Below are 48,155 nucleotides of genomic sequence, written 5' to 3'. Positions count from 1 at the left end.
AAAAATCCGTAGTTAGAAAACCTAACTACGGATTTTGAAGTCTCTGCCGGATCGGTCAACCGATCGCTAAAATTTTTCTTAACTGATCGGCATTAGGCCATTCGCCCGGTTTTTAACTGTTTGCTGTAACGCGCCGGAACATCGGCAAAGAACCACAGTTGATTATCCTGCGTCAGCGTCAGCAACTTAAGCCCCGGAGACACGTACATGCCTTCCTGAATATCCAGGCTGGTAATATAGCCGGACTCCGGTGCGTAATAGTCCACCACATATTCGGTTTTTCCACCTTGCTCCAGCCCTTTTATCTGCGCTTCGCTCATACCGAGCAAACGCAGACGCTGCTGGCCGCGGCGTTTAAAACTTTGCTGACTGTTACCGTTACGGATATCTGAGAGTGAATCAAGTAACTGCAGGTAGTCGTCCTGAGCCACAACTAATTCTGGTGCATACAGGCTGTAGAGTTTGTCACCCTTCTCTACCCACTGTCCTTCAACGTCAGCATGTAATTCTTCTACCCAGCCTTCGGCGCGGCTGTGGATATGCCGCTGAGCGGACTCCTGCCAGCGTACCTGAGCCTGCGCCATAAGCTGCGGTTGCAGGTCTTTTCGAACCGCTTTTGCGGTGGTTACCCGAATAGCCTGCTGACTGGACTCCGGCACGGTGAAGCTTTTTTCTTCTTCATGCTCAGAAGGGTCCTGTTTAGGCTCTTTCTCGACTAAATCCATCCCACAAATTGGGCAGGTTCCCGGCTCGTCACGAACGACCTGACTGTGCATTGGGCACACGTATTCGGTGCTCTGCTCGAACGGGTTTTGATCTTCTGAATGATTGTGATTCTGTTCCTGAGCCAAAGTTAAAAATGGGATCAGGACAAATATAGCTATCCAATAACGCATGGTATTTCCTCGAAAACAACGGTTTAAGACGTAAAAACTGAGCTTAAACTGCGTTTTTCGGTGGACGTATCAGCGTTTCAGTAATAACCGGAAGATTTGAGTAAAGAGGGTCGGCAGCGTGCGTGGATGCTGCTGGCGAAAGTTGTTTGAATGGATTTATCAGCGCCAGTTGACCGGCACAATGTTGTTCGCACTGCTGGCAAAATGAGCTTTCGCTATCGCAGTTCGACTGTTCCATCGACATGTCGGACTCATCACAACAGTCATGCTGTGACATATCCTGAGATGACGAAGTACTAACGGCGTCTGACATAGGCATAGCATGTACTGCTGGTGAGGAGAAACTCCCCACCAGCAATGCTGTAACTAATATCCAGATGACCGTTAGTGTTTTCATAGTCCGCTATATTACCAGATAGTAACGCGGTTTTCAGCAGGAACGAACAGCTCGTCGCCTTCTTTAACATCAAAGGCTTCGTAAAACGCCGGAACGTTCACAACGGTGCCGTTCACACGGTACACGGCTGGTGAATGCGGGTCACTCATAACCTGCTCACGAATAGCATCTTCGCGATACTTGCCGCGCCATACCTGAGCCCAGCCAATAAATACACGCTGTTCGCCAGTAAAGCCATCGAGAACTGGCGCTTCTTCGCCGTCTAATGACATTTTGTACGCTTCGTACGCTATAGTCAGGCCGGCTAAATCGCCAATGTTTTCGCCCAGAGTCAGGTCGCCGTTAACGTTAAGGCCTTCGATAGGTTCATACTCGCTGTACTGTGCAGACAATTGCTGAGTCCGTTCCTCGAACGCCTTTTTATCAGCATCAGTCCACCAGCTTTGCAGGTTACCGTCGCCATCGTATTTAGCACCCTGGTCGTCAAAACCGTGTCCCATCTCGTGACCGATTACCGCACCGATACCACCGTAATTCACCGCCATTTCGGCGTCCATATCAAAGAATGGAGGCTGAAGAATGCCGGCCGGGAAAACGATTTCGTTACGTACAGGGCTGTAGTAAGCGTTGACTGTTTGCGGAGTCATGCCCCAATCTTCTTCATCAACAGGACCGCCAATTTTGGCAATTTCTTCCTGATAATTGAACTCAGCGTAAGCTTTGTAGTTAGCAACTAAGTCAGTTGACGAAATTTCCAGTTCGCTGTAGTCACGCCATTTGCTTGGATAACCTACTTTAGGGTCAAATTTCTTCAGTTTTTCCAAAGCTTTTTCTTTGGTTTCGTCCGTCATCCACTCCAGGTTACGAATAGACTGACCATAAGCGTCACGGAGGTTTTCAATCAAACCTTCCATTTTTTCTTTCGCTTCTGGCGGGAAGTACTCTTTAACGTAAACCTGACCCAGCACTTCACCTAATACGCCATTGGTTGCGTCTACTGCGCGTTTCCAGCGAGGCTCCTGCTCTGGTGTACCACGCAAGGTTTTTCCATAAAATTCAAAACGACGCTTGCTGATGTCTTCGCTTAGCGCAGAAGCGTACTCGTTCACCAGACGGAAACTTAAATAGTCTTTCCAGGCCTGTAAATCAACGTCGTTAAATAATTCACCAAACTCTTCAAAATAAGATGGCTGACGAATTACCATTTCTTCAACGTCAGATAAGTCGGACGTATCAATGAAACGTTTAAAATCAAAACCTGCCAACATGTCAGAAACTTCATCGGCTGACTTTTTATTGTAGGTTTTATCAGCATCACGGCTTTCTACTCGGCTCCACTGAATATCAGCCAGCTGAGTCTCTAATTTCAGAATACGCTCGGCAGCATCATCAGCATTTTCAACGCCGACCATTGCCAGAATGTCTTCGGCATATTCAAGGTAAGCGTCACGAAACTCTTCAAACTTTTCATCGTCTTTCAGGTAATAATCGCGATCTGGCAGACCAAGGCCTGACTGTGAAACATACATCGCGTTAATTTGTGGGTCTTTTGCATCCGGGTAAACATAAAAGCCAAATGGAATTGAAACGCCACCACGGAACATGCGTGCCATATGTTCAGCAACTGAGTCATGATCTTGCAGTGCCTGAATAGCGTCTAAGTCGCTTGCAATTGGCTTTGCGCCCAGCTCGTTTAGCGTTTCAACATCCATATAAGCGTTGAAGAAGTCGCCAATTTTACGCTCGTTCGTGCCTGGTTCAGGGTTAGATGAGGCTGCTGATTCGATGATATCGCGTAAACGCTTCTGGTTCTGCTCGCGTAAATCGAAAAAAGAGCCTACCGATGAACGGTCAGAAGGAATTTCGGTTTTATCAATCCAAGTGCCGTTTACATAACGGAATAGGTCATTCTGCGGTTTAACGCTGTGATCAAAGTTCTCAAGTACAACGCCCGAGCTCAGTTCTTGTTTTGTTTCTTCGGCCTGCTGGGTTTGTTGTTTTGATTCTTCCTGCTGTGGAGAACAGGCGCCCAGAGTTAAAGCCATAGATACGCCAAGCGCTACAGCGGTTAATTTTTTCATCGGTTATTACCCTTTCTTTTGTGTTCGTTATTTTAACCCCACTAAACTAGCGCATTGTTAAATTCAGCGCAAAAAAAACGGCTGCATTCGCGATGAATGCAGCCGTTTTACCGATGATTTATCGTAACAAAATGTTACTTCTTCTTTTTCGCCTTAGGATTCGGCATATCGGTAATAGCACCTTCCTGAATTTCAGCAGCTAAACCAACTGATTCATGTAAGGTTGGGTGTGCATGAACAGTCAGAGCGATATCTTCTGCATCACAGCCCATCTCAATTGCCAGGCAAACTTCGCCCAACAATTCACCAGCGTTAGTGCCACACATAGAACCACCAATAATACGGTTGTTCTTATCAAAGATAAGCTTGGTCATGCCTTGCTGTGCGTTTGAAGCGATAGCGCGGCCTGAAGCAGACCAGGGGAAAGTCACTGCATCATATTCGATGCCTTGCTCTTTCGCTTCTTTCTCTGTAACACCTGCCCAAGCAACTTCCGGGTTGGTGTACATGATAGAAGGAATGACTTTAGGTTCGAAGAAGTGTTTCTTACCGGATATCACTTCTGCCGCTACGTGCGACTCATGTACCGCTTTGTGCGCCAACATGGGTTGGCCAACAACATCGCCAATGGCAAAGATATGGTCAACATTGGTGCGCATTTGGCTATCAACTTTGATAAAGCCACGGTCGTCGACATTAACGCCAGCTTTGTCTGCGTCAATTTTATTACCGTTTGGTGCGCGGCCTACAGCAACCAGTACAGCGTCGTACTTGACTGGATCTTTTGGCGCTTTATCACCTTCAAAGGTCACATACACACCGTCTTTTTTCGCTTCAACATTGGTCGCTTTGGTATTGAGCATAATATTCTCAAAACGGCCTTTGATTTGCTTGTTGAAGTTCTTGATGATGTCGGCATCCGCTGGCGGTACCAGTTGGTCCGTCATTTCAACCACATCAACCTTAGAACCCAGTGATGCGTAAACCTGCCCCATTTCCAGAGCGATGATACCACCGCCTAACAACAACATTTTCTTAGGAATTTCTTTCAGTTCCAGCGCGTCGGTGGAATCCCATACGCGGTCGTCGTCATGTGGAATGAACGGCAATTTAATGGCTTGAGAGCCCGCAGCAATAATCGCGTTATCGAATTTAACTTCGGTTTCGCCGTCGTCGCCTTCAACTTTAATGGTGTTGCTGCCGGTAAATTTGCCGTAACCGTTAACAACTTTTACCTTACGCATTTTTGACATCTGACCAAGACCGCCGGTTAACTGGCCAACCACTTTTTCTTTGTGTTTGCGCAGCTTATCCAGGTCGATTTTCGGTTCGCCAAACTCAATACCTTCTTCTGCCAGGTGCTGAGCTTCTTCAATGTGCTTGGTCATGTGCAGCAATGCTTTTGACGGGATACAGCCAACGTTCAGGCAAACACCGCCTAAGGTGCTGTAACGCTCAATCAAAACAACATCCAGACCCAAGTCAGCTGCACGGAAAGCTGCTGAATATCCGCCCGGGCCCGAACCTAACACCACTACCTGTGTTGTAATTTTGTCGCTCATGTTAACCCCTTTTTTGTCACAGCCAGTTGAGCCACCGGCTGCGCTCAGTCAACGCTAAATGTGGCGCTATTGTAGCGCGAATTTTTTCGTATTTCCTACCCCAATTGGTGCTTAAAGCACCAATTTGCGGATATCTCCCAGTACACCACTTAAATAGGCGGTGAAACGCGCGGCCTCAGCACCATCAATAACACGGTGATCGTATGACAACGATAATGGCAGAGTCAGACGTGGTTCAAACTCTTTGCCGTTCCATTTCGGTTTCATCTCGTTACGAGAGACCCCGAGAATGGCCACGTCAGGAGCATTCACGATAGGCGTAAAGGCTGTACCACCAATACCGCCCAGGCTGGAAATTGAGAAACACCCACCTTGCATATCGGTTGCTTTCAACTTACCGTCACGCGCCTTCGAACTAATTTCCACCAGTTCTTCCGAAAGCTCGTAAATGCCTTTTTTGTCGACATCACGAATAACCGGAACCACCAGACCATTTGGCGTATCAACCGCAACGCCAATGTTCACGTACTTCTTCATGTACAGTGATTCACCAGACTCTGATAAGGACGAATTAAAGGTCGGGAACTCACGCAGGCCTTTGGCACACGCTTTCAAAATAAACACTAACGGCGTTATCTTGAAGCCCAGATCTTTCTTCTTAGCCACTTCGTTTTCTGACTTACGGAAGTTTTCCAGCTCAGTAATATCGGCCTCATCGAACTGTGTTACGTGAGGGATAGTCACCCAGTTACGGTGCAGGTTAGGTCCAGATTTACGCTGAATGCGCGACAACTGAACTTCTTCCACTTCACCGAACTTGCTGAAATCAACCTTAGGCGGGTCAATAACCTGCAATCCACCGCCGCCCTGGCCTGTTGCACCTGCCACGGCTTTTGGACGGGACAGTTCGTATTTAACAAACTCCTGCACGTCTTCTTTCAGTATACGGTCTTTAGGGCCCGAGCCTTTCACTTGCGATAAGTCGACACCGAATTCACGTGCCACACGACGTACCGCAGGTGACGCATGCAGAATGCCTTCTTTACGATCGCTACGTTGGCTTGGATGATCAGGAACCGGCGGCTGGCGTTCGCTACTTGGCTTAACGCTACTACCACTGTCTTTTTCTTGCTTCTGGTCTTTATCTTCGGACTTCTCGCCAGAGTCTTTATTAGATTCTGACTTCTCTTCTTTCGCTGAGTCTTTCTCTTCAGCTTCAGAGTCATCAGCGCCGCCGGAAACTTTCAGCTTGGCAATAACTGAGCCCTGCGACACCTTGTCGCCGACCTTCACCAGCATTTCTTCAATTTCGCCATCTTCAGGGCAAGGCACATCCATAGTCGCCTTGTCCGTTTCCAGGGTAATTAAACCATCTTCGGCAGAAACAGAGTCACCTTTAGACACCAGGATTTCAATGATTTCAACATCTTCTTCGTCACCAATATCCGGTACTTCTACGTCGATAACTTTACTGCCGCCACCGGAAGATTTCTTCTCAGGTTCAGAGTCTTCGTCTTTCTCTTCTTCCTGTTTATCTTCCGATTCCTCAGCTTTGTCTTTGGTTTCTTCCTCGTCCGCTTTGTCATCGGTTTTGTCTTCAGCTTCTTCTTCGCTGTCAGACTCATCCGATTCGTCGGCTCCTCCGGAAGCTTCGATCATAGCCAGCACATCGCCTTCACTAATGGTGTCACCAACTTTTACTTTCAGCTCGGTAATTTTACCGCCTGAAGACGCCGGAATATCCATGGAAGCTTTGTCGCTTTCGACAGTAACGATACCGTCTTCCTGCTCAACGGTATCGCCTTCACTGACCAAAATTTCAATGACTTCTACTTCTTCGCCGCCCACGTCGGGGACTTTGAGTTCGATTTGATCGGCCATCTCAGTACCTCCTTATGCTAAACGCGGGTTCAGCTTGTCAGTGTCGATATCGTAGTCTTTGATAGCTTTAGCTACCACTTTCTTATCGATATCACCTTGGTCTGCCAGCTCTTTCAGTGCTGCAACCACAATATAGTGCGGGTTCACTTCAAAGTGCTTACGCAAGTTAGCGCGGCTGTCTGAGCGTCCAAAGCCGTCGGTACCTAATACGCGGTAAGAGGTTGGTACCCAGGCGCGAACCTGATCAGCGTACAGCTTGATATAGTCAGTTGCCGCTACTGCCGGTCCTTTCGCCTTTTTCATCACTTGCGTAATGTAGGCTTCTTTTTCTTTCTTCTCAGGGTTCAGCATATTCCAACGGTCAGTATCCAGACCATCGCGCGCCAGCTCATTGAATGAAGTTACGCTGTAAACCGTTGAGTTCACGTCGTACTCTTCAGACAAGATTGTCGCTGCTTCACGCACTTGCTGCAAAATAGTACCACTGCCTAACAACTGAACATCGCCTTTAGCTTTGTTCTTGGCCTTCACTTTATCCAGTTCGTAAATACCTTTGATGATGCCTTCTTCGACACCTTCCGGCATTTCTGGTTGATGGTAGTTTTCGTTCATTACGGTTAGGTAATAGAAAACATTTTCCTGATCGCCAAACATGCGCTTCAGACCATCGTGCACGATAACTGCAATTTCATAACCGTAAGTCGGGTCATAGCTAATGCAGTTTGGCACCGTGCCAAAGTGAACCATGCTGTGTCCGTCCTGGTGCTGCAGACCTTCACCGTTAAGCGTTGTGCGACCGGCAGTACCACCGACCAGGAAGCCACGGGTCTGGCTGTCGCCAGCCGCCCAGACTAAGTCACCGACACGCTGGAAGCCGAACATAGAGTAATAAATGTAGAACGGAATCATCGGCTCGTTGTTTAACGAGTAACTGGTACCCGCGGCAACCCAGGATGCCATAGCACCCAGCTCGTTGATGCCTTCCTGAATCACCTGGCCTTTCTTATCTTCACGATAATAAGCCACCTGGTCTTTATCCTGCGGCGTGTATTTCTGGCCATGGTGCGAGTAAATACCTACCTGACGGAACAAGCCTTCCATACCAAAGGTACGAGCTTCATCCGGAATAATTGGCACAATACGTTTACCAATTTTCTTGTCTTTCAACAGCGCGGTCAGCACGCGAACAAAGGCCATGGTTGAGGAAATTTCACGATCCCCTGAACCTTTCAGTACCGCATCAAAAGCTTTCAATGCAGGCAATTCCAGCTCTACATCGCTTTCCGGACGACGTACCGGCATATAGCCACCGAGCTTCTCGCGACGCTCGTTCAGGTACTTCATTTCATCGCTGTCGTCTTCAAACTTGTAGTAAGGCAGGTCTTCCAACTCTTTGTCTTCAAACGGAATATTGAAACGGTCGCGCATGTGCTTAACCGCGTCTAAGTCCATTTTCTTAACCTGGTGAGCAATGTTTTTGCCTTCGCCCGCGGCGCCCATGCCGTAACCTTTCACGGTTTTCGCTAAAATAACCTGTGGACGACCTTTGGTGTTCACCGCTTTATGGTAAGCCGAGTACACTTTTACCGGATCGTGACCACCACGGTTTAAGCGCCAGATGTCTTCGTCAGACAAGTTGGCGACCATTTCTTCGGTTTCAGGGTACTTACCAAAAAAGTTTTCACGGGTGAACTTGCCACCTTTGGCTTTAAAGTTCTGGTAATCACCGTCAACGGTTTCTTCCATTAACTGCTGCAATTTACCTTCGGTGTCGCGGTACAACAGCGGATCCCAGTAGCGCCCCCAGATAACTTTAATCACTTCCCAGCCGGCGCCATGGAAGTTACCCTCCAGTTCCTGAATGATTTTACCGTTACCACGTACCGGCCCGTCTAAGCGCTGCAGGTTACAGTTAATAACGAAAGTCAGATTGTCCAGCTCCTCGCGAGCAGCCAGACCAATAGCACCTAAGCTTTCTGGCTCATCGGTTTCACCGTCACCTAAGAAGCAGTAAACACGTTGTTTTGAACAGTCTTTAATGCCACGGTCAGTCAGGTACTTAAGGAAGCGGGCTAAATAGATAGCCTGAATTGGGCCTAAGCCCATAGAGACCGTCGGGAACTGCCAAAAGTCCGGCATTAAGTTCGGGTGCGGATAAGAAGGTAAGCCTTTACCGTCGACTTCCTGACGAAAGTTATTCAATTGCTCTTCGGTCAAACGTCCTTCAATGAAGGCCCGGCCGTAGATACCAGGTGACACATGCCCCTGGATAAACAGGAAGTCACCACCATCGTCTTCATTTGGCGCACGGAAGAAATGGTTAAAGCCAACATCGTATAACATCGCCGAAGAAGCAAAACTGGCAAGGTGGCCACCTAACTCTTCGCCTTTTTGCGATGCACGCAACACCATCATGGCGGCATTCCAGCGAATGGCTGAACGAATGCGCGATTCCAGCGTCTGGTTACCCGGCATAGTGGGTTCCTGACTGGCAGGAATGGTATTCAGATATGCCGTGGTTGGCTTATAGGGTAAATAAGCGCCATTGCGACGAGCTTTGTCGACCAGTTGCTCTAACAGATAGTGCGCTCTTTCCGGGCCTTCAGCCTCAAGCACCCCCTCAAGAGCGTCTAACCACTCTTGAGTTTCCTGCTGGTCGACATCTTTGTTTAATTCTTCACTCATAGCTATTCCTTACCTTTTTATCAATTCAGGAACGTCGTAGCGAACGTTGAATGCGTGACTGTTCTTTGCCTAAGTTTAACAATGTCTGTTCAATATAGGCTAAATGTTGATGACACGCATCCCGCGCTTGCTCCGGTTTACCGGCAACAATGGCACTAACCAGCTGCTGACGGTGTTGATTCAGTTTTCCCAGCAAGTCGTCACGACCCGCCAGTATTTCCAGGTTCTGCCTAATATTTTCGGCCAGTAATTCCTGCATGCCGTGAATGACATGCAACAAAATAACGTTGTGCGAGGCCTCTGCAATACGGTGATAGAATTCCACTATTGCATTGACCTGATCATCGATGCTGTTAGCCCGGCTATTCTCTAAGTCTTTTATACTCTCAGAAATCCGATCCAGATCGGCCTCGGTGCCTCGTAATGCTGCATAAAAGGACGAGATGCCTTCCAGTGCATGACGGAACTCTAACAAATCAAATTGTGACTCTGGATGTTTGGCCAGTAATTCAAATAAAGGTTCGGTCAGTTGCTCATTCATGCTGTTAATAACATAAGTGCCACCGCCCTGCCGACGCTCTAAGACACCTTTTGCTTCCAGTTTTTGAATAGCCTCACGCAACGACGGGCGCGACACATTGAACTGCTGAGCCAACTGTCGTTCTGACGGAAGCTTTTGCCCGGCACCAAGCCGTCCGTCCACGATCATCTGCTCAAGATGAGCGACGATAGTGTCAGATAGCTTCGTTTGTTTTATGGGTAAATCCGGCATAACGGTAAATTGGTCAGACCAAATGATGCGGTTATTCTAAATCATTTACCCGCTGAACCCAAATTTTTCTCAGCTGGTACAACCTCTAACTAACCCAACCGGTCAGAGTCAAGGCGGCAATAACACAAACCCAGAAAATCTGCTGACGACGCATTAAGCGCAACTGACAAGCAATATGCTCGGTTCTGTCGTCGGGGTGCTGAGGGCTGTCTTCTGCTTTGCTGGCGACATTAAAAAACAGTTTATCCGGTTCGGCCTGCGGGTTCAGACTGTGCTTGACCCAAACGGGAAACGCCCGCGAAAAATGCCCCACAATTAATAAGCCAAACCCGGCTAAGCGAGCCGGAACCCAGTCTGCAAACCACATAAATTGCTGCCAGGGTTTAGTCGACGGCGGTTCGCTTAATTGTTTTTCCGCGTAACGCAGACTGGCGTATACCAGAGCGCCGAAACTGCCAAACAGCACAAAATAGAACATTACCGCGATATATTGCCGATAATTGATCCAGATTAACGAGTCACTGAACTGCTTTGGCTGATGATGTCCGGCAAATTCAGTTAATACTAATTGATGTTTATTAGCCTGTTGTTCGTCACCACGGTTTGCGGCTTTTAGATAAGCCTTATAACTTTTGCGGGCGGGCTCGCAATTGATCGCCAGCAGTAAAGACAAAATACTGACAATAAAGGTCACCATCAGGTTGTCCAACAACACCACTAGAAAACCGACAGCCAAAGCAGGAACCAGCAGCCGAACCAGTTGCAGTGGTTCACTTTCCCACTTTTCGTTTGTAACCCGTGCCGCACTCCAGTGTTGCCAGCGTTCCAGAAAAAACGACCAGTGCAAAAAGGCCGGGCTGTGATACAAACGCTCAACGCTTAATGCAATCAGCAACGCAATGAGGACCATTCATGACTCCTTATAAGGCATTTAAATAGGTTTGCCAGTCAAATTCACTGCCCGGGTCCGTTTTACGACCCGGGGCGATATCCTGATGGCCGACAATACGTCGACGGTTTAACTTGGGATATGTGCTGATTAACGCCTTAGTGACTGCAATTAATTGTTCGTATTGTTGTTGAGTATAGGCACTGTGGTCGGTTCCTTCGAGCTCAATGCCTATACTGAAATCGTTACATCGTCTGCGCCCGCAGTAACGGGACATACCCGCGTGCCAGGCTCGTTTATCAAAAGGCACGTATTGCTCCAGCGTACCGTCCCGGCGGATCACACAATGGGCCGACACCCTCAGCCCTTTCAGAATAGCAAAGTCCGGATGTGCACCGGGTTCCAGTTCGCCCAGAAACAACTGACGGATATAAGGTGTACCATATTGTCCCTCCGGCAGGCTAATACAATGAATGACCAGCAGACTGACTTCAGCGGTCTGTGGGCGCTCATCGTAATGCGGGGACGGATGCTGCACCGCAGTCGTTATTTTATGATTTTTTATCGGGTCGCTTTTCACAGGCTCAACAAAACGGTAAAGTTTGCCCCCTAGTATCCGTATTGTCTGTTAAAAGGTAAAGCCATCTATGAGTCAGCCCGAGCTGCAACTTGCTATTCAGGACGGTGTGCGCGCCGCACTAAAGGAAGATTTATCCGGCGAAGACGCCAGTTATGATATTACTGCGCAACTGATTCCGGAACAAAGCCAGTCCCGCGCCAGCATTATTACCCGCGAAGACGCTGTCATTTGTGGTTGTGCCTGGGTTGATCAGGTGTTTCGCCAAATGGGAAATCACGTGGAAATTGAATGGCTGGTAAAAGACGGCGATAACGTGAAAGCCAATACGGAGCTCTGCCGTTTAAAAGGCCCCAGCCGCATTTTGCTAACCGGTGAACGCACGGCGCTGAACTTTTTACAAACCTTATCAGCGACTGCGACCACCACTTATCACTACAGCAAATTGCTCGACGGTTATAAAACGCAACTACTGGATACCCGAAAAACTCTGCCTGGCATGCGTTTAGCGCAGAAATACGCGGTGCGTTGCGGCGGCGGTGTGAATCACCGCATTGGTTTATTTGATGCCTACCTGATTAAAGAAAATCACATTTTTGCCTGTGGGGGCATTGCTCAGGCTGTAACTGCGGCCAAACGCCTGAATCCGGGTAAAACGGTGGAAGTTGAAGTCGAGAATTTGGATGAATTCGGACAGGCTCTGAAGGCCGAAGCCGACGTGATTATGCTGGATAACTTCAGTATTGAAGACATTAAGCAGGCCGTACAGCAAAACCATGACAATGCCGGGCACAGCGCGCAACTAGAAGTTTCGGGTAATATTACCGATGAGCGTTTGCCGGAACTGGCTGCCACCGGGGTTGATTTTATCTCCTCCGGCGCTTTGACAAAGAACGTCCAGGCAATTGATTTATCAATGAGAATTTCAGAAGATAGCTAGAAAATGGCGGTGGATAGCCAATAACTTACAGGAAAATAGAATTTACTAATTCGCCCGGGTGAACCACAGTTCTGCTGTTCTTAAACAGGGAGCTGAATTATGCAGGAAGCACATTTTCACCGTTTACCCGTTCTTCGTTTATCCGTTTTTCGTTTTCCAGGTAAGGGTTTTAGTCTTATCGAAATGATGGTCGTGGTGGCCATCATTGCCATCCTCTCGGCTATTGCCGTTCCGTCGTACACCTATTACACCCAGCAGGCCAAAGTCAGTAAAGCTTTAGCCCATGCCCAGCCGTTACAGTTGGGTATCGCTTTATGCTGGCAAATTGAAGGGCAGTTAAACCAGTGCAATCAGGCCGGAAATAAAGGCATCCCCGGCTTACCGTCGCCTCTACCCGATGAACTCAGCGACCTCAGTCTGACCGAATCCGCTGCCGTGCGCCTAACTCTCAACTCGGTGAGTATTAATAATCAGCCACTGCAGATTGAACTGACACCCAACGCCGAGAATACGCATTTAGACTGGAACATTGCCTGTTCCGATTACAGCGAAATGCGCTCAGTGGTGCAAAACTGTAAACAACAGGTAACCTACTAATGGTTAGGTTCGCCTGTTGTTCACTCACCCACCTGCCCGGGCAGACGAGTTCTTCTGAGAATGAGCACGACCCTTTTCTACAACAACATGGTTTGCTGCTTTTTGCTCAGGGGAAAACATGGCTCATGTTAGTACAAAAACCCGGGTTTGCCCCGGTCGACGAGGTATTACTGAGCTTTTACAGCGATAAAAAAGTATTGCTGATTCGTGGCAAAGGCAGGCTACCCGGTATTCAACTGCCAAAAGATTCAGCTATCGAGTACGTTAACCAGCTACTGCTCTATTGCTCTGAGAAAGGATTATCTGACCTGCATCTGCAACCTCTGCACCAAGGTGTTGTTGTCAGAGGCAGGGAAGCCGGCCAGCTGCGCCGTTTAGATTTTATAGCGCGAGAATTTGCTCAACAGGTTTATTCGCGTATTAAAGTACAGGCCAACCTTGATTTAACTGAGCAACGCCAACCGCAGGACGGCCGCTTGTCCGTGCAATCTGGTGATAACACGCAACTGGAATTCAGATTAAACTGCTGTCCGGTTATCGGTGGAGAAAAGTTGGTGCTGCGATGTTTACAGCCAACTCACAACATTACCCCCTTACAGCAAACCGGCCTGCTGGAACAACAGTACGCTTGGTTTGCCCGCTGTTTAAGTCAGACGCAGGGGTTAATTCTGGTGACCGGCCCTACCGGTAGCGGCAAAACTTCAACTTTGTACAGTGCAATGAACCAGTTGGATACTGAGCGCAGCAATGTCTGCAGTGTCGAAGACCCGGTTGAGGTTCCGCTGCCGGGTTGCAGTCAGGTGATGGTGAATACACGCCAGAGACTGACCTTCGCATCGATTCTACGCGCCCTCCTCCGACAAGACCCCGATGTTATCCTTATTGGCGAAATCCGCGATGCAGAGACAGCCAAAATTGCCGTGCAGGCAGCGCAAACGGGTCATTTAGTTTTGAGTTCACTGCATACCAACAACTGCCTGGATACGTTAAAGCGTTTGCATTCCTTGGGTGTTAACCCGCTGGATATTCGCAGCTCATTAAAGCTTATTGTCAGCCAACGTTTACTGCCAGTAGCCGAGCGCCACAACCAAACGGAGAAAAACCGCCAGGCGGTGTTTGAGGTTGTGCCCTGGTTGGATGACTCTGAAGAGCTAGTTCAGAAACTAATCAGCTCGCGAGCCTCCATTAAAGATTTGCGCCACTATCTGGGCCATTTGAAGCTTCCGGATTTTTCGCAGGCGCTACAGCATTATATCGATAGCGGTTTGATTAGCAGTGCAGAGAAGGAGCGTTTCAGTTATGCAGACTCTTAATCACTGCTGGCAGTGGCAGACAGGCAATTCATCCGGGCTGGTTCATGCAGACTCACTGTTGCAGGCGAAACAGCTGTTATCGCAACATCATATCCGTTGTACAAAAATGAAACGCTTATCGAAGCGTCAGAGAAAACTTATTAGGCCTAAATTATCGCTCTGGTACATTCTGTTGCAACAAACCGCCAGTTTACTGGAGAGTGGCCTGCCGCTTTCAGAAGCTCTGCGGCACAGTATTTGTGAAACTAAGTCCAGAAGCCTGCGCTGGTTAATTGAAGATTGTATTCGCAGCATTGAGCATGGCTTCTCTTTCAGTCGAGCACTGACTTATTATGAACACTGGTTACCCAAAGCTGACATAAATGCCATAGCCTGGGCGGAACAAAACGGACAGCTTGCGGATGCGTTACAGCAGTTACAAGAACTGGAAAAACGCCAGCATCAACTGAAAAAGCAATTAACCAAAGCGCTGCGTTACCCCGTCATTGTATTACTCGTGGCAGCTGGTGTTTGCTTCATGATGATGGGCTGGGTTTTGCCTGCCTTTGCTCAGCTTTTTGGCGAAGGCGAACTACCCTGGCTCACTGCCGTTTTACTGAATTCATCAGCTTTTTTGAAAGAGCAGGCATTTGTCATTTTCAGTGCGATATTAGCTGCGGCAGTTACTCTTTTGACCGTTAAAAACAAAGCTCCGCTGTTCTCCCAACGCACACTTGCTCAATTACCCGTTATTGGTCAATTGCTACAGGATATTAAGCTGCAGCAGCTGTTTCACCGGTTGGCAGTAGCTCTGCGTGCCGGTATTGAAACCCGGCAAGCTATTCTCAGCACCGAATCGTCCCTGAACTGGTTGCCCCATAAAGCAGCCTTGCGTCAAATTCATCAGCAACTAGAGTCCGGTAACGGTTGGGTAGACAGTTTCCGTTCCAGTGCGCTGAATGAGCCCCGCACTCTCAGTTTTCTTAAAGTTGGCGAGCAAAATGGTAAAATCGATAATGCCTTCGCCGCACTTGCCGATTTCAAGCAACAACGTTTTGAGGAAAATTGTGAGCGCCTGACTGCACTGGCAGAGCCCTTGCTGATGGTCGTTTTAGGCGGCATTATAGGCACTCTTTTGGTCGCTATGTATTTACCGCTGTTTTCTATGGGGCAGCAGTTTCAATAACTAAGGAATAGAAGTATGGAATACTTGCTTGCTGCCGGATCAATACCGACATTGATGGTCGCGCTGGTGCTGGGAGCTGTTATTGGGAGCTTCCTGAATGTAGTGATCACCCGGCTACCAATACAGCTGGAACGCCAATGGCAGCGCGAATGTGCCGAAATGAACGGAACGCCGGTAACCAAACAGGACCGCTTTTCCATCGCGTTTCCGGGTTCCCATTGCCCTGAATGCAAGGCCTCTATTGCCTGGTACGATAATATTCCGCTGTTGAGTTATCTGGTTTTGCGCGCACGCTGCCGCCATTGTCAAACTCGCATTCCGGTTACCTACTGGCTGGTTGAAATTATCAGTTGCCTGGCGTTTGGCATAATAGGCTGGTATTTCGGCTTCACTCTGCCAGCGCTGGTATATGCTACGGTCTTTTCGTTATTAATTTGCCTGTTCGTCATTGACTGGCGTCATCAGTTACTGCCCGATCAGCTCACTTACCCTTTACTCTGGGTGGCTTTGCTCTGGTCTATCTCTGACTTAAGTGACATGACTCCAACCTCCGCAATTATTGGTGCCGCAGCGGGTTATCTTAGCCTTTGGAGCGTGTTCTGGGCCTATAAGCTTATCACCGGCAAAGAAGGTATGGGCTATGGTGACTTTAAACTGCTGGCAGCTATCACCGCTTTTACCGGCGCGACTCTGTTGCCGGTCACAATTCTTGCCAGCTCGGTTTGCGGAGCCGTAATAGGCCTGATTATGTTACGCCGGCAAAGCCGCTCTCAACCCATACCTTTTGGGCCTTTTCTAATCGGCGGAGGCCTGCTGAGTTATTTCTATGGTATGGAGCTGTTGTTCAGCTACTGGCATTGGTTAGGGGGAACTTGAGTATGACCTATGTAGTTGGTGTAACCGGTGGTATCGGTAGCGGAAAGTCGGCAGCCACAGCTGAGTTTGAAAAATTGGGCATAACCGTGATCGATGCCGATATTGTGTCCCGTCAGGTGGTAATGCCGGGCACCCCCTGCCTGCGAGCAATTGCAGAACATTTCGGTCGAGATCTGCTAACCGACAAAGGCGAGCTTGATCGCAAAGCGCTACGCCAAAAAGTATTCTCTGACCCTGCAGAAAAAGACTGGTTGAACAGCTTGTTGCACCCAGCCATACGTGAGGAAATTCTGACTCAACTGGTACAGGCCAGCTCACCCTATGTAATTTTATCAGCGCCGCTGTTACTGGAAAATAATTTAGATAAGTACTGCCAGCGGGTATTAGTCGTGGATGTTCCGGAAGAATTGCAACTGCAAAGAACCATTCAGCGCGACGAGAGTCCAAAAGAAGAAGTTGAGGCAATAATGAAAGCTCAGCTGAGTCGTGAGACACGACTTCGCAAAGCGGATGATATTCTGAATAACGAGGGCAGTATCGACCAATTACGTCGGCAAGTTAACCAACTGCATCAGCGCTATCTTGCGGCAACCGTTGCACAGGAAGAGTAATCCGCTATCATAGCAACAGAGTTCAACAATCGGCAATCGCATGACATCTACTGATAACGACAACATTCTCTATGAATATCCGCTTCAGGAGCGTATGCGAACTTATTTGCGTTTAGAACATGGCTTCGAACAGTTAAAAGCCAGCCGAGTCTGTTTTGATGAACAGGCTGAACCCTTTTTTAACGCCCTGTTTGCTGTCACCGAACTACTTGAGCGCTGTGACATCCGTACCGAACTGACGAAAGACTTAGAGCTCGACAAACAGCGTTTACAAAAATGGGAAGAGCACCCCGATGTTGACCGCGATGCATTGCGAAGAACCATTAATGAAATTGAGCATTGCATCAACACGCTTCAGGATATTCCAAAGTACTTGCGCCAACTCAAAGACGATGCACTGCTAACGAGTATACGCCAGCGATTCAGCCAGCCGGGCATGAGCGGCTTATTTGAATTACCTCAGCTACATTTATGGTTAAGTCAGTCTGCTGAAGAAAAGCGGCAACAATGTGAAAGCTGGAGTCAGACACTGGCTTTTGTTGAACTGGCTATTACCTTAAAACTGACATTATTACGCGAGCAATCCGTTTTTGCGCCAATACAATTGCAAAATGGTTTCCTGCAGGAAAGTTCAGAGCAACTGCTTGCCATGCTGCGAATTAAGGTCCCCCGCTCTGCCAAGATTTATCCGGTCATCAGTGGGCATCGGCAGCGATTTACGGTACGATTCATGCCTTTACCCGGGGAGAGCAAAGAAACATCCCTGCACGATATTGAATTTGAACTAGCAAGGTGTAGTCCATGAGTATTAGTGTTAACTGCCCAACCTGCCAGACTAAGGTAGAGTGGTCAGAAAAATCCCCTGCCAGACCTTTTTGCAGTGAGCGATGCAAGCTGATTGATTTAGGTGAATGGGCAAACGAGGAAAAAAGCATCCCGGGCGAGCCAGTTGTCATAGCTAACGACGACTATAACAACGAAGAATCAGATTATTAGTTCAGGTAGTAGCCATTAGAGTACGAGTTGCTGTACTAATAAGCGTTCAATGACTGCATAATGCATTCGACAATGGGTTGATTAGCTTCCGGAAACTGGAATGCATCCAGCTGGTTTTTATCAACCCAACACCAGTCCTGACCTTCTAACTGACGCGCTTCACCGCTGTATGAAAGCACCCACCAGACATCGAGTAAAACTCGCTTATCTTTGTACTGATGCTCTATGACGGTTAATGGAGCCATGTCGGTCACATCAATACCGCACTCTTCTTTTAGTTCGCGCTGCAATGCTTGTTGAACATTCTCGCCAGCTTCGACTTTACCGCCGGGGAATTCCCACTTACCACCCTGATGTTGTTCAGGATGACGTTGAGCGATAAAAATTTCGCCCTGTTCATTTTCAATCACGCCTACTGCCACATGGACAGCAGGCGATTTTTGGGTCTCCATAAAAACCTATAGTTTACCGTGACAATGTTTATATTTTTTGCCTGACCCACAAGGGCATGGCTCGTTACGCCCCACTTTTGCGCCTTTACGAACCGGTTGTCCCTGAGCATTGTCAGTGTTTTTCTGAGGCTCTTCAGCTGCCGGGCCACTTTGCTCATGGCGGAACTCACGTGGCGCGCTATCGGCTGCTTTACGTTGTTCATCTACTGCGTCCACATCTTCCTGAGCTCGTACTTTCACCTTGCTCAGAATAGTCACAACGTCGAGTTTCAGGGCTTCCAGCATCTCGGTAAAGAGTTCAAAAGCCTCTTTTTTGTATTCTTGTTTCGGGTTTTTCTGAGCATAACCACGCAGGTGAATACCCTGACGCAGATGATCCATTGCTGCTAAGTGTTCTTTCCAGTGCTGGTCAAGGCTTTGCAACATGATGGATTTTTCGAAGCGGCGCAGCACTTCAGGCCCCACCATCTCTTCTTTTTCCTGGTAAGCTTTAACCAGCTCTTCCAGTACCCGCTCCCGCAACACTTCCTCATGGAAATGCTCTTCTTCGTCCAGCCATTGCTGTAGTGGCAGCTCGATGTGGAAGTCACCACGCAGACGCTCTTCCAAACCTTTTAAGTCCCAGAGCTCAGCCAGAGACTGAGGCGGAACGTACTCGCTGATCACTGAATTGATCACGTCGTCACGTATCGCAACGATGGTTTCAGAGATATCACCTTCGTCCAGCAATTCATTACGCTGGTCATAGACAACACTACGCTGATCGTTGGCTACATCGTCATACTCAAGCAATTGTTTACGGACATCAAAGTTACGTCCTTCCACCTTACGTTGCGCATTTTCAATAGCTCGCGTTACCCAAGGGTGTTCAATGGCTTCGCCTTCTTTCATACCCAGACGTTTCATCATGGTTCCAATGCGATCCGAAGCGAAAATCCGCATAAGTGGATCTTCCAGCGACAAATAGAAACGCGATGAACCCGGGTCACCCTGACGACCAGCACGACCGCGTAACTGGTTATCGATACGACGCGACTCATGGCGCTCAGTACCAATAATGTGCAAACCGCCAGCTTCAATTACGGCATCATGCAGTTTCTGCCAGTCTTGCTTTATTTTCTCGATTTTATCGTTAGATGGTTCTTCCAGCTTTTCAACTTCAGCCATCCAGCTTCCGCCCAGAACGATATCGGTACCACGTCCGGCCATGTTGGTCGCAATGGTCACCGTTCCCGGACGGCCTGCCTGAGCAATAATGTCGGCTTCGTGTTCGTGGAATTTAGCGTTCAGTACCGCATGAGGAATTTTCTTTTTCTTCAGCAACTGTGACAAAAGCTCAGAGTTTTCAATAGAAACCGTACCCACCAGCACCGGGCGCTTCTGCTTACGACACTCTTCAATGTCTTCGGCTATAGCTTCGTATTTTTCCAGTGTGGTCAGATAAATAAGATCGGCTCTGTCATCACGAACCATTGGTTTGTTGGTTGGCAGTACAATGGTCTCCAGACCATAAATAGACTGGAACTCGAAGGCTTCAGTATCGGCTGTACCGGTCATACCGGCTAGCTTGTTGTATAGACGGAAATAATTCTGGAAGGTAATAGATGCCAATGTCTGGTTTTCGTTCTGAATTGGCACGCCTTCTTTGGCTTCTACTGCCTGATGCAGACCTTCAGACCAACGGCGACCTTCCATTGTACGTCCTGTATGTTCATCGACAATGACAACCTTGTCGTCTTTGATGATGTAATCCACATCTTTTTGAAATAGATGATGAGCGCGTAAAGCAGCATTGATATGGTGCAGTAAACTGATATTAGCGGCTGAGTATAGCGAATCATCAGCGTCCAGCATGCCTTTCTCTTTCAGCAGCTCTTCAATGTGTTCCTGACCGTGTTCGGTAAGATGCAGCTGCTTGGCTTTTTCATCAATGGTAAAGTCGCCGTCGCCTTGTTCTTCTTCAGTGTCTTCTTTTTCCTGACGAACCAAGTGTGGAACCAGCTCATTCATTTTGCGGTACATTTCTGAACTGTCTTCAGCCGGACCGGAAATAATCAGCGGCGTACGGGCTTCATCAATCAGAATTGAGTCGACTTCATCGACCAAAGCGTAGTTTAATTCGCGCTGAACCCTGTCCTGTGGCGCAAAGGCCATATTGTCGCGCAGGTAATCAAAACCAAACTCGTTATTGGTACCGTAAGTAATGTCGGCCTGATAAGCCGCTTTCTTGTCTTCAGGCGCCATGCCCGGAATGTTGAACGCTACGGTCAACCCAAGGAAGTCAAATAATGGTTGGTTGAATTCAGCATCACGCTTGGCCAGGTAATCGTTCACCGTAATAATGTGAACGCCTTTACCCGGTAACGCATTAAGGTAAGCCGGTAAGGTCGCTGTCAGCGTTTTACCTTCACCCGTTTTCATTTCTGCTATGCGGTTATCGTTCAGTACCATACCGCCAATAAGCTGTACATCGAAGTGACGCATCCCGAAAACACGTCTGCTGGCTTCACGAACGGTAGCAAAGGCTTCGGGTAAAATTTTCTCTATGCGCTCACCATCGTTCAGACGCTTGCGAAATTCAGCGGTTTTCTCTTTTAGCTCGGCATCACTTAACGCTTCAAACTCGGGTTCCAGCAAATTAATTCGCTCAACGTCTTTCTTCATAGTTTTGAGAATGCGATCGTTGCGACTACCAAATACTTTTCGAAACAGACTGCCTAGCATGAGATTGATTTATCCTGTGTTACTTTCCTGAACAACAAAAGCGGTACCTAAAGTACCGCCTACGTTCTAAATAATTTACCGAGTTATTTTGGGTCAGCTTTACGATACACAAACTGATTAGGGTCAATTTGACGGCCGTTACGCAACACTTCGTAATGAACGTGTGGGCCGGTCGAACGACCACTGCTACCCATTTCAGCGATTTGTTGACCACGGGTGACAACATCCCCTACAGACACCGATAGCTTATCATTGTGTCCGTAGCGTGTTTTTAAACCACCGCCATGGTCAATTTCGACCAATGCGCCATAACCGTATCTGTCGCCAGCCCAGGTAACGACACCTGCGCCGGTCGCAATAATTTTGACCTCTTCATTATAACTAGCAAAATCTAAGCCCTTATGCATAGCGGGTGTGCCATTAAAAGGGTCTTTACGGACACCGTATTGCGACGACAGCCAGCCATCTGAGATGGGACGACCCGCAATATAAGCGTCATTAGTAAGTTGGTGATTCATCATCACAGATTCAAGTAGCGATAGCTGTTTTTGTTTGTCAGAGATCTGCGACAGCATACCTTCAATTTCAGTAATGACGTCCGTGCCAGAGCTATGCGGGAGCTCAGCAACTTCTACCTCGGGGCCACCAATAGGCAGCTCCTGATTAAAGTTGAACTCGCCGTTATCGAGATTAGCTACCCCGGCTAAACGCTCACCTAACGCGTCCAGACGACGCATTTGAGCTCTTAATTCACCCAGATACACCGTCATAGCACCCAGACGTTTCTGAGTGTCTTCTTTTAATTCTTTTAGCGCTTCTTCCTGCAATACGAGCTTTTTCTGCTCTTCGCTAATTTTAGTCTGCGCCAGTTTAGGATCAATGCCCTGGTACTGCCATGGTTGCCAGCTGGCAAGGCCGATGAAGGCTGCAATGCCAACAAAAGAAAAAAACCGACGTCGACTTAAACGAATACGAAAACGTACTTTGGAGCCTCGATAAAAGACTGATAAACTCATCCGAACTCTCTTATTATTTGCCTACTACGCAATTATGTCACGACACCCGAAAACACCATCAGAATGGCTTCGCTCCGGTCAAAAAACTTTGTCGTCAACATTACGACACTATGCACAGTTTGCCGCCCAACTTTCGCATTGGCAACAATTGTTTCAACAATGCGTAGATAAAAACACCTATCAACACTGCCAACTGCTGAATATCCGCGATGGCCAAATGATCATTCAGGTAGATAACGGTAGCTGGGCAACCAGGCTAAAACTTCAGCAAGCGGCCATTATAACGTATTTTCGTCACAATGCGACGATCCCGGTACACAGCCTCTCAATTAAGGTGTCCCCGTCAATGAATAATTTTCAGAAGAGCATGAAAGATCAGCAGGATTCAAGTAGCGCAGAGCGTCTACTGACAATGGCTGAGGGTTGTGATGAACCGTTAAAGTCGGAGTTAAAAGCGTTGGCGGCAAAGTTTACCGCCAACGATAAAGATTAAGCTGTTGTCGTTGCGGGTGACCAGAAAGCAATAGGCGCAGTGGCCTGCTCTTCGTCAAAGGTCACAAACTCCCACGCTGACTGCTGCGCTAATAGTGCCTGTAATAACTGATTATTCAGCGCATGCCCTGATTTGTAGGCACGTAGATGACCCAAAATACTGTGGCCACCCATATACAAATCACCAATAGCATCCAACATTTTGTGTTTTACGAATTCATCGTCGTAACGCAAGCCGTCACTGTTCAGAATGCGGAATTCGTCCAGCACAACAGCGTTATCAAAACTGCCGCCTAATGCCAGATTGTTTTCCCGTAAATACTCAATGTCTTTCATAAAGCCAAAAGTACGGGCGCGGCTAATTTCTTTGATAAAAGAATTCGCGCTGAAATCCATACTAACGGTCTGGCCTGTATCTGCGATAGCCGGGTGTTCAAAGTCGATAGCAAAGTCGATACGGAAACCATCGTGGGGTAGCAGTTCCGCCCACTTATCACCGTCTTCGACACGTACCGGCTGTTTGATCCGGATGAACTTCTTCGCTGCTGACTGCTCTTCAATACCCGCGCTTTGTAGCAGGTAAACAAACGGGTGCGAGCTGCCGTCCATAATTGGAATTTCATGCGAATCGACTTCGATAATCGCATTATCAATACCAACGCCGGCCAGCGCAGCGAGCAAATGCTCGACGGTAGAAACGCGAACGTTTTCCTCATTGATAAGACAGGTACACAGCTGCGTATCACGCACCCAGTCGGCCCGTGCTGGAATATCCACCACAGGGTCAAGGTCCACACGACGGAATATCAACCCCGTATTGGCCGGCGCAGGGCGTAAAGTAAGGTTTACTTTATTGCCTTTATGCAGTCCAACACCGGTGGTTGATATTGCTTGCTGTAATGTACGTTGCTTAATCATGGTACTTGTTCACCTACCCTTTTATTCGGTTCGCCATGGCTGAAGCCAAAGCGGCCGCATATTATACGACATTTGTCATGGTCCGATCAAATTTTACGCATACTTATCAAGCGTTACGCTAATTTAGTCGACCTGTTTTCGCAAAAAAGCCGGAATATCCAGGTAATCGAGTTCTTTATCCTGTTTAGCTTTGGCAGCGGGTTGACGTTTTGGTTCCGCTTTCGTTTCTGGCTGCAACTCTTCCTGCTCCTCGTAACGAGGGGCTGCTGCACCGCGGTCAATATCACTACTGCGGTATGCTTGCTGAGGCTCCCGCTTAGGTGCTGCCTGGCTGGTCTTATTCACCAAAGAGATATCGGGTTTGCGCTCCGCGCCAATACCAGTCGCCACCACTGTCACGCGCAGCTCGTCAGACATTTCCGTATCGATAACGGTACCCACAATCACGGTTGCGTTATCTGAAGCAAAGGCTTTAACCGTATTACCGACGGTGTCGAGCTCTTCAATGCTCATGTCCATGCCGGCTGTGACGTTAATCAGCACACCACGAGCTCCGGACAAGTCGATATCTTCCAGTAACGGGCTGTTAATGGCCATTTCCGCAGCTTCCTGCGCACGGTCTTCACCGCTGGCAACACCAGTTCCCATCATGGCGGTACCCATTTCTTTCATAACCGCACGAACGTCAGCAAAGTCGACGTTGATAAGACCCGGACGAGTAATCAGCTCAGCAATACCCTGAACCGCACCCAACAATACGTTGTTTGCAGCACTAAAGGCATCCAGTAAACTGGTTCCACGACCCATCACCTTCAGCAACTTCTCGTTTGGAATGGTAATTAACGAGTCGACACTTTGTGCCAGTGCGTTGATACCTTCATCGGCTACGGCCATGCGCTTTTTCCCTTCAAACGGGAATGGCTTAGTCACAACAGCAACTGTCAGAATACCCAGTTCTTTGGCAACCTCAGCAACCACAGGTGCTGCACCGGTTCCGGTACCGCCGCCCATGCCGGCTGCAATAAAGACCATGTCGGCACCTTCTAAGTGGACGCGGATGTTCTCACGGTCCTCTTCTGCCGACTGGCGGCCTACTTCCGGGTTGGCTCCAGCACCAAGACCTTTAGTAATGTCCTGACCTAATTGAATGGTGACATCCGCCGTATGATTGCGCAGAGCCTGCGCATCGGTATTAGCGGCAATAAACTGCACACCTTCAATTGATTCTTTCACCATGTGCTGGACAGCGTTTCCGCCACCACCACCGACGCCAATCACCTTAATGACGGCTTCGCTTTCGTAATTGTCCATCAGTTCGAACATAATAATTCTCCCTACCTGCTTTTAACGTGCTACCCCAAGTTAAAACTCACCTTTGAACCAACTCTGCACTTTTTGCCAGAGTCCGATCACGTCAGTTTTAGAGCTTTCTTTTTGTGACACAGCGGCATCTTCCTGCCCATACCGTAACAGTCCCACCGCTGTGGCATAAACCGGATCTTCGACGTAATCCCGCAGGCCTTTCAAGCCCAGAGGAACGCCGACACGAACCGGCATTTGAAAAATTTCTTCGGCAAAATCCACGCAGCCTTCCATCTTAGCGCTGCCGCCGGTTATCACGACACCCGCTGCAATTTGCTCATCTAAACCACTTTGCTGAATTTCATCCCTGACCAATTCAAATAATTCCTGATAACGCGGCTCTACCACTTCGGACAACGTATGACGTGACATGACCCGCGATGGACGACCACCCACCGAAGGCACTTCAATAGTGTCTTCCATGCTGACCATCTGTCGCAACGCACAGGCATGCTTCGTCTTAATTTCCTCTGCATGGTTAGTCGGCGTGCGAAATATCTTGGCAATGTCGCTCGTAACCTGATTACCCGCTGCCGGAATCACCGCCGTATGGCGCAATACCCCGCCCGCGTAAATGCAAATATCAATGGTGCCGCCGCCTAAGTCGACCAGGGCCACACCCAAATCTTTTTCGTCGTCAGTCAGCACCGAGATGCTCGATGCCAACGCTGAAAATATCAGCTTGTCGACTGACAGGCCGCAGCGCTCTACAGCCTTTATAATGTTCTTCGCCATATCGTTGGCACAGGTAATAATGTGCACTTTCGACTCCATACGGACACCGGACATGCCTATTGGGCTGCGGATACTTTCCTGTGAGTCAATGACGTACTCCTGCGGCAAGACGTGTAAAATACGACGTTCCTTTGCAATAGGCACTGACTGCGCGGCGTGAATCACGCTGTCGACATCATCCTGAGTCACTTCAGCTTCGTTAATCGGTACCATGCCACTTTCGTTCTGACAGGAAATATGACGTCCGGAAATGTTCAAATACACCGATGCCACGCGGCAGTCAGCCATAAGCTCAGCCTCATCAACAGCGCGCTGAACCGACTGCACGACCAGATTAAGGTCATTCACGCCGCCTTTATCCATTCCACGCGACGTAGCCGTGCCAACGCCAACAACACTGATCTCATTATCAGGCAATAACTCACCTATAAGCGCTGTGACTTTGCTGGTGCCTATATCCAGACCTACAACCATATTGTGTTCGGATGTTTTCGACATAACCGTCTAACTCTCACTTTTTGCTTCACGCCAGGCCACTGCAGCCCCGGTGTCATATCGTAAATCCACAGTATCGATTTCGTTGTTTTTACTTTTTTCGTGCTCAACGATGCTGGGAAACACATCGATAAACCGCTTAATTCTCTCTAATGTGGCTTCCCGCCCTAACTTAATTTCAATTCCCTGTGCCAGAAACACGCTAACAGCAAAGCGTTCGGTTAATCTCAGCGCTCTTATCTGAAAGCCATTCACCTCCAGCATTTGCTGTACCCGGTTAAACTCCTTCCAGGTCTCTTTCACCGCATTCTCCGGGCCGAACAACTGTGGCAAATTACTGTCAGCTTTCGTTATATCAGCCCGGAAAACTTCCTGGTGCTGATTGATGAGCCGATCACCGTTCCACATAGCGACAGGTTTGTGCTCTGTCACATAAACCGATAACTTATCTGGCCAAACCTTGCGAATAGAGACCTTTTGCACCCACGGCAACTGCTCTACCCGACGCCTTAAATCATCCACATCGGCCGTAAAAAAGCTTCCTAACGGCTCTGCTGTCAATGCCTGTCTAACCTCTTCGCTAGCGGTATACTGCAACTCGCCCTGAACACTTAGTTCAGCCAGCGGTACTTGCTGTTCGTCTGTCAGCACTTCGTTTAACTGATAGATACCAACCAGTGCCCCCGCAATTGTCAGACATAACACCACTACACCTGACCAAAAATTGACTGAGCGCAGGCGCTGTTCAGCAGCCATCGTTAGCGCTCCAGCGTTTGCGCTAAAATGCGCTCCACTAAGTCATTAAACTGTAAACCAGCAACTTTTGCTGCCATAGGTACCAAGCTTTTTTCTGTCATTCCCGGTACCGTATTGGCCTCTAACAAAAACCATTCACCTGCGTTATTACACATCACATCGATGCGTCCCCAGCCACTACCTCCTATGGCCACGAAAGCGCGTTCAGCCAGGGTTCGCAAACTTGCTTCGTCATCTTCACTTAGCCCTGCAGGACAATGGTACTGGGTATCATTTGCCTGATACTTGGCTTCAAAATCGTAAAACTCATGTGGCGTTTGCAGTCGAATAACCGGTAATGCCTTACCTTCCAGTATGCCAATGGTATATTCCGCACCTTCAACCCACTGTTCGACCAAAAGGTCGTCGTCAAACTCAGCCGCATGCTGCAAGGCTAAAGCCAGGCTTCGCCCGTTATCGGCAATGCTCATACCTATAGAGGAGCCTTCACGTGCTGGTTTTACAATTACCCGACCACCGAGCTCCTGCAACATAGCTTCCACGTTCACTTGCTCTATTTCAGCTTGCGTTACCACCCGCCAATTGGCGGTTGGCAGACCCACTGAATGCCAAATTTGTTTACAACGCACTTTATCCATACCCAGCGCACAGCCCAGAACATCACTGCCGGTGTATGGCATTTCCAGTATTTGCAATGCCCCCTGCATGCTGCCATCTTCACCGCCGCGGCCATGCAAAGCGATAAATACGCGATCAAACTTTTGCTCCACAAGCTCCTGCAAGCTATGCGCCGCCGGGTCAAATGCGTGTGCATCGATGCCTTTCGCAACCAGGCCTTTTAATACCGCCATTCCGGATTTCAGCGAAACATCGCGCTCAGCCGACGTACCGCCCAGCATGACGGCCACTTTACCAAAGGCATTAGCTTTCATGACTCAACACCTCAGTTGCAATTCGCTTGGCCAATGCGCCGATATTTCCAGCGCCCTGCGTTAACAGCAAATCTCCCGGAGCAAGCACCGATTCAAGAACTTCCGGCATATCATCCACGGTTGCCACATAAACCGGGTCTATCTGCCCGCGCTGACGAATGGAACGACATAATGAGCGACTATCGGCACCGCTTACCGGCGTTTCCCCGGCACTGTAAACTTCCAACATCAGTAATACGTCAACCTGCGACAGCACGTTAACGAAGTCTTCATACAAATCTCGTGTGCGTGAGTAACGGTGCGGTTGAAATGCCATTACCAAACGACGCTCCGGCCAGCCTTCCCGCGCGGCCTGAATCGTGGCCGCAACTTCTGAAGGATGGTGACCATAATCATCAACCAGCATCACTTCACCCGGCTCTTTATTCGAGTCTTTATCTGAGATGGCAAAGTTACCGTAATGCTGAAAACGACGGCCGATACCTTCAAATTTGTTCAGTGCTGACTTAATGGCTTCGTCGTTAATTCCTTCATCTGTTGCTACAGCTACTGCGGCCAGTGCATTCAACACATTGTGCTTACCCGGCAGATTAAGACACACGTCAAGTGGTTTCAGCCCTTTGCGTAAAATAGTAAAGCAGCTCTCACTGGCGGTTTGTTTATAATCTATTGCTCGTACATCAGCGGCTTCGCTAAAGCCGTAGGTCATGGTCTGACGGCCGAGTCGTGGTATTAAATCAGATACGACAGGGTCATCGACACACATAACAGCTAAACCGTAAAACGGCAGGTTATGCAAAAATTCAACATAGGTGTCCAGCAGCTTATTGAAATCACCTTCGTAGGTGTCCATATGGTCTGCTTCGATGTTCGTCACTATCGCAACCATCGGTTGTAAATGCAGAAACGACGCATCGCTTTCATCTGCTTCGGCAATGAGATACTTACTGTTACCTAAACGAGCATTCGAACCAGCACTATTGAGCAAACCACCAATAACAAAAGTTGGGTCACGACCGGCTTCGGCAAAAATACTCGCAACCAATGACGTGGTCGTTGTTTTTCCGTGTGTACCGGCTACCGCAATACCATGGCGAAAACGCATAAGCTCGGCCAGCATTTCTGCACGACGTACTACCGGCACCCGCAGCTGGTGAGCAGCTACCAGCTCAGCGTTATCCGCTTTTATTGCACTGGATACCACAACCACACTGGCGCCTTCGATATTGTTGGCCATATGTCCGAGAACCACAGTGGCTCCGAGACAGCGCAACCGTTCGGTATTGGCGTTTTCGGCAATATCCGAACCCGAAATCTGATAGCCCTGATTTAACAGAACTTCTGCAATACCGGCCATACCCGCACCGCCGATACCAACGAAATGGATTCGCTGTACCCGGCGCATTTCCGGGACGTTCACAATAGTAAATGGCTGTGCGTTGGTTGCGGTCATGCTAGTCATCGCTCTGTCTATATTCCATACATTCATTCACCAGTCGTTGCGTTGCCTCTGGCATCGCACACTGGCGAGCGAAACGCGCCATTGTCCACAGTTGTTGTCTGTCATGCAATAAACGTTTTAACTGTTGTTTCAATGCGCCTTCCACTACTTCAGTTTGCGGCAATAAAACTGCCGCACCACGGCTTTCTAAAACTTTCGCATTGGCGCTTTGGTGGTCATCCACAGCATGTGGCAATGGCACCAGAATGGACGCTACGCCCATTACCGCCAACTCAGATATGGTTAATGCGCCAGCGCGACAAATAACCAAATCAGCATTTTTAAAAGCGTCGCCCATATCTTCAATAAATTCGGTGACTTTCAGCGTTTTAAGCACTGATGCACCTAAGTAAGCCTTTTCAGTTGTTGCCTCACGCTCAGCACCACACTGGTGCAGGACATTAAGTTCAACACCTTCTAATGCTTTGACGGCTTCCGGCACGGCTTCGTTCAATACCTGCGCACCTAAACTTCCGCCAACCACCAATATATTCAAGGCTCCGTCTGTATTTGATTTTTCTGTCTGTTCAGCCGCTTGTGCCAATAACCCCTTGCGCAGAGGGTTACCAACAACCGGATACTGCTGCCATTGCGGGAGGGCAACCGGTAGCCCCAACATAACTTTGTTTGCTCTGGGGGCTAACAACCGGGTAGTCATGCCCGGTATGGCATTTTGTTCGTGCACCACTAAGGGGATGCCCAGCAGTTTCGCAGCTAACCCCATTGGCGCGCAGACATAGCCGCCAAAGGTTGCCACTACCTGTGGCTGTAGTGTTTTCAGCAAGCGTCGACATTGCAGCACGGCTTTCGCCAAAGTGAATGGCATGAACAGCTTTCTTTTCAGCCCATGACCGCGAACTCCAGTCATGCTAATGCTGTGTAAAGGGAAGTTAGCTGCCGGAATCACCCGACTTTCTAAACGACCTTCCTGCGTACCCAGCCAGTCAACTTGCCAGCCGTTGTCGCGCATTTGTTCTGCTACGGCTAAGGCCGGAAAAATATGACCACCGGTGCCGGCTGCTGCTATCAAAACTTTGTTCATTCGGCACCTCCGCGCGGTGCCACTTTGCGACCCAGCATCCGACGTTCATGGTCTATGCGTAACAACAGCCCAACGGCCAGAGCCGATATGATCAGGCTGTTACCACCGTAGCTCACCAAAGGCAGTGTCAGTCCCTTAGTTGGTAATGCACCGGACGCAACACCGATATTCACAAAGGCCTGGATACTAAACCAAATACCGATACCATAAGCCAGATAACCGCCGTAACGTTGCTCCTGCATTAAGCAGCGACGGCCAATAATTAAAGCTCGCCATACCAACATTAATACGGTTGCAATAACCGCCAGCACGCCAAGAAAACCTAGTTCCTCGGCAACAACAGCCATAATAAAGTCAGTATGTGCTTCGGGTAGGTATTGTAATTTTTGAATGCTATTACCCAAACCGGCGCCGCTAAAGTGGCCTTGCCCAAAGGCAATAAGCGACTGCATTAACTGATATCCGGCACCGAATGGGTCCTTCTCCGGTTCCAGGAAGGTGAGCAGACGCTGCATCCGGTAAGGCTCAACGATGATCAGTAAAATTAATGCCAGTACGCAGGTAATGAACACAGCAAAAAACTGCCACAATCTAGCGCCAGCTAAAAACAGCATGGCGACGGTTGTTGCCGACAAGACAACCACGGTTCCGAAATCCGGCTGCATTAATAAAAGCACTGCAGCAATAAACAACAGCGCCAGAGGTTTTATAAAGCCTTTAGTCGCTTCTCTGACTTCGTCTTCCCTGCGGGACAAATAACTGGCCATATAAATACAGAAGAAAAGTTTAGCGACCTCTGCCGCCTGAAAAGTAATTGGCCCGACTTTTATCCAGCGTTGTGCACCGTTAACTTCATATCCCACAACTAAAACCATTAACAGCATAATCAAGCCGAGCAACAACAACTTACCGCTCTGTTGATTCCAGCTATTCGCCGGTACCCGTAAAGTCGCCAGCATAACGGCTAAACTAATCAGAATATAAATGCCGTGACGAATGGCAAAATGGAACGGATTCCCCGTTAACCGGTCTGCCGTAGGTAAAGACGCAGACGTGACCATAACAAAGCCAAAAGCCAGCAACGCCATTGCCAGGGTAAACAGCATACGGTCGTACAGTGGCTGACTGGCTTTTGGTTGAAACCAGTTAATCAGCTTTTGCCAACGACTACCGACATCGGAAGCCGGTATCTCAAGATTTAACTGTTCTTCACGCACTGTTGACATAAAGCGCCTCCACTGCATGACGGAAACTGTCGCCCCGATGCTCGAAGTTCTGAAACTGATCGAAGCTCGCACACGCAGGCGATAACAGCACCATGTCGCCGGTTTGCACTAAAGATGCCGCTAGCTCCACGGCCTGCTGTAAACTTTTTACCTGCCGTGAACCGTTAAACAACTGACCAATGCGGGGACCATCTTCACCTATGGTTAAGAGAATATCGACCCGCTCCAGGGTCGACTGCAGCTCACGGAAGTCTGCTCCTTTGCCGACCCCACCCGCTATTAGCAGTAAACGCCCGTTTATCATTGGTCTCAGCCCCTCAACCGCGGCAGCAGTAGCACCGATATTTGTGGCTTTTGAATCGTTAACCCAGAGCACGCCCTCATTGTCACTGACTAATTCACAGCGGTGCGGCAGACCTTTAAACTCTTTTACCGCACGAACCGCAGCTTCAATATCAATATCTATTGCCTGACACAAAGCCAGAGCTGCCTGCACATTCACCAGGTTATGAATGCCCTGGAGTTGCAATTGATCTGCCCGCAGTACAACACTGCCATCGAAAGTCACGGCAACCGGCCCACTGACACGGTCGATATTTCCAGACAGCAAACCAAAGTGTTTGGGATGCGAGTCATTACCGAAGGTCATTAATTTTCCCGTAACCGGGTGTGGCCAGGTATCCTGCTGCTGACGGTTCAGTATCCAGGTTTTTGCATGAGTGAAAATGCGTTGCTTAGCTTTTACATATTCATCCAGAGTGCAGTAACGATCCATATGATCGGCACTAATATTCATAAGTGCCGCCGCTTTAAGTTTCAAGCTGGAAACTGATTCCAACTGAAAACTGGAAAGCTCCAGTATTACAGCATCGGGGTGCTGCTCCTGCAGCAGCAAGTCGAGTACTGGTACGCCTATATTGCCGGCTGCAGCCACATTTTTGCCGCATTGCTTAGCAACAAACTCGACCATGCGAGTTACTGTGGATTTTCCATTAGAGCCAGTTACCGCTACTATCGGCAATTTTGATTCTTGCGCAAACAGCTCAACATCACCAACAATCGGAATATCTGCATCACGCGCCAAAACGATTGGGTCTTCACGTAAATCGATACCCGGACTGGCAATAATTAAGTCGGCCGCCAGCGTGTCTTCTAATTCCCAATGCCGGTTAAGCAGTTCAGCATCTCCCAGTATTTGTTTTGCTTCTTCCAGGCCAGGAGGGTTTTCACGCGAATCAAAAACCTGAATTTTGATCTCGGCAAGCTTCTGATCCTGCTGCCGTTTATGTTGTAAATAGCGCAGCACAGACACCCCGGTCTTTCCAAGACCAAGGACAACAATGTGTTTTGTATTCTGCCAGGCTATTTTAGTCATTATTTTTTAACGCAACTTCAAGGTTGCGAGTCCTATCAGCACAAAAATGAGTGACAATATCCAGAAACGCACGATTACCCGCGGTTCTGGCCATCCTTTTAATTCGTAATGGTGATGAATTGGAGCCATTCGAAAAACTCGTTTGCCTCTCAATTTGTAGGAACCCACCTGCAGCATCACCGATAAGGTTTCCATAACAAACACACCACCCATAATGAACAGCACCAGCTCCTGCCGAACCAATATCGCGATAATGCCAAGTGCAGCACCTAAGGCCAGAGAACCCACGTCGCCCATAAATACAAGCGCAGGATAAGTATTGAACCAGAGAAATCCGAGACCCGCTCCAACAATAGCGGTGCACACGACCAACAATTCAGCGGTCAGTGGCAAATAAGGAATTTGCAGATATTCAGCAAAGTTCACATTGCCGGACACGTAGGCGAAAATACCCAGTGCAGCAGCCACCATAATGGTTGGCATAATGGCCAGACCGTCCAGGCCGTCAGTTAAATTGACGGCATTACTGGTGCCGACAATGACAAAATAGGCCATGAGCATATAAAGCATACCCAACTGCGGCATAACGTCTTTAAAGAATGGAACAAGAAGAGCAGTTTCAGCGCTCTGAGTACTGCTCCAGTAAAGGTAAACGGCAGCCACACTGGCAATAACCGACTGCCAGAAATACTTCCACTTAGCAATTAACCCTTTCGGGTCTTTGCGTACAACTTTGCGATAATCATCGACAAAGCCAACAATACCAAAGCCGGTAATAACCATTAGAACAACCCAGACATAACGGTTATCTAAGTCAGCCCAGAGTAGTGAGGAACCCAGAACGGCTGCCAGTATCAATACGCCACCCATAGTCGGCGTACCACTTTTTACTAAATGACTTTCCGGGCCGTCGTCCCGTACCGTTTGCCCTATTTGCAAACGCTGCAAACGACGAATTAATGTTGGTCCTAACCACAGCGACAAAACCAGTGCGGTCAAAACACTGAGTATTGCCCGCAAGGTTAAGTAGGAAAACACGTTAAACGCGCTTTCAAACTGGGTTAGGTACTCCGCCAACCAAACTAACATGCGTGCTTATCCTCTACGCTGTCACTGACCGCGACAGCCTGCTGTATTGCTGCAACAACGCGCTCCATATGTGCGGAGCGTGAGCCTTTAACCAGCACTGTGACAGGTTGCTTGCCTGTCTGTTCTGTAAGTCTTTGTAAAACAGATTCAACCAGCGACTGTAAGCTACCGAAGTGCTTGCCTCCGTGGCCGTTAAAGACCTCGCTGGCACTTTGACTCAGTACGCCCAGGCTGTATAAGTTATCAATGCCGGTGCCTATAGCATGCTCACCAATCTCCTCGTGATAAGCGCGCGCATCGGCACCTAACTCACCCATATCGCCCAATACAAAAATGCGATACCCCTGATAACTTCCTAGCAAGTCCAGGGCAGCTTTAGTTGAGGCAACGCTGGCGTTGTAGGTGTCATCAATAATACGTAAGTGATCACTCACTTTTATCATTGTTAAACGCCCCTGAGCCGGCTCAACCCTTTGCAGCCCAGTAACAATGTCATCCAGAGATATACCCAGCTCACTTACCGCAGCGGCGGCTGAAAGCGCATTAAGCACGTTGTGACGACCGCTTAACTTCAGTTCAATACACTTCGTTTCACCGCCCAAATGCAGAGTAAACGCAGGGTGTCCTTCACTGTTCAATACCACGTCACTTGCATAAACATCGGCGTTGTCGGTTAAACCAAAGCTCTTCCACTTCATGTCAGCACAGGCGCGTTCCCAGCAAGGATAAAACTCTGAATCGCGAGGGGTAATGGCCGTTCCCTGGCTACTCACTCCACGGAAAATTTCAGTTTTAGCACGGGCAACCCCATGCAAGCTTCCGAAACCTTCGACATGTGCCGCACTCACGTTATTCAATATCGCAACATCGGGCCTGGTTAAATCGGTGGTGTAAGCAATTTCGCCCGGATGATTCGCACCCAGCTCTACTACCGCGTATTTATGCTTTTCCTCTAACCTTAATAAGGTCAGCGGAACACCTATATCGTTATTAAAGTTACCCTGCGTGGCCAATACCGGATGTTGAATCGATAAAATGGCCGCCAGCATTTCCTTCACTGTGGTCTTACCGTTACTGCCGGTAACTGCTACCGTTTTCGGTGCAACCTTCGCTTTAACTGCCGCTCCTAAACGACCCAGCGCATGGCGACTATTCTCAACAATAATTTGACGGCACTCGCTGTCTTGCTGTTTTTCGCAGATAACTGCAGTAGCGCCTTTAGCCAACGCCTGCTCGACAAAGTCGTGAGCATCAAAGTTTCTGCCTTTCAGGGCAATAAAGAGTGCGTCTTTTAAATCTGTCCTGGTGTCCGTCGACACCTTGTCAATTGTACAATCAGAGCCAATCAGGCGGCCTTCCACCTGCTCCGCAATCCATTTCAGTGATACTGAGATCATGCGCAGTCTCCTTGCAGCCATTCGCTGACTACCGCTCGTTCGTTATAGTCAATGCGTTGAGTACCAATAACCTGATAGTCTTCGTGCCCTTTACCGGCTAGTAATACAACGTCATCTTTTCCGGCTTCCTGCATTGCGCGTATAACCGCCTCGCGGCGACCCGGCCAAACCTTAACCTGAATTTTATCCGCAATACCGGTCAGAATATCTTCAATAATTTGTTCCGCGGGTTCTGTCCGCGGGTTGTCATCGGTAACCACAACAACGTCTGCGTAATCTGCCGCTACTTTACCCATTTGCGGGCGCTTGCCACGGTCACGGTCACCGCCGCAACCAAATACACACCATAAACGCCCTTTGCAATGCAGACGCAGCGCACTCAGTACCTGATGCAAAGCGTCCGGTGTATGCGCGTAGTCAACCACCACCAGCGGCGACTGATTATTATGGAAGGCTTCCATCCGCCCGGGAACGGGCTGCAAACTGCCGCAGGCTCTACCGATATCCGCCAGAGGCTTATTCAGTTTCAGCAACACAGCAACCGCGCAGAGTAAGTTGTAAACGTTGAAGCGCCCCAGTAATGGCGTTTCAACGACACAGGATTCCCCCTGCCAGTTTAAGCTGAACACCGAGCCCTGCTCATGAAACTGAACGCCAGTTGCCTGCAGGCAGGGTTCGTTGGGGCTGGCATTAAGACTTACCCATAAATCGGCTAAATCATCGTGCTGCCACTGGCTTAACGTATCGTCGTCGGCGTTAACCACTCGATTTTGCACACCAAAGTCGGCAAATAAACGTTGTTTTGCGGCGACATAGTTTTCCATGGTGCCGTGGTAGTCGAGATGATCCCGGCTGATATTGGTAATGACTGCGCCGACAAAGTGCAGAGCTTCAACACGACGCTGTATCAGCGCGTGTGACGACACCTCCATAGCAACCAATTCTGCACCTTCAGCTAATAGCGTGGCCAGACGTTGCTGGACGGTTACGGCATCTGGTGTGGTATGACGCTCCGGTAACAAACGGCCAATAAGGCCGCTGCCGGTTGTACCAATAACTGCCGCTTCCATACCCAGAGCTTTTGCCAGCTGCGCCATAATGTGAGTAACCGATGTTTTACCATTGGTTCCGGTCACACCAACCAGCTGCATTTTTTCTGATGGATGTCCGAAAAAGTTGCCAGCAATACGAGACAGGTGCTCACGAACGCCACTAAAACCGATAACGACCACGCCCCGGCGCTGTTCAACAGCCATTCCCGGAGCTTCAGCAATAATTGCTGCGGCACCGGCATCAATAGCCGCATCAATATAAGCGCGGCCATCGGTTTCATAGCCCGGAATAGCGACAAAAACATCGCCATTGGCTACTTGCCGACTATCGAGCTTTATACCGCTAACGATAACATCCGGAATGGAGAACGATGCTGGCAGCATTGTCAGCAACTCGGTAAGTTTCATCATTTATCACCCCCAAAGCCCGCAGCGTGCACCTGAGTGTCATCTACGTTGTCTGGCGGTATATTCAGTAAGCGCATGGTTTGCGATACAATTTTTGAAAACACTGGAGCTGCGGCCGTGCCGCCATAATAGTCGTCGGTACCCGGTTCGTTTATGGTTACAACCACAACCACTTTCGGATCGCTAACCGGAGCTATTCCGGCAAAGAGTGCTACGTATTCGTCACCGTAGCCGCCTGTTGCTTTGGTTTTTCGGGTTGTCCCCGTTTTACCTGCAATACGGTAGCCAGGAACCTGCGCCGCTTTAGCGGTACCATCACGCACCACCGTTTCCATCATATGCATAACCGCCCGGGTATTGTCCGGATTAAACACTTGCTCTGCCGGTAACGGTGATTCCTGTCGGAAAATAGTCAGCGGCCGTTTTTTCCCACCATTAGCGATAATGCTGTAAGCATTAGCCAGTTGCAGCGTTGTTGCCGACAAACCATAGCCATAAGCAAGAGTTGCTGTTTCAAAATCTGACCAGCGTCTTCTGTCACCCAGTATGCCAATGCTCTCACCTAACAAGGCAATACCCGTGTCGTTTCCAAAGCCAGCGTCGGCATAGGTTTGCAATAAAGGGTCAATGCCTAAATCCAGTGCGATTTTTGTGACGCCCACGTTCGAAGAATGTTCCAGCACCTCAGCCAGTGACAGTTCGCCATAGTTCCGAGGGTCACTCACCCGGCGTCCACCAATTCTGAGCCAGCCCGGACTGGTATCAATGGTATCGCCGGCTTTATGCCGTCCGTTCTCAAGCGCACTCAGAACGACCAGCGGCTTCATTGTAGAGCCAGGTTCATAGCTGTCGGTTACCGCCCGGTTACGCATGCGGAAAGACTGTAGCTCGGAACGGTTGTTAGGGTTGAAAGACGGGCTATTGACCATAGCCAGCACTTCACCGGTTTCGACATTCAGCACTACCGCCGAACCCGAAGTTGCCTGATTGTAGCGCACGGCTTTTTTCAATTCGGTGTAAGCAGTTGCCTGAACACGTTGGTCGATACTCAGTGTCAGCTGTTTTGGTTGTTGTGCATCTGTCTGGCTAATTTCTTCAACAACCCGTCCTTCTGCGTCCTTGCGATAAACTCGTTTACCCGGCGTACCGGTTAAATGCTCGTCGTACAGAAGCTCCAGGCCTTCCTGCCCAGCGCCGTCAATGTCGGTTAAACCGATTAAGTGAGAACTGATCTCACCGGTAGGATAATAACGGCGTGACTCTGTTTTTAAATACACACCGGGAATTTTCAACTGCTTCACATAATCCGCTTCTGATGGCGTCACTTTGCGTTGCAGATAAACGAAACGTTTTGACGGGTCGTCCACTTTACTGACCAGCTCGTTACGGTTCATGCGAAAAGTTTCAGCCAGGGCCTGCCAGCGACGTTCGTCAGCTAAAGCCTCGCGCTCGGCGATACGTTTGGGATCGGCCCATACGGTTTCTACCGGGACGCTAACCGCAAGTTCTCTTCCGTTACGATCAACAATAGTGCCTCGCTGAACCGCGACGCTGGATGCCCTTAAACTGCGCATATCGCCTTGCAGCGAAAAAGCATCGGGACTTATGACCTGGATATAGGCTGCGCGTGCAATTAACACAGAAAACACACCGAACAGTAAGAATACTGCGGTGTAAAAGCGCCAACGAGTACCGACTGGCTCTGTGCGTTTATTGCGACGATTCACTGCCATGAAACCAACACCTCCTGCTCTGGCTCAACGTCCCGCATGCCAAGTTGTTCCTGCGCAATACGTTCAACCCGGCTGTGTTCAGTCAGGGCGTTTTGCTCAACCACAAGGTGCCGCCACTCCCGATCCAGAGTGTCCCGGTGCGACAATAAATCATCACGTTCGCCAGTTAACTGCCGATTCAAATGAGCGGTATAGACAATACTTAGCGCATTACCGATAACCACCACACTGAGAAGCAAAATCCATTTGTGCTGCAATAAATCCTGTAGCAACATTTTCATTAGACTGGGATAACGCTGCTTAGTCATTGCGAACCCTCCTTGCTATGCGCAGCACAGAGCTGCGTGAACGAGGATTGAGCTGCACTTCAGCTTTACCCGGCTTAATAGCTTTGCCGACTTTCTCCAGCGCTTTATCTTTATTGCGCTCAGCTTCAGTTACCGGCAAGCCAGGAGGTAACTGCTTTCCTTCGCTGTGCTTACGAATAAAGCGCTTTACTAAACGATCTTCCAGACTATGGAAACTAATAACCACCAGTCGCCCATCTTCTTTCAGACCAGACAGCGAAGCGTCCAGCGCCTGTTCAATTTGTTCCAGTTCGCGGTTAATGTGAATGCGGATGGCCTGAAAGGTTCGTGTTGCCGGGTGTTTATGCTTTTCTTTTACCGGACTCACGCGGGCAATCATTTCAGCCAGTTCTTTAGTGCGGGTAAACGGCTTTTTCTCGCGATCCATAACAATGGCACTGGCGATACGGCGGGCAAAACGCTCTTCTCCGTATTCTCTCAGAACCCAGCTAATATCGTCCTTTTCTGCGCGATTAAGCCACTCGGCGGCGGTTTCTCCACTGGTGGTGTTCATCCGCATATCCAAAGGACCGTCCCGCATAAAGCTAAAGCCACGCTCAGCGTCATCTAATTGTGGGGAAGATACGCCAAGGTCAAATAGAATTCCGGTCACTTGCTGGTTCAACTGCAAGTCATCAAGTACCTGTTGCAGGTTTGAGAAAGGGGTGTGGATAATTTGAAAACGGGGGTCATCAGCAAATGCTGCAGCCGCAGCAATAGCCTCAGGATCCTGATCCAGGGCAATAACGCGGGCGTCGTCACCTAACTGGTTGAGCAGAGCACGCGTGTGTCCGCCGCGACCAAATGTGGCGTCGATGTATGTGCCTTGCGGATCAGTCGCTAATGCTTCTATCGACTCTTCCAGTAGCACCGAAACGTGTTGCGGTGACGTTGTAATCATTATAATGAAAAGTCTTCTAGTCGTTCGTTAAGAGTAAAGTCACCTTCGCGTTCAACATCCATGTCCTGCGCCACTTGTTCGTGCCAGGCGTCTTCATTCCAAACTTCAAATTTATTCAGCTGCCCGACAAGCATCAGTTTTTTCTCTAAACCGGCGTGTTGTCTCAACGGAGCTGACAGGAGCAAACGACCATTTTTATCCATTTCACAGTCGTCGGCGTGGCCTAAAAGAAGTCGCTGTAAGCGACGTTCTGCAGGGTTCATACTGGATAATCGAGTAAGCTTTTGTTCGATGATTTGCCACTCGGGAAGCGGGTACAGCAACAGGCACGGTTGCTTAATATCAATCGTGCAGACCATTTTGCCTTCACAGTCTAATGACAACGCATGACGGTATTTAGCCGGTATGGCTAACCGTCCTTTGCTATCCAGACTTAATGTTGTTGCACCTCGGAACATGATCCCACCTGATCATTGCGATCCACTATTATCCACAAATCCCCACAATGTTACAGTCTAGGTGTCTCTCTTTCCCACTGTCAAGAAAAAACCTCTCTATTTGTCAGGCCTTGACGGTAAATTTACATTAAGCGGTTGATGCAACGCGTAAAATTATTTTTCCGTTAGAGCTCGTATAATTTTTGTGCGATACTCATTTCAGTTTTGGTGAGCAACGGTAATTAATGAAACGCTACTTATTCGTTATTTTTGTCAGCTTCTGCATCTTGGTAACGGGCGTTATCTGGTTTGCTGAGAATCAGCACTCGCAGGTAGTAGAGTCACGCAAACGAGTAGCTACTGAGCGCTTAGGTAAGCTCCGCGCCGCGCTGGAAGGCCAAATCAATTCCTCGTTAGTCACGGCTCGTGCGCTACAGGCCGAAATTAAGCTCTCACCCGACATTTCTCCTGAGCGTTACCGGCAGCTAATGCAGGAGCTTATTGATGGCGATGTTCCGGTACGTCACGTAGCGTTAGCACCTAATTTGATAATTGAGTTTGTATACCCGTTGGCTCCTAATAAAGCCGCACTGGGTTTTGATTACCGCACCTCACCGGCGCAGTTCGAAAGCGTTCAGGAAGCCATTCAGAAAAAGCAAATTGTTATCGATGGCCCGGTCAACTTAATACAAGGAGGCTGGGCGTTAATTGCCAGAGCTCCGGTTTTTATCAATGACAATAAGCTGTGGGGCATGATTGCCGTGGTCATTGATATAGGAGACTTAATTGCCAGCAGCGGCCTGGACTCCGTCGACGACTACCTTTTCGCGTTAAAGAAAGAAAACGGCAATGGCGACCACCTGTTTGACTTCGGCGATGCGTCGCTCTGGCAGCAAGATTACGTCGCCATTGAAGTGGCGGTTTCAACCGGCAAGTGGATACTGGCTCTGGCTCCAAAAAATGCAGTTTGGGCCCATCGCGGCAGCATTTATTGGATCATTATTGTGGCCGGACTGCTGTTGTCCTTTTTAATGACCGCCTTTATGTACAATTTGGTGACGGCGCAAAGCCGACTGCGCTCGGCGCTTGTTACTATTGACCACCAGGCGCATTTTGATTCGATTACTGATTTACCGAATCGTCGGGCTTTTGTCGACTACCTTGATCAACTTACCCAGAAAGGCAGGGAACAACACTTTGCCATTCTATTCATCGACCTTGACCACTTTAAAGAAGTTAACGATAACCTTGGTCACGATGCTGGCGACGAACTGTTAGTTTCAGTTTCTGACCGTTTACGAAACCAACTAAGGGGTTCCGACTTCATTGCCCGTATTGGTGGTGATGAATTTGTTGTCGTTATTAACCGTTTTACGTCGCATCAAATCATTAATGACCTTGCCAGCCAAATTAACCGACAGTTAAGTGAACCTTTCAACTTACGCCAGAACCAAATTCAAACCACCTGCAGCATAGGTATTGCGCTTTACCCTGACGACGGCATCAAAGCCTCTGAACTATTAAAAAATGCCGATCTTGCCATGTACGCAGCAAAAACGGCTGGGCGACGCACTCATTACTTTTTTAACGACGAATTAAGAGAGCAAACTGAACGCCAAAACGCCATTCATAAACGTATGCGTGAAGGCCTTAAGCGGCATGAGTTTTCTTTGGTTTATCAACCCATCATCGACTTCAGCACCGGTAAAATCAGTAAATGCGAAGCGCTCTTGCGCTGGCAGGATGAAGACGGAAACATGATTTCGCCGGCTGAATTCATTCCGGTTGCTGAACGTACCGGGCTTATTCATGAACTAGGGCAGTTTGTTCTGGAGCAAGCTTGCGTTGACTGGGCTGTCGTACACAAGTCTGGTTACCCCATTGAGGTCTCAATTAATCGCTCCGAACGTGAACTTAATGATATGGAGTCGGCCAAACGATGGCTGTCCTGCATCAGTCAGCATGGAATACCTAATACCAGCATAACCTTTGAAATTACCGAGTCACTGTTAATGAGCAATAAACAGCGGCAATTACAAATTTTACATTATTTGCGGTCTCAGGGAGTGCAGTTAGCAATCGACGATTTCGGTACCGGCTATTCCAGTATTAATTACCTGCAACGGTATCCTGTCGATTATATAAAAATAGATCGTAGTTTTTTAAGTCAGGCACCTCAAAATAAGGTGCAGGTAGCACTGCTGGATGCGTTGTTACAGGTAGCCAGAGCTTTGGATATTAACGTTATTGCCGAGGGCGTTGAAACCCGGCAACAGTGGGAATTACTGCAGCGACAGAGATGCGATTTTGCACAGGGCTATTTTATTAGTGAGCCATTGCCGCTTAATGAATTATTGAAGTTTCTAAAAGACTGGCAGTTTTAAAACCCTAAAAAGGTGGAGAGCCGGCCGATAAGCCGGGTTCTGTCGTGGACAATCATTCATCTAGTGATCAGGTTGCCCTGACCCTCAAGCAGTCTACCCGGGTTCAACGCGGGCCGCGCCAAAGAACCCCTATTTGACCTTGCTCCGGGTGGAGTTTACCGTGCCACAAACTGTTACCAGTTGCGCGGTGCGCTCTTACCGCACCCTTTCACCCTTACCTGTGCTGCAAGCAGCCATCGGCGGTTTACTCTCTGCTGCACTAGTCGTCGGCTTACACCGCCCAGGCGTTACCTGGCACCCTGCCCTATGGAGCCCGGACTTTCCTCCCCCTGTAAACAGGCGGCGATTGTCTGGCCAGCTCTCCGCGGGGGATTCTACGCTGCAGCAGGCATTAACTCAATCTTTGTTTCACTCATTATTTTTATTCTCAAGCGCCCACTGGTAGAGTTCATTTTTCCGTTCATCGTGAATTTTTGCGGTCATAGCTGCCGCCTTTTTTAACGGCAACTCTTCTAGTAGCAGCAGTAACGTGCGCTTAGCCGCTTCTCCCGGACCGTCACGAACATCCGTTTCCGTCTGTGCAGGTGCTATTAGCAAAACCATTTCACCGCGCTGTTGGTTTGTATCGTCGGTTAAAGCCTGCAACAATTCAGCCGCAGTGCCATTTAAGTATGTCTCAAACTGCTTAGTCAACTCGCGCGCAAGCACTATCTGCCGGCCACTGCCTAAAACCACGTTCATATCAGTCAGCGTATGTAAAATTCGGTGAGGGCTTTCATACACAACAACAGTCCGGGTTTCGGTCTTCAGAGCCTCCAGCTTTGCACGACGTTGCTGGGGCTTTGATGGCAAAAAGCCTTCAAAAGCAAACCGGTCTGTTGGTAACCCGGCTGCAGACAGAGCAACCGTAACAGCGCAGGCACCGGGTAACGCAATAACCTTCAGCCCGCGTTCCCTGCAACGATGCACCAAAACATAACCAGGATCATTGATGAGTGGCGTACCTGCATCACTGACTAACGCCAGCGACTCACCTTGCAGCAAACGCTCGATAACCGCGTCCACACGCTGTGTCTCATTATGTTCGTGCAGGGCGAATACGTCATTCTGTATGCCATAATGCTGCATGAGTTTGCGCGTGTGTCTTGTATCTTCCGCAGCAATGGCTGCAACTTCCGCCAATGTCTTAACTGCTCTTTCCGTTATATCGCCTAAATTGCCGATAGGTGTCGGTACAATATAAAGAATGCCCTGCTCTGCCATAATCAGTCTCTGTTTGTTTCCAACGTCAATGCCGTTTATAGTATCACCGAACAGGCACCAAAGCGGAACCTTACAGTGTTTAGAACTCATTCATTTGTACTTTTAGCTCTAATGGCATTACTGGTATTAACCCAGTGTACCTCGGCCCCTGACCGTTCGACGAAGGACCCGGCAGAGGCTGTCGATGTCGCTGATCAGGAATTAAGCTTAACAGAAGAAAAGTCAGCCGGGGACTGGTTACAGGAGGCCGACGCAACAGCAAATGAAGTTGAGCAACACTCTGCTTTAATAAGAGCCGCTAATGCTTTTCAAAATGAGCAACAATGGCAACAGGCGGCCGCTATTCTTTCGCAATTAGCTCCGAAAAAAGTTACTCATCATAGTCAGAAATATTACCGCCTGGCAAAAGCCCGCTGGGCCGCAGAGCAGAAAGTCTGGGCAAAGGTAATAGAAGAGCTTGAAGATGTTGCCACTCAGTTTAATCAACGAGAGTTTCGTGTTCTGAGTTTGCAGTTGCTTTCACAGGCCGCTTATCAGCAACAAGACTACTGGCAGTCGCTGGTCTGGCAAGTTGATGCCCAGCGCTTTGCAGAACAGCGGAATACCGATACAGTCTGGTCCATTGCGCGCCGGATTAAACAGTCAGAGCTTCCGCAGCAGCGGCCTAACGACCTAGCCCTGGCGGGTTGGTGGCGATTGGTCGATTATCATCATCAGGCAATGACTCACCCTGATAGTCTGACATCATACTTAAGTCAGTGGCAACAAAGCTTCCCAAACCACGACGCTGCTACTCTGGTCGACATCTGGCTCGAGCCGCCGTTAAAGCCGTCAGAAAGTGAACTGGAAGCCGAGCAGGCGCCCCCAGAACCTACCCTCGCGGTGTTATTACCATTATCCGGCCGCTACAAGCAACAAGGCCAGGCTGTGCGTGACGGTGTTATCGCCCGCACCGGCGAAATGAAAAACCTAAGAGTTGTCTTTATAGACAGCGAAGCGAGCGACATTGAGTCTCAGCAAAAACAAATATCGGAACTGAGCCCCGTAGGAATTATTGGCCCACTATTAAAAGACAAGGTAGCCGCGTGGTCAGCACAACCTATTACGGGTATTCCTCAGGTTTATCTTAATCAGATTGACGATGAAGCAGCACAAAACTCATTAACCAATGTCTTTTTCGCACTAAGCCCTGAGAGCGAAGCTCAGCAAGCCGCGCAGAAAATTAACCAGCAATTTCCCAGTTCAAAAAGTGCACTGGTCATTACTGCAGATGGCTCCAGCGGCCGCAGAATGGTTGATGCCTTCACCTCCAGTTGGGAAAATGAGCAGGCTGAACAGCCCACTATCTCCTATTTTTCTGAACGCGAAGATATGAAGACTACGGTCGAGCGTTCGCTGGGGTTAACTGACAGTCAGCAGCGTATTCGCGCAGTTAAAATTGCCGCAGGGAAAATTATTGTTGATGAGCAGGAACGCAGCCGAAGAGACATTAGTGCGATTTACCTGCCGGGCAATCTACAACAGACGCGTCTGTTAAAACCCTTTATTGATGTCAGCGTTTCGCCATTTGCAGAACCTATTCCTGTTTATGCCAGCTCGGCTACCCATGAACTCAGAAATCGTTTAGGTGATTCAGATCTTAATGGCATTATTTTTTCAGACGTTCCCTGGTTAATAGAGAGCTCAGGTAAAAACATACTTTTAAGTCAATGGCTTGAGTTGCGAAATGGGTGGGGTCTGTCGCTAGCGCGCTTAACCGCCATGGGATACGACAGCGTATCCTTGATTCAACGACTTGAAATGATGAATCGCATGCCTGGATTGGTCTGGTCGGGTTTAAGTGGTGAACTGCACATTGATAACTCAGTTGTTCAACGGAAGCTTATTTGGGCTACCTTTAGTAAAGGAGAAATCACCTTAGCTAAGGAAGCAGACAATGCAGGAAGTCGTTACCGGTAAGCGCGCTGAATTACTCTCAGCCGAGTTTCTGAAGAAAAACAACCTTACAATTATTTGCAAAAATTACCGTATTGACGGTGGTGAAGTTGATATCATAGCCCGAGACGGTCATTACTGGGTGTTTTGCGAGGTGAAATTCCGGGACGATGAGAGTTTTGCGGCTGTTATTGAACAGATTCAGCCGCAGCAATGTCGCCGAATCCGGTACACCGCTCGCCACTATTTACTCAGTAATAATATCGATGAACATACTGCAGCTATACGTTTCGACGTAATTGCAATAGTAGGTCAGCCAACAAAAATTGAATGGTTTAAGGACGCATTCTGACTATGAATGACGAATTGATTAAGGCGCTTTTTACAGAAAGCATACAGACACAAATTTCAGCGGTGGAAAGCCTGACCGACGAGATGGCCACAACGGTGGAACTGTTAGTGGCTAATTTGTTGAATGGTCAGCGTGTCTTTTGCTGCGGCGACCGCACGACAGGAATCGTTGCTCAGCACTTTGCAAACCTCATGACCGAAGGCATGAAATTAGAGCGTCCTCCCTTTCCAGTACTAGCATTGGCCCTTGGCAAGCAAAAACAGCTTGCGGCACTGGGTCAAGCCGGTGATATTCTACTGGTCATAGCAGACAACCAAGAGAATGAAGAGTTAGCATCGGTTATGGAAACAGCTATTAGCCGCGATATGCTTATTATTGCTTTAACCGGCGAGGGCAACGATTCTGTTTCCGGTTTACTAGGTGCTAACGATATCGAATTAAGGGCACCCAGTTTAAATCCGGCTCGTATACTAGAAACTCAGCTGTTTATTGTCCACGGCTTGTGTGAACAAATTGAAAACACGATCTTTCCGCAGGAGCACTGAAGCGTATGACTTTATCTAGAACCTTTTTACCCGTCATTTTTATCAGTTTATTAAGTTTACAGGGCTGCGCCGCAGTTGCTGTCGGAGCAGCCGCAGTAGGAATATCTTCAGCTACTGATCCGCGGACAATTGGAACACAAGTGGATGATCAGACTATCGAATTGAAAGCTAACGCTAAACTGGGAAATGATGAACAACTTGAAGATGCCCGCGTGGTCGCTATCAGTTACGATACTAATGTTCTTTTGGTTGGCCAGGTTCCAAGCGAAGCTCTGAAAAGAAGAGCTGAAGAGACCATCAAAGACACTAACGGTATTAATAAAATTTTCAATCAACTGCGTATTGGCTCTAAAGCATCGGCAGCCGTGCGCGCCGGAGATAGCTGGATAACCAGCAAAATTAAGCTCAAGTTTGCTAATAATAAATCTATAGATGCAACTAATATCAAAGTAGTGACAGAGAACGCTGAGGTATTTTTACTAGGCCATGTAAGCCAGATTGAAGCAGATACCGCAGTAGAGGTTGCCAGAAACGTAGATGGCGTAGAGCGGGTAATTAAAGCACTAACTATTAAGCGTTAGTGCTTTGTATTGTTACTTAACTACTTTTAGGTTGGGCTTTTTCTTTGCTGATTTTTGCTCAGCATCGTCACTACCCTTATCTTCTTCATCAAGCTCAGGCATTTTGTCCAGTTCGGGCTCCGCCTCAAACATTGCTCCGGCACCGTTCTCACGGGCATAAATTGCTAAAGCCGCCGTCATGGGCACAATCACCTGCATTGGCTGTCCACCAAAGCGCGCGTTAAAGCGAACTTCATGGTCAGCCAGTTGCAGCCCCTGAACCGCTGTTGGCGAAATGTTTAGTACAATTTGTCCTTCACTAACAAAGTTCTGGGGCACAACGGTTCCCACAATAGTCGCATCAACCACCAAGTGTGGAGTCAGGTCGTTATCAACTATCCACTCGTACAATGCACGCAGCAGATAAGGTCTTTTCGGCGTCATAGTAAAACTCCTCGACGTCGATGAAATTAATTACGCGCCAGTTC

General features: G+C 48.7%; 45 protein-coding genes and 1 other RNA gene (1 of these 46 only partly in view). 14 read left to right on the top strand and 32 right to left on the bottom strand.

Translation table 11 applies throughout. The annotated features are described in order from the left end of the window. Positions 1-92 precede the first annotated feature (92 nt). The 9 genes from DEU30_RS09560 to ampD all read right to left on the bottom strand — a co-directional run bounded on the left by DEU30_RS09560 (position 93) and on the right by ampD (position 11,743). Positions 93-896 carry an efflux RND transporter periplasmic adaptor subunit gene (locus DEU30_RS09560; protein ID WP_227016359.1) on the bottom strand — a complete coding sequence of 268 codons (804 nt, stop codon included), beginning with the start codon at positions 894-896 and terminating at the stop codon, positions 93-95. Positions 897-939: 43 nt separating this feature from the next. After that, complete coding sequence (locus tag DEU30_RS09555) at positions 940-1,293, bottom strand: hypothetical protein (protein ID WP_133493658.1); 354 nt, start codon at positions 1,291-1,293, stop codon at positions 940-942. Positions 1,294-1,304: 11 nt separating this feature from the next. Continuing rightward, complete coding sequence (locus tag DEU30_RS09550) at positions 1,305-3,374, bottom strand: M13-type metalloendopeptidase (protein ID WP_114982078.1); 2,070 nt, start codon at positions 3,372-3,374, stop codon at positions 1,305-1,307. 134 nt (positions 3,375-3,508) lie between these two features. Further along, entirely contained in the window at positions 3,509-4,936 is a 1,428-nt protein-coding gene (lpdA, locus tag DEU30_RS09545) for a dihydrolipoyl dehydrogenase (RefSeq protein WP_011233721.1), read from the bottom strand. A gap of 111 nt (positions 4,937-5,047) precedes the next feature. Further along, complete coding sequence (aceF, locus tag DEU30_RS09540; RefSeq protein ID WP_114982077.1) at positions 5,048-6,817, bottom strand: dihydrolipoyllysine-residue acetyltransferase; 1,770 nt, start codon at positions 6,815-6,817, stop codon at positions 5,048-5,050. Positions 6,818-6,829: 12 nt separating this feature from the next. Then, positions 6,830-9,502, bottom strand: a complete 2,673-nt coding sequence (gene aceE / locus DEU30_RS09535; RefSeq protein WP_114982076.1) for a pyruvate dehydrogenase (acetyl-transferring), homodimeric type — start codon at positions 9,500-9,502, stop codon at positions 6,830-6,832. 25 nt (positions 9,503-9,527) lie between these two features. After that, positions 9,528-10,274: a pyruvate dehydrogenase complex transcriptional repressor PdhR gene (gene pdhR / locus DEU30_RS09530; protein WP_034818568.1), complete on the bottom strand. Its 747-nt coding sequence runs from the start codon at positions 10,272-10,274 to the stop codon at positions 9,528-9,530. Between the two features lie 85 nt (positions 10,275-10,359). Beyond that, positions 10,360-11,184: a beta-lactamase regulator AmpE gene (gene ampE / locus DEU30_RS09525; RefSeq protein WP_034818570.1), complete on the bottom strand. Its 825-nt coding sequence runs from the start codon at positions 11,182-11,184 to the stop codon at positions 10,360-10,362. Between the two features lie 10 nt (positions 11,185-11,194). Then, positions 11,195-11,743: a 1,6-anhydro-N-acetylmuramyl-L-alanine amidase AmpD gene (gene ampD, locus DEU30_RS09520; protein WP_034818572.1), complete on the bottom strand. Its 549-nt coding sequence runs from the start codon at positions 11,741-11,743 to the stop codon at positions 11,195-11,197. Between the two features lie 67 nt (positions 11,744-11,810). On the opposite strand from ampD, the gene nadC reads away from it, so the two are divergent. The 8 genes from nadC to yacG all read left to right on the top strand — a co-directional run bounded on the left by nadC (position 11,811) and on the right by yacG (position 18,238). After that, positions 11,811-12,680 carry a carboxylating nicotinate-nucleotide diphosphorylase gene (nadC, locus tag DEU30_RS09515; RefSeq protein ID WP_110013584.1) on the top strand — a complete coding sequence of 290 codons (870 nt, stop codon included), beginning with the start codon at positions 11,811-11,813 and terminating at the stop codon, positions 12,678-12,680. A 99-nt stretch (positions 12,681-12,779) separates the two neighbouring features. Continuing rightward, positions 12,780-13,277 carry a prepilin-type N-terminal cleavage/methylation domain-containing protein gene (locus DEU30_RS09510; protein ID WP_114982075.1) on the top strand — a complete coding sequence of 166 codons (498 nt, stop codon included), beginning with the start codon at positions 12,780-12,782 and terminating at the stop codon, positions 13,275-13,277. A 125-nt stretch (positions 13,278-13,402) separates the two neighbouring features. Continuing rightward, positions 13,403-14,590, top strand: coding sequence for an ATPase, T2SS/T4P/T4SS family (locus DEU30_RS09505; protein ID WP_227016358.1), 1,188 nt, complete (start codon positions 13,403-13,405; stop codon positions 14,588-14,590). Further along, a complete protein-coding gene (locus tag DEU30_RS09500) occupies positions 14,577-15,755 on the top strand; it encodes a type II secretion system F family protein (protein ID WP_114982073.1) in 1,179 nt (392 codons plus the stop codon). The genes DEU30_RS09505 and DEU30_RS09500 overlap by 14 nt, the downstream gene beginning before the upstream one ends. 15 nt (positions 15,756-15,770) lie before the next feature. Continuing rightward, a complete protein-coding gene (locus DEU30_RS09495; protein WP_011233711.1) occupies positions 15,771-16,631 on the top strand; it encodes an A24 family peptidase in 861 nt (286 codons plus the stop codon). A gap of 2 nt (positions 16,632-16,633) precedes the next feature. Beyond that, positions 16,634-17,242, top strand: coding sequence for a dephospho-CoA kinase (gene coaE, locus DEU30_RS09490; RefSeq protein WP_034818588.1), 609 nt, complete (start codon positions 16,634-16,636; stop codon positions 17,240-17,242). A gap of 40 nt (positions 17,243-17,282) precedes the next feature. Next, positions 17,283-18,047 (top strand): cell division protein ZapD, encoded by a 765-nt coding sequence (gene zapD, locus DEU30_RS09485; RefSeq protein WP_034818590.1) that lies wholly within the window; start codon positions 17,283-17,285, stop codon positions 18,045-18,047. Continuing rightward, positions 18,044-18,238, top strand: a complete 195-nt coding sequence (gene yacG, locus DEU30_RS09480; RefSeq protein ID WP_011233708.1) for a DNA gyrase inhibitor YacG — start codon at positions 18,044-18,046, stop codon at positions 18,236-18,238. The genes zapD and yacG overlap by 4 nt, the downstream gene beginning before the upstream one ends. Before the next feature lie 35 nt (positions 18,239-18,273). Here yacG and mutT read toward each other — a convergent pair whose 3' ends face one another. The 3 genes from mutT to DEU30_RS09465 all read right to left on the bottom strand — a co-directional run bounded on the left by mutT (position 18,274) and on the right by DEU30_RS09465 (position 22,430). Continuing rightward, the gene (gene mutT, locus DEU30_RS09475; RefSeq protein WP_011233707.1) at positions 18,274-18,690 is read right to left on the bottom strand and encodes an 8-oxo-dGTP diphosphatase MutT; all 417 of its coding nucleotides are present in this window, start codon (positions 18,688-18,690) and stop codon (positions 18,274-18,276) included. A 6-nt stretch (positions 18,691-18,696) separates the two neighbouring features. Further along, positions 18,697-21,414 carry a preprotein translocase subunit SecA gene (gene secA, locus DEU30_RS09470; protein ID WP_034818594.1) on the bottom strand — a complete coding sequence of 906 codons (2,718 nt, stop codon included), beginning with the start codon at positions 21,412-21,414 and terminating at the stop codon, positions 18,697-18,699. Positions 21,415-21,497: 83 nt separating this feature from the next. After that, on the bottom strand, positions 21,498-22,430 hold the full coding sequence (locus DEU30_RS09465; RefSeq protein WP_110013580.1) for a M23 family metallopeptidase: 933 nt from the start codon (positions 22,428-22,430) through the stop codon (positions 21,498-21,500). 88 nt (positions 22,431-22,518) lie between these two features. Here DEU30_RS09465 and DEU30_RS09460 point away from each other — a divergent pair, with 88 nt between their 5' ends. Next, complete coding sequence (locus DEU30_RS09460) at positions 22,519-22,923, top strand: DciA family protein (RefSeq protein ID WP_227016357.1); 405 nt, start codon at positions 22,519-22,521, stop codon at positions 22,921-22,923. Here DEU30_RS09460 and lpxC read toward each other — a convergent pair. The 16 genes from lpxC to mraZ form a co-directional block, all read right to left on the bottom strand. After that, positions 22,920-23,840 carry a UDP-3-O-acyl-N-acetylglucosamine deacetylase gene (lpxC, locus tag DEU30_RS09455; RefSeq protein WP_114982072.1) on the bottom strand — a complete coding sequence of 307 codons (921 nt, stop codon included), beginning with the start codon at positions 23,838-23,840 and terminating at the stop codon, positions 22,920-22,922. The two genes, DEU30_RS09460 and lpxC, sit on opposite strands and share 4 nt — an antisense overlap. Before the next feature lie 123 nt (positions 23,841-23,963). After that, entirely contained in the window at positions 23,964-25,163 is a 1,200-nt protein-coding gene (ftsZ, locus tag DEU30_RS09450; protein WP_110013578.1) for a cell division protein FtsZ, read from the bottom strand. Between the two features lie 39 nt (positions 25,164-25,202). After that, positions 25,203-26,435: a cell division protein FtsA gene (gene ftsA, locus DEU30_RS09445; RefSeq protein ID WP_114982071.1), complete on the bottom strand. Its 1,233-nt coding sequence runs from the start codon at positions 26,433-26,435 to the stop codon at positions 25,203-25,205. A 6-nt stretch (positions 26,436-26,441) separates the two neighbouring features. Then, positions 26,442-27,188 carry an FtsQ-type POTRA domain-containing protein gene (locus DEU30_RS09440; RefSeq protein ID WP_114982070.1) on the bottom strand — a complete coding sequence of 249 codons (747 nt, stop codon included), beginning with the start codon at positions 27,186-27,188 and terminating at the stop codon, positions 26,442-26,444. 2 nt (positions 27,189-27,190) lie between these two features. Then, entirely contained in the window at positions 27,191-28,120 is a 930-nt protein-coding gene (locus tag DEU30_RS09435) for a D-alanine--D-alanine ligase (RefSeq protein ID WP_114982069.1), read from the bottom strand. Continuing rightward, positions 28,110-29,582, bottom strand: a complete 1,473-nt coding sequence (gene murC, locus DEU30_RS09430; RefSeq protein ID WP_011233698.1) for a UDP-N-acetylmuramate--L-alanine ligase — start codon at positions 29,580-29,582, stop codon at positions 28,110-28,112. The genes DEU30_RS09435 and murC overlap by 11 nt, the downstream gene beginning before the upstream one ends. Further along, entirely contained in the window at positions 29,575-30,663 is a 1,089-nt protein-coding gene (gene murG, locus DEU30_RS09425) for an undecaprenyldiphospho-muramoylpentapeptide beta-N-acetylglucosaminyltransferase (RefSeq protein ID WP_011233697.1), read from the bottom strand. The genes murC and murG overlap by 8 nt, the downstream gene beginning before the upstream one ends. After that, positions 30,660-31,889, bottom strand: a complete 1,230-nt coding sequence (gene ftsW, locus DEU30_RS09420) for a putative lipid II flippase FtsW (RefSeq protein ID WP_011233696.1) — start codon at positions 31,887-31,889, stop codon at positions 30,660-30,662. Before ftsW ends, murG begins: the two co-directional genes overlap by 4 nt. Further along, a complete protein-coding gene (murD, locus tag DEU30_RS09415; protein WP_034818610.1) occupies positions 31,873-33,264 on the bottom strand; it encodes a UDP-N-acetylmuramoyl-L-alanine--D-glutamate ligase in 1,392 nt (463 codons plus the stop codon). Before murD ends, ftsW begins: the two co-directional genes overlap by 17 nt. Positions 33,265-33,270: 6 nt before the next feature. Further along, entirely contained in the window at positions 33,271-34,353 is a 1,083-nt protein-coding gene (gene mraY, locus DEU30_RS09410; RefSeq protein ID WP_114982068.1) for a phospho-N-acetylmuramoyl-pentapeptide-transferase, read from the bottom strand. After that, positions 34,347-35,750 carry a UDP-N-acetylmuramoyl-tripeptide--D-alanyl-D-alanine ligase gene (gene murF / locus DEU30_RS09405; protein ID WP_114982067.1) on the bottom strand — a complete coding sequence of 468 codons (1,404 nt, stop codon included), beginning with the start codon at positions 35,748-35,750 and terminating at the stop codon, positions 34,347-34,349. Before murF ends, mraY begins: the two co-directional genes overlap by 7 nt. Then, positions 35,747-37,213, bottom strand: a complete 1,467-nt coding sequence (murE, locus tag DEU30_RS09400; RefSeq protein ID WP_227016356.1) for a UDP-N-acetylmuramoyl-L-alanyl-D-glutamate--2,6-diaminopimelate ligase — start codon at positions 37,211-37,213, stop codon at positions 35,747-35,749. Before murE ends, murF begins: the two co-directional genes overlap by 4 nt. Beyond that, entirely contained in the window at positions 37,210-38,943 is a 1,734-nt protein-coding gene (locus tag DEU30_RS09395) for a penicillin-binding transpeptidase domain-containing protein (protein WP_034818616.1), read from the bottom strand. Before DEU30_RS09395 ends, murE begins: the two co-directional genes overlap by 4 nt. Further along, positions 38,934-39,251: a cell division protein FtsL gene (gene ftsL / locus DEU30_RS09390; protein WP_011233690.1), complete on the bottom strand. Its 318-nt coding sequence runs from the start codon at positions 39,249-39,251 to the stop codon at positions 38,934-38,936. The genes DEU30_RS09395 and ftsL overlap by 10 nt, the downstream gene beginning before the upstream one ends. Continuing rightward, on the bottom strand, positions 39,244-40,191 hold the full coding sequence (gene rsmH, locus DEU30_RS09385) for a 16S rRNA (cytosine(1402)-N(4))-methyltransferase RsmH (protein WP_114982065.1): 948 nt from the start codon (positions 40,189-40,191) through the stop codon (positions 39,244-39,246). Before rsmH ends, ftsL begins: the two co-directional genes overlap by 8 nt. Further along, the gene (gene mraZ / locus DEU30_RS09380) at positions 40,191-40,649 is read right to left on the bottom strand and encodes a division/cell wall cluster transcriptional repressor MraZ (RefSeq protein ID WP_011233688.1); all 459 of its coding nucleotides are present in this window, start codon (positions 40,647-40,649) and stop codon (positions 40,191-40,193) included. The genes rsmH and mraZ overlap by 1 nt, the downstream gene beginning before the upstream one ends. Positions 40,650-40,873: 224 nt before the next feature. On the opposite strand from mraZ, the gene DEU30_RS09375 reads away from it, so the two are divergent. Next, positions 40,874-43,012: an EAL domain-containing protein gene (locus DEU30_RS09375; protein WP_114982064.1), complete on the top strand. Its 2,139-nt coding sequence runs from the start codon at positions 40,874-40,876 to the stop codon at positions 43,010-43,012. Positions 43,013-43,024: 12 nt separating this feature from the next. On the opposite strand, the gene rnpB is transcribed toward DEU30_RS09375, so the two are convergent. Together rnpB and rsmI are read right to left on the bottom strand one after the other, a co-directional pair. After that, positions 43,025-43,374: RNase P RNA component class A (gene rnpB, locus DEU30_RS09370), an RNA gene on the bottom strand. A 46-nt stretch (positions 43,375-43,420) separates the two neighbouring features. After that, positions 43,421-44,275, bottom strand: coding sequence for a 16S rRNA (cytidine(1402)-2'-O)-methyltransferase (gene rsmI, locus DEU30_RS09365; protein ID WP_034818626.1), 855 nt, complete (start codon positions 44,273-44,275; stop codon positions 43,421-43,423). 75 nt (positions 44,276-44,350) lie between these two features. Here rsmI and DEU30_RS09360 point away from each other — a divergent pair, with 75 nt between their 5' ends. From DEU30_RS09360 to dolP, 4 genes are read left to right on the top strand one after another with little or no spacing between them, the layout of a single operon-like run. Continuing rightward, positions 44,351-46,234: a penicillin-binding protein activator gene (locus tag DEU30_RS09360; protein WP_114982063.1), complete on the top strand. Its 1,884-nt coding sequence runs from the start codon at positions 44,351-44,353 to the stop codon at positions 46,232-46,234. Then, positions 46,212-46,562 carry a YraN family protein gene (locus tag DEU30_RS09355; RefSeq protein ID WP_011233684.1) on the top strand — a complete coding sequence of 117 codons (351 nt, stop codon included), beginning with the start codon at positions 46,212-46,214 and terminating at the stop codon, positions 46,560-46,562. Before DEU30_RS09360 ends, DEU30_RS09355 begins: the two co-directional genes overlap by 23 nt. Positions 46,563-46,564: 2 nt before the next feature. Next, the gene (locus DEU30_RS09350; RefSeq protein ID WP_011233683.1) at positions 46,565-47,107 is read left to right on the top strand and encodes an SIS domain-containing protein; all 543 of its coding nucleotides are present in this window, start codon (positions 46,565-46,567) and stop codon (positions 47,105-47,107) included. A gap of 5 nt (positions 47,108-47,112) precedes the next feature. Then, on the top strand, positions 47,113-47,688 hold the full coding sequence (gene dolP / locus DEU30_RS09345; protein WP_011233682.1) for a division/outer membrane stress-associated lipid-binding lipoprotein: 576 nt from the start codon (positions 47,113-47,115) through the stop codon (positions 47,686-47,688). 12 nt (positions 47,689-47,700) lie between these two features. Here the strand turns inward: dolP and DEU30_RS09340 are convergent, their stop codons facing one another. Further along, positions 47,701-48,111 (bottom strand): ClpXP protease specificity-enhancing factor, encoded by a 411-nt coding sequence (locus tag DEU30_RS09340; RefSeq protein WP_114982062.1) that lies wholly within the window; start codon positions 48,109-48,111, stop codon positions 47,701-47,703. Between the two features lie 26 nt (positions 48,112-48,137). Continuing rightward, positions 48,138-48,155: the final stretch of a stringent starvation protein SspA gene (sspA, locus tag DEU30_RS09335; protein WP_011233680.1), read on the bottom strand. The gene runs 606 nt beyond the window's last position; 18 of the gene's 624 nt are visible here — the last part of the coding sequence; its start codon lies beyond the right edge, outside the window; the stop codon is at positions 48,138-48,140.

The sequence above is a fragment of the Idiomarina sp. 017G genome, from assembly GCF_004362265.1.
GTDB lineage: Bacteria > Pseudomonadota > Gammaproteobacteria > Enterobacterales > Alteromonadaceae > Idiomarina > Idiomarina loihiensis.
This window is presented reverse-complemented; position numbering and strand designations above follow the sequence as displayed.

Bases quoted from the DNA above. Each gene is read 5' to 3' on its own strand.
- DEU30_RS09560 (WP_227016359.1), bottom strand. From the start codon at position 896: ATGCGTTATTGGATAGCTATATTTGTCCTGATCCCATTTTTAACTTTG.
- DEU30_RS09555 (WP_133493658.1), bottom strand. From the start codon at position 1,293: ATGAAAACACTAACGGTCATCTGGATATTAGTTACAGCATTGCTGGTG.
- DEU30_RS09550 (WP_114982078.1), bottom strand. From the start codon at position 3,374: ATGAAAAAATTAACCGCTGTAGCGCTTGGCGTATCTATGGCTTTAACT.
- lpdA (WP_011233721.1), bottom strand. From the start codon at position 4,936: ATGAGCGACAAAATTACAACACAGGTAGTGGTGTTAGGTTCGGGCCCG.
- aceF (WP_114982077.1), bottom strand. From the start codon at position 6,817: ATGGCCGATCAAATCGAACTCAAAGTCCCCGACGTGGGCGGCGAAGAA.
- aceE (WP_114982076.1), bottom strand. From the start codon at position 9,502: ATGAGTGAAGAATTAAACAAAGATGTCGACCAGCAGGAAACTCAAGAG.
- pdhR (WP_034818568.1), bottom strand. From the start codon at position 10,274: ATGCCGGATTTACCCATAAAACAAACGAAGCTATCTGACACTATCGTC.
- ampE (WP_034818570.1), bottom strand. From the start codon at position 11,184: ATGGTCCTCATTGCGTTGCTGATTGCATTAAGCGTTGAGCGTTTGTAT.
- nadC (WP_110013584.1), top strand. From the start codon at position 11,811: ATGAGTCAGCCCGAGCTGCAACTTGCTATTCAGGACGGTGTGCGCGCC.
- DEU30_RS09510 (WP_114982075.1), top strand. From the start codon at position 12,780: ATGCAGGAAGCACATTTTCACCGTTTACCCGTTCTTCGTTTATCCGTT.
- DEU30_RS09505 (WP_227016358.1), top strand. From the start codon at position 13,403: ATGTTAGTACAAAAACCCGGGTTTGCCCCGGTCGACGAGGTATTACTG.
- DEU30_RS09500 (WP_114982073.1), top strand. From the start codon at position 14,577: ATGCAGACTCTTAATCACTGCTGGCAGTGGCAGACAGGCAATTCATCC.
- DEU30_RS09495 (WP_011233711.1), top strand. From the start codon at position 15,771: ATGGAATACTTGCTTGCTGCCGGATCAATACCGACATTGATGGTCGCG.
- coaE (WP_034818588.1), top strand. From the start codon at position 16,634: ATGACCTATGTAGTTGGTGTAACCGGTGGTATCGGTAGCGGAAAGTCG.
- zapD (WP_034818590.1), top strand. From the start codon at position 17,283: ATGACATCTACTGATAACGACAACATTCTCTATGAATATCCGCTTCAG.
- yacG (WP_011233708.1), top strand. From the start codon at position 18,044: ATGAGTATTAGTGTTAACTGCCCAACCTGCCAGACTAAGGTAGAGTGG.
- mutT (WP_011233707.1), bottom strand. From the start codon at position 18,690: ATGGAGACCCAAAAATCGCCTGCTGTCCATGTGGCAGTAGGCGTGATT.
- secA (WP_034818594.1), bottom strand. From the start codon at position 21,414: ATGCTAGGCAGTCTGTTTCGAAAAGTATTTGGTAGTCGCAACGATCGC.
- DEU30_RS09465 (WP_110013580.1), bottom strand. From the start codon at position 22,430: ATGAGTTTATCAGTCTTTTATCGAGGCTCCAAAGTACGTTTTCGTATT.
- lpxC (WP_114982072.1), bottom strand. From the start codon at position 23,840: ATGATTAAGCAACGTACATTACAGCAAGCAATATCAACCACCGGTGTT.
- ftsZ (WP_110013578.1), bottom strand. From the start codon at position 25,163: ATGTTCGAACTGATGGACAATTACGAAAGCGAAGCCGTCATTAAGGTG.
- ftsA (WP_114982071.1), bottom strand. From the start codon at position 26,435: ATGTCGAAAACATCCGAACACAATATGGTTGTAGGTCTGGATATAGGC.
- DEU30_RS09440 (WP_114982070.1), bottom strand. From the start codon at position 27,188: ATGGCTGCTGAACAGCGCCTGCGCTCAGTCAATTTTTGGTCAGGTGTA.
- DEU30_RS09435 (WP_114982069.1), bottom strand. From the start codon at position 28,120: ATGAAAGCTAATGCCTTTGGTAAAGTGGCCGTCATGCTGGGCGGTACG.
- murC (WP_011233698.1), bottom strand. From the start codon at position 29,582: ATGACTAGCATGACCGCAACCAACGCACAGCCATTTACTATTGTGAAC.
- murG (WP_011233697.1), bottom strand. From the start codon at position 30,663: ATGAACAAAGTTTTGATAGCAGCAGCCGGCACCGGTGGTCATATTTTT.
- ftsW (WP_011233696.1), bottom strand. From the start codon at position 31,889: ATGTCAACAGTGCGTGAAGAACAGTTAAATCTTGAGATACCGGCTTCC.
- murD (WP_034818610.1), bottom strand. From the start codon at position 33,264: ATGACTAAAATAGCCTGGCAGAATACAAAACACATTGTTGTCCTTGGT.
- mraY (WP_114982068.1), bottom strand. From the start codon at position 34,353: ATGTTAGTTTGGTTGGCGGAGTACCTAACCCAGTTTGAAAGCGCGTTT.
- murF (WP_114982067.1), bottom strand. From the start codon at position 35,750: ATGATCTCAGTATCACTGAAATGGATTGCGGAGCAGGTGGAAGGCCGC.
- murE (WP_227016356.1), bottom strand. From the start codon at position 37,213: ATGATGAAACTTACCGAGTTGCTGACAATGCTGCCAGCATCGTTCTCC.
- DEU30_RS09395 (WP_034818616.1), bottom strand. From the start codon at position 38,943: ATGGCAGTGAATCGTCGCAATAAACGCACAGAGCCAGTCGGTACTCGT.
- ftsL (WP_011233690.1), bottom strand. From the start codon at position 39,251: ATGACTAAGCAGCGTTATCCCAGTCTAATGAAAATGTTGCTACAGGAT.
- rsmH (WP_114982065.1), bottom strand. From the start codon at position 40,191: ATGATTACAACGTCACCGCAACACGTTTCGGTGCTACTGGAAGAGTCG.
- mraZ (WP_011233688.1), bottom strand. From the start codon at position 40,649: ATGTTCCGAGGTGCAACAACATTAAGTCTGGATAGCAAAGGACGGTTA.
- DEU30_RS09375 (WP_114982064.1), top strand. From the start codon at position 40,874: ATGAAACGCTACTTATTCGTTATTTTTGTCAGCTTCTGCATCTTGGTA.
- rsmI (WP_034818626.1), bottom strand. From the start codon at position 44,275: ATGGCAGAGCAGGGCATTCTTTATATTGTACCGACACCTATCGGCAAT.
- DEU30_RS09355 (WP_011233684.1), top strand. From the start codon at position 46,212: ATGCAGGAAGTCGTTACCGGTAAGCGCGCTGAATTACTCTCAGCCGAG.
- DEU30_RS09350 (WP_011233683.1), top strand. From the start codon at position 46,565: ATGAATGACGAATTGATTAAGGCGCTTTTTACAGAAAGCATACAGACA.
- dolP (WP_011233682.1), top strand. From the start codon at position 47,113: ATGACTTTATCTAGAACCTTTTTACCCGTCATTTTTATCAGTTTATTA.
- DEU30_RS09340 (WP_114982062.1), bottom strand. From the start codon at position 48,111: ATGACGCCGAAAAGACCTTATCTGCTGCGTGCATTGTACGAGTGGATA.